Annotated in this window: 51 protein-coding genes (2 of these 51 cut by a window edge); 30 read left to right on the top strand and 21 right to left on the bottom strand. The window is 73.2% G+C overall.

Annotation, left to right across the window (positions count from 1 at the left end):
* On the top strand, positions 1-86 hold the 3' portion of the coding sequence (gene pntB, locus ABD208_RS14275) for a Re/Si-specific NAD(P)(+) transhydrogenase subunit beta (RefSeq protein ID WP_344104008.1). The gene continues 1,357 nt to the left of window position 1, outside the view; 86 of the gene's 1,443 nt are visible here — the last part of the coding sequence; its start codon lies off the left edge, out of view; its stop codon occupies positions 84-86.
* 201 nt (positions 87-287) lie between these two features.
* Here the strand turns inward: pntB and ABD208_RS14270 are convergent, their stop codons facing one another.
* Positions 288-1,427 (bottom strand): EamA family transporter, encoded by a 1,140-nt coding sequence (locus ABD208_RS14270; RefSeq protein WP_344104006.1) that lies wholly within the window; start codon positions 1,425-1,427, stop codon positions 288-290.
* Between the two features lie 39 nt (positions 1,428-1,466).
* On the opposite strand from ABD208_RS14270, the gene ABD208_RS14265 reads away from it, so the two are divergent.
* The 3 genes from ABD208_RS14265 to ABD208_RS14255 all read left to right on the top strand — a co-directional run bounded on the left by ABD208_RS14265 (position 1,467) and on the right by ABD208_RS14255 (position 4,594).
* Complete coding sequence (locus ABD208_RS14265; protein WP_344104003.1) at positions 1,467-2,003, top strand: CGNR zinc finger domain-containing protein; 537 nt, start codon at positions 1,467-1,469, stop codon at positions 2,001-2,003.
* 114 nt (positions 2,004-2,117) lie between these two features.
* Positions 2,118-3,614, top strand: a complete 1,497-nt coding sequence (gene mqo / locus ABD208_RS14260; protein ID WP_344104001.1) for a malate dehydrogenase (quinone) — start codon at positions 2,118-2,120, stop codon at positions 3,612-3,614.
* Between the two features lie 98 nt (positions 3,615-3,712).
* Entirely contained in the window at positions 3,713-4,594 is an 882-nt protein-coding gene (locus ABD208_RS14255; RefSeq protein WP_344103998.1) for a CHAD domain-containing protein, read from the top strand.
* A gap of 45 nt (positions 4,595-4,639) precedes the next feature.
* Here ABD208_RS14255 and ABD208_RS14250 read toward each other — a convergent pair whose 3' ends face one another.
* Both ABD208_RS14250 and ABD208_RS14245 read right to left on the bottom strand, forming a co-directional pair.
* A complete protein-coding gene (locus ABD208_RS14250) occupies positions 4,640-5,305 on the bottom strand; it encodes a pyridoxine/pyridoxamine 5'-phosphate oxidase (RefSeq protein ID WP_344103996.1) in 666 nt (221 codons plus the stop codon).
* A 44-nt stretch (positions 5,306-5,349) separates the two neighbouring features.
* On the bottom strand, positions 5,350-5,568 hold the full coding sequence (locus ABD208_RS14245; RefSeq protein ID WP_344103993.1) for an SCO4848 family membrane protein: 219 nt from the start codon (positions 5,566-5,568) through the stop codon (positions 5,350-5,352).
* Between the two features lie 143 nt (positions 5,569-5,711).
* Between ABD208_RS14245 and ABD208_RS14240 the strand changes: the two genes are divergently transcribed.
* Positions 5,712-6,221: an SRPBCC family protein gene (locus ABD208_RS14240; RefSeq protein ID WP_344103991.1), complete on the top strand. Its 510-nt coding sequence runs from the start codon at positions 5,712-5,714 to the stop codon at positions 6,219-6,221.
* A 105-nt stretch (positions 6,222-6,326) separates the two neighbouring features.
* Here ABD208_RS14240 and ABD208_RS14235 read toward each other — a convergent pair whose 3' ends face one another.
* Positions 6,327-6,755, bottom strand: a complete 429-nt coding sequence (locus ABD208_RS14235) for a VOC family protein (RefSeq protein WP_344103989.1) — start codon at positions 6,753-6,755, stop codon at positions 6,327-6,329.
* 142 nt (positions 6,756-6,897) lie between these two features.
* A complete protein-coding gene (locus tag ABD208_RS14230; RefSeq protein ID WP_344103986.1) occupies positions 6,898-7,419 on the bottom strand; it encodes a GNAT family N-acetyltransferase in 522 nt (173 codons plus the stop codon).
* A 47-nt stretch (positions 7,420-7,466) separates the two neighbouring features.
* On the opposite strand from ABD208_RS14230, the gene ABD208_RS14225 reads away from it, so the two are divergent.
* The 3 genes from ABD208_RS14225 (at position 7,467) to ABD208_RS14215 (ending at position 9,606) form a co-directional block, all read left to right on the top strand.
* Complete coding sequence (locus ABD208_RS14225; protein WP_344103984.1) at positions 7,467-7,859, top strand: VOC family protein; 393 nt, start codon at positions 7,467-7,469, stop codon at positions 7,857-7,859.
* Positions 7,860-7,914: 55 nt separating this feature from the next.
* On the top strand, positions 7,915-8,682 hold the full coding sequence (locus ABD208_RS14220) for a maleylpyruvate isomerase family mycothiol-dependent enzyme (protein WP_344103982.1): 768 nt from the start codon (positions 7,915-7,917) through the stop codon (positions 8,680-8,682).
* A 90-nt stretch (positions 8,683-8,772) separates the two neighbouring features.
* The gene (locus ABD208_RS14215) at positions 8,773-9,606 is read left to right on the top strand and encodes a siderophore-interacting protein (RefSeq protein ID WP_344103980.1); all 834 of its coding nucleotides are present in this window, start codon (positions 8,773-8,775) and stop codon (positions 9,604-9,606) included.
* Positions 9,607-9,627: 21 nt separating this feature from the next.
* Here ABD208_RS14215 and ABD208_RS14210 read toward each other — a convergent pair whose 3' ends face one another.
* Entirely contained in the window at positions 9,628-9,927 is a 300-nt protein-coding gene (locus ABD208_RS14210) for a glutaredoxin family protein (protein ID WP_344103978.1), read from the bottom strand.
* A gap of 103 nt (positions 9,928-10,030) precedes the next feature.
* On the opposite strand from ABD208_RS14210, the gene ligD reads away from it, so the two are divergent.
* The 6 genes from ligD (at position 10,031) to leuS (ending at position 20,475) form a co-directional block, all read left to right on the top strand.
* On the top strand, positions 10,031-12,970 hold the full coding sequence (gene ligD, locus ABD208_RS14205; protein ID WP_344103976.1) for a non-homologous end-joining DNA ligase: 2,940 nt from the start codon (positions 10,031-10,033) through the stop codon (positions 12,968-12,970).
* Positions 12,971-13,137: 167 nt separating this feature from the next.
* Positions 13,138-13,941, top strand: a complete 804-nt coding sequence (ku, locus tag ABD208_RS14200; RefSeq protein ID WP_344103975.1) for a non-homologous end joining protein Ku — start codon at positions 13,138-13,140, stop codon at positions 13,939-13,941.
* Positions 13,942-14,028: 87 nt separating this feature from the next.
* On the top strand, positions 14,029-15,729 hold the full coding sequence (locus ABD208_RS14195) for a metallophosphoesterase family protein (RefSeq protein ID WP_344103974.1): 1,701 nt from the start codon (positions 14,029-14,031) through the stop codon (positions 15,727-15,729).
* A gap of 260 nt (positions 15,730-15,989) precedes the next feature.
* The gene (locus ABD208_RS14190; RefSeq protein WP_344104171.1) at positions 15,990-16,673 is read left to right on the top strand and encodes a metal-dependent transcriptional regulator; all 684 of its coding nucleotides are present in this window, start codon (positions 15,990-15,992) and stop codon (positions 16,671-16,673) included.
* Positions 16,674-16,713: 40 nt separating this feature from the next.
* On the top strand, positions 16,714-17,400 hold the full coding sequence (locus ABD208_RS14185; protein WP_344103973.1) for a vitamin K epoxide reductase family protein: 687 nt from the start codon (positions 16,714-16,716) through the stop codon (positions 17,398-17,400).
* Positions 17,401-17,505: 105 nt separating this feature from the next.
* A complete protein-coding gene (gene leuS, locus ABD208_RS14180; RefSeq protein WP_344103970.1) occupies positions 17,506-20,475 on the top strand; it encodes a leucine--tRNA ligase in 2,970 nt (989 codons plus the stop codon).
* Between the two features lie 58 nt (positions 20,476-20,533).
* Here leuS and ABD208_RS14175 read toward each other — a convergent pair whose 3' ends face one another.
* A complete protein-coding gene (locus ABD208_RS14175; RefSeq protein WP_344103968.1) occupies positions 20,534-21,724 on the bottom strand; it encodes a YibE/F family protein in 1,191 nt (396 codons plus the stop codon).
* Between the two features lie 114 nt (positions 21,725-21,838).
* On the opposite strand from ABD208_RS14175, the gene aztD reads away from it, so the two are divergent.
* A complete protein-coding gene (aztD, locus tag ABD208_RS14170; protein ID WP_344103966.1) occupies positions 21,839-23,269 on the top strand; it encodes a zinc metallochaperone AztD in 1,431 nt (476 codons plus the stop codon).
* 90 nt (positions 23,270-23,359) lie between these two features.
* Here aztD and ABD208_RS14165 read toward each other — a convergent pair whose 3' ends face one another.
* On the bottom strand, positions 23,360-24,661 hold the full coding sequence (locus tag ABD208_RS14165; protein ID WP_344103964.1) for an ATP-grasp domain-containing protein: 1,302 nt from the start codon (positions 24,659-24,661) through the stop codon (positions 23,360-23,362).
* A gap of 172 nt (positions 24,662-24,833) precedes the next feature.
* On the opposite strand from ABD208_RS14165, the gene ABD208_RS14160 reads away from it, so the two are divergent.
* Complete coding sequence (locus ABD208_RS14160; protein ID WP_344103962.1) at positions 24,834-26,249, top strand: O-antigen ligase family protein; 1,416 nt, start codon at positions 24,834-24,836, stop codon at positions 26,247-26,249.
* A 25-nt stretch (positions 26,250-26,274) separates the two neighbouring features.
* Here the strand turns inward: ABD208_RS14160 and ABD208_RS14155 are convergent, their stop codons facing one another.
* Positions 26,275-27,930 carry a helicase HerA-like domain-containing protein gene (locus ABD208_RS14155; protein WP_344103960.1) on the bottom strand — a complete coding sequence of 552 codons (1,656 nt, stop codon included), beginning with the start codon at positions 27,928-27,930 and terminating at the stop codon, positions 26,275-26,277.
* A 29-nt stretch (positions 27,931-27,959) separates the two neighbouring features.
* Here ABD208_RS14155 and ABD208_RS14150 point away from each other — a divergent pair, with 29 nt between their 5' ends.
* The 3 genes from ABD208_RS14150 (at position 27,960) to ABD208_RS14140 (ending at position 32,869) form a co-directional block, all read left to right on the top strand.
* On the top strand, positions 27,960-28,874 hold the full coding sequence (locus ABD208_RS14150; RefSeq protein ID WP_344103958.1) for a DegV family protein: 915 nt from the start codon (positions 27,960-27,962) through the stop codon (positions 28,872-28,874).
* A gap of 169 nt (positions 28,875-29,043) precedes the next feature.
* A complete protein-coding gene (locus tag ABD208_RS14145) occupies positions 29,044-30,012 on the top strand; it encodes a ComEA family DNA-binding protein (protein WP_344103956.1) in 969 nt (322 codons plus the stop codon).
* A gap of 100 nt (positions 30,013-30,112) precedes the next feature.
* Positions 30,113-32,869 (top strand): ComEC/Rec2 family competence protein, encoded by a 2,757-nt coding sequence (locus ABD208_RS14140; protein WP_344103954.1) that lies wholly within the window; start codon positions 30,113-30,115, stop codon positions 32,867-32,869.
* 2 nt (positions 32,870-32,871) lie between these two features.
* Here the strand turns inward: ABD208_RS14140 and ABD208_RS14135 are convergent, their stop codons facing one another.
* The gene (locus ABD208_RS14135) at positions 32,872-33,786 is read right to left on the bottom strand and encodes a ketopantoate reductase family protein (RefSeq protein ID WP_344103952.1); all 915 of its coding nucleotides are present in this window, start codon (positions 33,784-33,786) and stop codon (positions 32,872-32,874) included.
* A gap of 160 nt (positions 33,787-33,946) precedes the next feature.
* Between ABD208_RS14135 and ABD208_RS14130 the strand changes: the two genes are divergently transcribed.
* From ABD208_RS14130 to holA, 3 genes are all read left to right on the top strand, one after another.
* Positions 33,947-35,212 carry a carboxylate--amine ligase gene (locus ABD208_RS14130; RefSeq protein WP_344103950.1) on the top strand — a complete coding sequence of 422 codons (1,266 nt, stop codon included), beginning with the start codon at positions 33,947-33,949 and terminating at the stop codon, positions 35,210-35,212.
* Complete coding sequence (cuyB, locus tag ABD208_RS14125; protein ID WP_344103948.1) at positions 35,199-35,987, top strand: cysteate racemase; 789 nt, start codon at positions 35,199-35,201, stop codon at positions 35,985-35,987. Before ABD208_RS14130 ends, cuyB begins: the two co-directional genes overlap by 14 nt.
* 121 nt (positions 35,988-36,108) lie before the next feature.
* A complete protein-coding gene (gene holA / locus ABD208_RS14120; RefSeq protein WP_344103946.1) occupies positions 36,109-37,128 on the top strand; it encodes a DNA polymerase III subunit delta in 1,020 nt (339 codons plus the stop codon).
* A gap of 89 nt (positions 37,129-37,217) precedes the next feature.
* Here the strand turns inward: holA and rpsT are convergent, their stop codons facing one another.
* Complete coding sequence (gene rpsT, locus ABD208_RS14115) at positions 37,218-37,478, bottom strand: 30S ribosomal protein S20 (RefSeq protein ID WP_344103944.1); 261 nt, start codon at positions 37,476-37,478, stop codon at positions 37,218-37,220.
* A gap of 259 nt (positions 37,479-37,737) precedes the next feature.
* On the opposite strand from rpsT, the gene ABD208_RS14110 reads away from it, so the two are divergent.
* Complete coding sequence (locus ABD208_RS14110) at positions 37,738-39,603, top strand: SigE family RNA polymerase sigma factor (RefSeq protein ID WP_344103942.1); 1,866 nt, start codon at positions 37,738-37,740, stop codon at positions 39,601-39,603.
* Positions 39,604-39,734: 131 nt separating this feature from the next.
* Here ABD208_RS14110 and ABD208_RS14105 read toward each other — a convergent pair whose 3' ends face one another.
* Together ABD208_RS14105 and ABD208_RS14100 are read right to left on the bottom strand one after the other, a co-directional pair.
* Entirely contained in the window at positions 39,735-40,643 is a 909-nt protein-coding gene (locus ABD208_RS14105) for a serine protein kinase RIO (protein ID WP_344103940.1), read from the bottom strand.
* A gap of 303 nt (positions 40,644-40,946) precedes the next feature.
* On the bottom strand, positions 40,947-42,782 hold the full coding sequence (locus ABD208_RS14100; RefSeq protein ID WP_344103938.1) for a lamin tail domain-containing protein: 1,836 nt from the start codon (positions 42,780-42,782) through the stop codon (positions 40,947-40,949).
* Positions 42,783-42,945: 163 nt separating this feature from the next.
* Here ABD208_RS14100 and ABD208_RS14095 point away from each other — a divergent pair, with 163 nt between their 5' ends.
* Complete coding sequence (locus ABD208_RS14095) at positions 42,946-43,773, top strand: hypothetical protein (protein WP_344103936.1); 828 nt, start codon at positions 42,946-42,948, stop codon at positions 43,771-43,773.
* A 55-nt stretch (positions 43,774-43,828) separates the two neighbouring features.
* On the opposite strand, the gene ABD208_RS14090 is transcribed toward ABD208_RS14095, so the two are convergent.
* Positions 43,829-44,614: a helix-turn-helix transcriptional regulator gene (locus ABD208_RS14090; RefSeq protein WP_344103934.1), complete on the bottom strand. Its 786-nt coding sequence runs from the start codon at positions 44,612-44,614 to the stop codon at positions 43,829-43,831.
* 132 nt (positions 44,615-44,746) lie between these two features.
* Here ABD208_RS14090 and ABD208_RS14085 point away from each other — a divergent pair, with 132 nt between their 5' ends.
* The gene (locus ABD208_RS14085) at positions 44,747-45,136 is read left to right on the top strand and encodes a VOC family protein (RefSeq protein ID WP_344103932.1); all 390 of its coding nucleotides are present in this window, start codon (positions 44,747-44,749) and stop codon (positions 45,134-45,136) included.
* A gap of 87 nt (positions 45,137-45,223) precedes the next feature.
* Here the strand turns inward: ABD208_RS14085 and ABD208_RS14080 are convergent, their stop codons facing one another.
* The 4 genes from ABD208_RS14080 to ABD208_RS14065 form a co-directional block, all read right to left on the bottom strand.
* Positions 45,224-45,811: a type II toxin-antitoxin system PemK/MazF family toxin gene (locus ABD208_RS14080; RefSeq protein ID WP_344103929.1), complete on the bottom strand. Its 588-nt coding sequence runs from the start codon at positions 45,809-45,811 to the stop codon at positions 45,224-45,226.
* A 16-nt stretch (positions 45,812-45,827) separates the two neighbouring features.
* Positions 45,828-46,259 (bottom strand): type II toxin-antitoxin system PemK/MazF family toxin, encoded by a 432-nt coding sequence (locus ABD208_RS14075; protein ID WP_344103927.1) that lies wholly within the window; start codon positions 46,257-46,259, stop codon positions 45,828-45,830.
* Between the two features lie 63 nt (positions 46,260-46,322).
* A complete protein-coding gene (locus tag ABD208_RS14070; RefSeq protein ID WP_344103925.1) occupies positions 46,323-47,594 on the bottom strand; it encodes a cytochrome P450 family protein in 1,272 nt (423 codons plus the stop codon).
* A 176-nt stretch (positions 47,595-47,770) separates the two neighbouring features.
* The gene (locus ABD208_RS14065; protein ID WP_344103923.1) at positions 47,771-48,544 is read right to left on the bottom strand and encodes a maleylpyruvate isomerase family mycothiol-dependent enzyme; all 774 of its coding nucleotides are present in this window, start codon (positions 48,542-48,544) and stop codon (positions 47,771-47,773) included.
* A 218-nt stretch (positions 48,545-48,762) separates the two neighbouring features.
* On the opposite strand from ABD208_RS14065, the gene lepA reads away from it, so the two are divergent.
* From lepA to ABD208_RS14045, 4 genes are all read left to right on the top strand, one after another.
* Positions 48,763-50,640, top strand: coding sequence for a translation elongation factor 4 (lepA, locus tag ABD208_RS14060; protein WP_344103921.1), 1,878 nt, complete (start codon positions 48,763-48,765; stop codon positions 50,638-50,640).
* Position 50,641: 1 nt separating this feature from the next.
* The gene (gene hemW / locus ABD208_RS14055; RefSeq protein WP_344103919.1) at positions 50,642-52,066 is read left to right on the top strand and encodes a radical SAM family heme chaperone HemW; all 1,425 of its coding nucleotides are present in this window, start codon (positions 50,642-50,644) and stop codon (positions 52,064-52,066) included.
* Positions 52,067-52,221: 155 nt separating this feature from the next.
* A complete protein-coding gene (locus tag ABD208_RS14050; RefSeq protein WP_344103917.1) occupies positions 52,222-53,208 on the top strand; it encodes a hypothetical protein in 987 nt (328 codons plus the stop codon).
* A 129-nt stretch (positions 53,209-53,337) separates the two neighbouring features.
* Positions 53,338-54,099 carry a hypothetical protein gene (locus ABD208_RS14045; RefSeq protein ID WP_344103914.1) on the top strand — a complete coding sequence of 254 codons (762 nt, stop codon included), beginning with the start codon at positions 53,338-53,340 and terminating at the stop codon, positions 54,097-54,099.
* A 152-nt stretch (positions 54,100-54,251) separates the two neighbouring features.
* Here the strand turns inward: ABD208_RS14045 and ABD208_RS14040 are convergent, their stop codons facing one another.
* From ABD208_RS14040 to ABD208_RS14030, 3 genes are all read right to left on the bottom strand, one after another.
* Positions 54,252-54,737: a DUF4870 domain-containing protein gene (locus tag ABD208_RS14040; RefSeq protein WP_344103911.1), complete on the bottom strand. Its 486-nt coding sequence runs from the start codon at positions 54,735-54,737 to the stop codon at positions 54,252-54,254.
* Positions 54,738-54,840: 103 nt separating this feature from the next.
* On the bottom strand, positions 54,841-55,716 hold the full coding sequence (locus tag ABD208_RS14035; protein ID WP_344103909.1) for a DUF3097 domain-containing protein: 876 nt from the start codon (positions 55,714-55,716) through the stop codon (positions 54,841-54,843).
* 56 nt (positions 55,717-55,772) lie between these two features.
* Positions 55,773-55,979 carry a hypothetical protein gene (locus ABD208_RS14030; RefSeq protein WP_344103907.1) on the bottom strand — a complete coding sequence of 69 codons (207 nt, stop codon included), beginning with the start codon at positions 55,977-55,979 and terminating at the stop codon, positions 55,773-55,775.
* A 280-nt stretch (positions 55,980-56,259) separates the two neighbouring features.
* On the opposite strand from ABD208_RS14030, the gene ABD208_RS14025 reads away from it, so the two are divergent.
* Positions 56,260-56,691, top strand: the 5' end (the start) of a protein-coding gene (locus ABD208_RS14025) for an alpha/beta hydrolase (RefSeq protein WP_344103905.1). It continues 663 nt past the right edge of the window; 432 of the gene's 1,095 nt are visible here — the first part of the coding sequence; it begins with the start codon at positions 56,260-56,262; its stop codon lies off the right edge, out of view.

The following is a 56,691-nucleotide window of genomic DNA, read 5'->3' as shown; positions in this document are numbered from 1 at the left end:
AGAACCCGCTGTTCTTCCGGGAGAACACGCAGATGCTCTTCGGCGACGCGAAGGACCGCGTGGAGGACATCGTCAAGGCGCTGTAGCCGGGATCGGCAGGCCGCCCTGAGCTCCGGGGCGGCCTCCGTACGTCTGGGCGGCGGATGGGTGGCCGGCGGATGCGGTCGGCTCGATGTCGCAAAATCGGCTCCCCGGGCGGCCGACTGCACGACTTTGGGCCGACCGAGCGACGTCGGGCCGACTGGACAATGCGGCGGCGGCGCCGGGTTCGGGGGCGCGTTGCGCGGTCAGGCGGTCTCGCCGGCGCGGACCATGACGACGCCCGCCAGGATCAGCGCGCCGCCCAGGAGCTGGATCGCGCCGAGGGACTGGCCCAGCAGCAGCCAGGCGAAGATCACGGCCAGGACCGCCTCGCTCAGCCCCGCGAACGAGGCGAGCCGGGCGCCGAGGCGGCGGCTCGCCGCGATCCCCGCGACGTAGGCGACCGCGGCCGTCACGAGGCCGAGCCCGAGAACCGGCACCCACCAGTCCACCGTGAGGTCCCGGAACCGGACGGGCACCAGGGCGACGTCGAACGGGACGACGCCGACGAGGCCCGCGACCAGCAGGACCGCGCCGCCCACCAGGAGACCGCCCGCCGCGAGGGTGACCGGCGGCAGCGGCGTCGGGCGCGCGGACATCACGAAGTACACGGCGCACCCCGCCATCGCGCCCAGCGCCCACAGGACGCCGCGGGCGCTGATGCCGCCACCGGCGGCGAGGTCCAGCACGAGCGCCAGGCCGGTCAGCGCGACCGCGCCGCCCGCCACGACCCAGGGCCCCGGCCTGCGGCCGTGGCGCGCCCACATCCAGCCGACGACGACGATCGGCGCCAGGAACTCGATGAGCAGCGCGACCGCCACGTCCATGTAGGACACGGCGTAGAAGTAGGTGAGCTGCGTGCCCGCGACGGCGACGAGGCCGTAGACGGCGAACACCCACGCGTTCTCCCGCAGCAGGGACCAGCGGCCGCGCAGGGCGAGCAGCGCGGGGACGGCGAGCACGGCCGCGCCGATCAGGACGCGGAGGGTGACCGCGGCGCCGGCCGACCACCCGGCGTCGAGCAGGCCCTTGGCGAAGGAGCCGGACAGGCCGAACGCCATGGCCGAGACCAGGGCGAAGAGGTAACCGACGGTCAGGCGCCCGGGGCGACGTCGCGGCCGGACGACCGCCGGGCGCACGCCGGTAGCGGGTGCGACCTCAGGGGGCGTGCTATCGACGGGCGCGACCGCAGGCGGCGTGCTTCCGGTGGGCGCGACCGCGGCCGGTGCGCTTCCGGTGGGTGCGACCGCGGCCGGTGCGCCTCCGGAGGGCGCGGCCGGCGAGGTGCTTCCGGAAGGCGTGCCCGCCGCCGGTACCGCCGTGATGTCATGCGTCAAGTCCGCCATGGCTCATGACGGTACGGAGCGAGGAGGTAATATGTCAACATGCTTTTCGAGCATGACACCGAGGAGGCGCTGCGGGCCGCGGTCGCGCTCGTCAACTCCGCCGAACCGCCGCTGACCCTGGAGACCGTCGCCGAGCTCGACGCGTTCTACGTGGCGAACCTCTACACCGGCCGCCACGACGGCGACACCGCCGAACTCGCCGAGGTCCAGGCCGTCCGGCCGCGCCTGCGGGAACTCCTCACGGCCGAACCCGCGGCAGCGGCGGCCCTCGTGAACGAGCTCCTGGCGGAGCTCGGCGCCGTCCCGCGCGTCGTCCGGCACGGCGACACGGGCTGGCACTTCCACGCCGTCGACGACGACGCCCCCTTCGCGCGGCGCATCCTGGCCGAGACGGCCCTGGCCATGGCCGATCTGCTCCGCGCGGACGAGGTCTCGCGCCTGTCGATCTGCGCGGACCCCACCTGCCGCGGCGTCGTGCTGGACCTGTCCCGCAACCGGTCCCGCCGGTTCTGCAGCGACCGGTGCAGCAACCGCGCCGCCGTGGCGGCGTACCGCGCGCGCCGCCGGGAGGGTTGAACACCATCGCTGACCTGCGATATCACGGTCTCGTGAGGGACGTCACTGCCGATTCCTTGTGACCTCCGCCACGAACTTTGTTCCAGCTTTCACAAGCGCCGTAGTGTGAAGAGCGTGAACTTCCCGCGCACCACTGCGAAGCCTCTTGCGACCGACGTCGACGTCGCGCTGATCGGCGGCGGCATCATGAGTGCCACGCTCGGCGCGATGCTCTCCGTGCTGGAGCCGACCTGGCGGATCGCGATCTACGAGCGGCTGGACGACATCGCCCAGGAGTCCTCGAACCCCTGGAACAACGCCGGAACCGGGCACGCCGCGCTCTGCGAGCTGAACTACACGCCGGAGCGCAAGGACGGCTCGATCGACATCACCAAGGCCGTCGCGATCAACGAGCAGTTCCAGACCTCGCGCGAGTTCTGGAACCACCTGCTCACCGCGGGCCTCATGGAAGGCACCGACTTCATCAACGTCACCCCGCACATGACGTTCGTGCGCGGCGAGAAGAACGTGGACTACCTGCGCCGCCGGTGGGAGACCCTGCGCGAGCACGAGCTGTTCAGCGACCTGGAGTTCACCCAGGACCGCGAGGTCATCTCGCGGTGGGCGCCGCTGCTGACCGAGGCCCGCGACGAGTCCGAGCCCATCGCCGCGACGCGCGCCCCCGCCGGGACCGACGTCGACTTCGGCAAGCTCACCCGCCAGCTCGTCGCGCTGGCGACGTCGCGGGGCGCCGGCCTGCACGTCAACCACGAGGTCCGCGGGCTGAAGAAGACGAAGCAGGGCTGGCGCCTCTCGCTGCACGACCGTTCCTGGAACGCCGGCGTCCGCAACCGGACCGTGAACGCGAGGTTCGTCTTCGTCGGCGCGGGCGGTGGCGCGCTGCCGCTGCTGCAGGCGTCGGGGATCAAGGAGGCCAAGGGCTACGGCGGCTTCCCGATCAGCGGCGAGTTCCTGCGCACGGACAACCCCGACGTCGTCGCCGAGCACCAGGCGAAGGTGTACGGCAAGGCGGAGGTCGGCGCCCCGCCGATGTCCGTGCCGCACCTGGACACGCGCGTCGTGGACGGCAAGAGCTACCTGATGTTCGGCCCGTACGCCGGCTTCAGCCCCAAGTACCTCAAGCGCGGCAAGTACCTGGGCCTCGTCACGAGCCTGCGCCTGCACAACCTGCCCTCGATGGTTCAGGCCGGCCTGAGGAACCTCGACCTGACGAAGTACCTCGTCGAGCAGGTCGTGCTGCCGAGCGAGGACAAGTTCCACGAGCTGCAGAAGTTCATGCCCACGGCCCGCCCGGTCGACTGGGAGAAGATCACGGCCGGCCAGCGCGTGCAGGTCATCAAGTGGGTCAAGGGCAAGGGCGGCGTGCTGGAGTTCGGCACGGAGGTCATCGCCGCCAAGGACGGCTCGATCGCCGGCCTGCTCGGCGCCTCGCCGGGCGCGTCGACGGCCGTCTCCGCGATGCTGGGCGTCCTGGAGCGCTGCTTCGCCGACCGCTACGACACCTGGAAGCCCCAGCTCGCCTCGATGATGCCGAGCCTCGCCGGCCCCGGCACGTCCGCCGTCGCCGACGACGCCGCGTCCCTCACCACGGACACCGTCCCGGCCCGCTGATCCGCGACACCGCGGCCCGCCGTTCCCCTTGCCGGGCGGCGGGCCGCGGTGCGTCGCGCCGGCGCCCGGCGTCGCGCGGGCGGGTGTAGAACGGACTGATGGATCCCGTCGTCGCCGAGTACCTCCGCGACAAGGCCGACGCCTTGCGCCGGCACGAGGACGCCGCGCGTGACGACGTACCCGACAGCATCCACCGGGCCCGCGTCACGGTCCGCAAGATCCGCAGCGCCCTGCGGATCTTCGCTGAGGACTCACCCGAGATGCGGTCCGTGCAGCAGCGCCTCCGGGCCTGGGGCCGCACGCTCGGCGCGGCCCGCGACGCCGAGGTCATGCGCGAGCTCCTCCGCGAGCGCGTCGCGCGGGTCGCGGACGACGCCGCCGGGCGGAACGAGGCCGGGGACGGGGCCGCCGTCGTCGATCTGGCCGCCCTGCTCGACGAGCAGCTGGCCGAGCTCTACGAGCGCGCCCGCCTCACCGTCGTCGGGCATCTTGACTCGCCCGAGCATGCCGCCCTCCGGGCGGATCTCGACCGCCTGACCGGGGATGCCGCGCCTCGGGCGGGCGCCGCGCACGGGGAGGGCGATGCGGTGCCGCTGCCGACCTCCGGTGACTCGCGCGCGAAGGCGCTCGTCGCGGCCGCGAAGGCGGCGCGCCAGAAGTACCGGAAGCGCGCGCACGACGCGGAGAAACGCTCCGGGACGGACGCCGACGCCGCCTGGCACCGCGCCCGCCGCGCCGCCAAGCGGGCCCGCTACGCCGCCGAGCTGGTCGCCGACGCCGTTCCCGGCAAGCCCGGCCGCAAGGCCGCCAAGCAGGCCAAACGTCTGAAGGAGGCGCAGTCCCGCCTCGGCGAGCACCAGGACGAGGTCACCCTCCGCACCTGGCTGGACGAGCACCGCGCCCGGGCCGCGGCCCACGGTGACGACACGACGCCCTACGACGTCCTGACCGGAGAAACCTCCGGCGAGCCGGACTCATGAGAGCACTTCATGCCGTGACCTGAGGCGATCGTGGCCGCTTGGGTCCTACGGCCAGAGGAGGGTTGTCGTCCAGGCCGTACCGGCGTGCGTGTAGAGCAGACGGGTGTGCGGGCCGTCGTCCGTGGCCTGCCAGAACTCCACCGCGGTGGGGGTGAGGACGTAGGCCGTCCAGTCCGGGGCGGTGAGGGTGGGGTCGGCGGTGACGGCGTCCAGGGCCTCGGAGTACGCCGCCTCGTATTCCGCGATCGAGCCGAGGGGTTCGCTCTGGTTGTCGACCAGGCCCGCTGCTCGGGAGCGGGCCGGGCGGGCGAGGAAGTCCGCGCGGCTCTGCTCCGGAGTCGCTGCCGCGACCGTTCCCGTGAGCTTGATCTGGCGGCCGAGGCCGGGCCAGAAGAACGTTCCCGCGGCGTGCGGGTTGGACCCGAGGTCCTTGGCCTTCGGGCCGGACGACCGGGAGGCGAACCACCAGCCTTCCGGCGTGACGTCCTTGAGGATGAGCGCGCGGGCGTGCACCTCGCCGTCGGCGCCCGTCGTGGAGAGGATCAGGACGTGCGGTGCGAGGAGTTCCGCGTCGATCGCCTCGTCCATCCAGGTCAGGAACAGCTCGTGCGGGGTGGCCGGCGCGGCGGCGGGTTCGAGGTCCGGGAGGCCGGAGCGCGGGAACGTTGCCAGGGCGCGCAGGCGCTCGCGGAGCGGGACCGGATTCGTCATACCGGCGATTCTCCCGCGCGACGGCGCCGACAGCAGGCTCGGGCCTACAGCAGGCTCAGGACCCCGAGGACACCGACGGCGAGCCCGAGGGCCAGCGAGACGGAGATCAGCACGGCGTGGACCGTGAGGAACGCCGTGGGCTTGCCGGCGTCGTCGCGGGACCGCGGGTCGGCGGTGATGCGCTGCCAGAACCGCGGCCAGATGACCAGGTTCCACAGCCCGGCGAAGAGGAGCACGACCGACCACCCGACGGGAAGATTCACGCGCCCAGTATCCCCTCTGCCACCTCTCAAACCCCAGCTGGGGAGGAGTCAGTAGCACATCACATCCATTCGAGGCGGCGATTTCGGGGTCCGAGGTGCTACTGACCCTCCATTGGTACGAGGTGGGCGGGAACATGGGGGGTATGAGCGGGCTCTTGGTGCGTGTGATGGATCGGTGGCGGCTGCCTGTGGCGCCGGAGCGGGTGTGGGCGGTGCTCGCCGATCCGGGGGTCACCTGGCCGGACTGGTGGCCGGGGATGTCCGAGGAGGCCGCGGGCGTCGTCAGCGGCCCGGACGGCCTGGGCGCACCCGGCTCCTGGGTGCGCCTGCGCTTGCGCAGCCCGATCGGCGGAGGGGTGCGGATCCGGCTTTACCTGACCGGGTCACGCCCGCCCACGCCGGAGCGTGGCGGCCGTGCCCGGCTGCAGGTCTCCGGCGATCTCCGCGGGATCGCGACGGTCCACGTCTCGAGGCCCGACGACGACGCCGAGCCGGGCTGCGAGGTCCGGCTCATCTGGATCGTCACCGCCCGCAGGGGACCGGCGCTCCTCGCCACGCGGATCAGCCGGCGCCTGGCCGCCTGGGCGCACGCCCGGGTCATGTCCGCGGGCGAACGAGGCCTCCGCAACCACCTGACCACGCCCGCGAGGTAGCGCCCCTGGCCGCGAGGCGGCGTCCGCGCAGGCTCTGCCGCAAGCCTGCGGGCACTGCCACCTCGGCGGGGCACCACATCGCCGCCGAGGTGGTGGTCGCCCGGGTCAGACCTCCGGGGTGCCCTCGGCGAAGGCCTCCGCCATGGCGGCCTCGTCCATGTAGGCGACCTCCCAGTGGTGGCCGTCCAGGTCGGTGAAGGCGCGGTTGTACATCCAGCCGTAGTCCTGGACGTCGTTCGGCTCGGTGCCGCCGCCGGCCAGGGCGGCGCCGGCGATGCGGTCGACCTCCTCGCGGGACTCCGCGCCGAGCGCGTTGATCACGCGGACGCCCTCGTCGGCGAGGGGGTTCCTGGAGAAGCCCTGGAGCTTCTCCTTGGTGGCGATCATGGCGAAGATGCTGTCGCTGATGACCATGCACGAGGTCGTCTCGTCGCTGAACTGCGGGTTCTTCGTGAAGCCGAGCGACTCGTAGAAGGCGGTGCTCGCGGCGACGTCGGCGACGGGCAGGTTGACGAAGATCTGGGTGATGGCCATTGCTCTGCTCCTGGAATCTGGTGCGTTGTGGGTCGTGCGTTGTCGTGTACACCCCTACCGACGACGGCCGCCGGCAGGACTCATCGCTCCGCGCGGAAATTCTTGCGTGGAATGTCGCATGCCGGATCCGGTGGCGTGCCGGTCAGCCCGGCGCCCCGCCGTCGTCGTCCATCAGAACATCGCGCTGGAGCCGCCGCACGTCCCACCACCGGCCGTGCTTCCAGCCGACACGGCGGAACGTGCCGACCTCCTCGAAGCCGAGCGCGCGGTGCAGCCCGAGGCTGGCGTCGTTCGGCAGGGAGATACCGGCCTGGAGGCGCCGGATGCCCCGGGCGCGGAGCCTGTCGAACAACTCCTCGTAGAGGGCGCGCCCCAGCCCGCGGCCGGCGGCGTCGGGCGCGAGGTAGACGCTCACCTCCGCCGTCCACGCGTACGCCTCGCGCGGCGAGAACGGCGAGCCGTAGGCGTATCCGCGCACGTCGTCGTCGTCCACGGCGACGAGCCACGCGTGGCTCGACCCGTACGCGGCGATGCGCCGCGCCATCTCGTCGTCCGACGGCGGTTCCGACTCGAAGCTGAGAGCCGTGGTGCGGACGTAGTGCGCGTAGATCGCGGCGCAGGCGGGCGCGTCGTGCGACGTCGCGTCGCGAATCCTGAGAGCCATGGGCGTCATTCTCGCGCCACCGGGCCCGGAGATGGGAGAGTCAGCGCATGGTCGCCTTCATCTCGCACGTCACCATCGACTGCCGTGAGCCGTACACCCTCTCGGAATGGTGGAAGGACGTGCTCGGCTACGTCGAGGACCCGGACGACCCGAACGACCCCGAGCACGAGGAGTGCTACCTGAAGGACCCCAGGGGCAAGGGCGTTCCGGTGCTGTTCATCAAGGTCCCCGAGGAGAAGTCCGTCAAGAACCGGCTCCACTTCGACCTGCGCCCGCGTACCGGCGAGCGCAACGCCGAGTACCAGCGGCTGCTGCGGCACGGCGCGACGAAGGTCGCCGACCACCGCGGCATCGACGGGCCGGGCACGGGCTGGGTGGTCATGGCCGATCCCGAGGGCAACGAGTTCTGCGTTCTGCGCGGGGAGAGCGAGCTGGGCTGAGGCCCGTCGCCGCGCTCTTGCCGCAGATTCTGTGACGACGTTCGAAGGAGTCCCCATGCACGATCGGATCGAGTTCGCCCGCGCCGACGCGCTCGCCGCGCTGGACGCGCTGACCGGCACCGTCCGGCAGCTCACGTCCAGCCCGGCAGCCTGCGCGGAACCGAGCAGGCTACCGGGCTGGACGCGGGGTCACGTCCTCGCGCACATCGAGGGCGTGACGCACGCGCTCGCGCGGCAGGCCGAGTTCGCCGCCCGCGGTGAGCGGATCGCGCCGTACGACGGCGGGGCCGAGGGCCGCAACGCCGCCATCGAGGCCGGCTCGACCCGGACGCCCGCCGAGCACCTCGCTGCCCTCACCGCCGCCCGGGAACGGGTCGTCGCCGCGTGGCCGGCCGCGGGTTCGCCGGTGTGGGAGGCGACGACGTCGTACCTGGACGGGCCGGTGACCGGCTGCCTCTGGGCCTGGTGGCGCGAGATGCGCATCCACGCCGTGGACGCGAACGTGGGCATCGGCATCGAGACGTGGGACCCGCGGTTGCTGGAGCACCTGCGGGAGTTCCTCGCGGATCGCCTTCCGGAGGGTGTGGTGCTGTCCGAGGACGACGGCACCCCGGAGGGCGGCGCGTCGTCACCCCAGGGAGCGGCCGGGCCCGCGGCGTCGTCGTCCGCGGAGACGATCGTCAGCGGCGCACCCGCCGACGTCGTCGCCTGGCTGGCCGGCCGCGAGCCCTCCGGCGCGGTCCGCGCCACCCGCGGCGGCGAGACCGTCCCGCTGCCGGAACCCGGCGCCTGGCCCTCCGCCGTCGCCCCGGCCGCCAGGTAACTCACCGCGGTGATCGCGGACGCCGGGCGGCGGCGTCCGCGATACGGCCGCTCCTGGTCAAACGAGTGAGGTTTGCCTTACCTTTCTCGCATGGCTGGATACAACGGACGACGGGCGGTGGATCCCGAGGTCGTCATGGCGGAGGTCGTCGCGACCAAGCAGATCACCCCGCACATGATGCGCGTGACGCTCGGCGGCGACGGGATCCGCCGCCTCACCGTGCAGGGCTACGACCAGTGGTTCCGCCTGTTCATGACGCGCGAGGGCCAGGACAACCTCAAGCTGCCCACGGCGTCGTCCGGCTGGTGGTACGCGCAGTACCTCGCCACACCGAAGTCGCGGCGGCCGTGGGTGCGGAACTACACGATCCGCGCCGCGCGGGAGGACCTCGCCGAGATCGACGTCGACTTTGTCGTGCACGGGTCCGACGACGACGGCACCTCCGGGCCGGGCGCCGGCTTCGCCACGAGCTGCCAGGTGGGGGAGCGGGTCGGGATCCTCGACCAGGGCCTCGGGTACAACCCCCGGCACGAGCACGACTGGACGCTGCTCGTCGCGGACGAGTCCGGCCTCCCGGCCGTGGCCGGGATCTGCGAGTCCCTCCCGCAGGGCACGTACGGCGCGGCGATCGTGGAGGTCCCCGCGGCCGCGGACAAGCAGGAGTTCCGCGTGCCGCCGGGGATGGACCTGCGGTGGGTGGTGCGTGACGAGACCGCCGCGGGCGAGCACGCGATTCCCGGCGAGGCGGCGCTCGCGGCCCTGCGCGAGACCGAGCTCCCGGCCGGGTCCGGCTACGCGTTCAGCATCGGCGAGTCGTCCCTCGCCACCGGCGCCCGCCGCCATCTGGTCAACGACCGCGGCGTCCCCAAGGCCCACACGGACTTCGTGGGCTACTGGAAGCACGGCAAGGCGTCCCCCAGCTGATCTCGGGCGGCTGATCCCGGGTCAGAGGCCGCGGCAGTCGAGGTGTTCCGCGAGTTCCGCGTTGGTGGGCTCGGCGAGGTGGGAGCCGTCCGGGAAGATGAGCACCGGGATGATGTCGCGGCCGGCGATGTCCTCGGCCTCGCCGGCCCGGGCGGGCTCGCGCTCGATGTCGATGTACTCGAAGTCGACCCGGCGGATGTCGAGCACCGCCTTCGAGCGACGGCAGTCACGGGACGACGGTGCCCCGTACATCGTGAGGCGTTCGGGCCGGCGATGCGCGACGTCCGCGACGATTGCGGAGGTCCGTTCTGACGGGTTCACGGGCGACGAGCCTAGCGGCGACACACCCACCAGGAGGTAAAGGGCGGGCAACGATCATGGTGTGTCGAGATGTGAATCTCGTCGCACGCGGTGACGATGAAGCATGGAAGCCGAGCCCGTCGCCCCCTCGATCGCCACGGTCGACGGCCGCCGCCTGCGCCTGTCCAACCTCGACAAGGTGCTGTACCCCGCCACGGGAACCACCAAGGGCGAGATCCTCCACTACCTCGCGACGATCGCCCCGGCGATGATCCCGCACGCCACGCGCCGCCCTGCCACCCGCAAGCGCTGGCCCGACGGCGTGGACGGCCAGTCGTTCTTCCAGAAGAACTCCGCGCCCGGCACGCCCGACTGGGTGACGCGGCACGAGATCCGGCACAAGGCGTCGGTCAACGAGTACGTGCTGGTCGACGACGTCGCGACGCTCGTCTGGCTCGGCCAGACCGCGACCCTGGAGGTGCACACCCCGCAGTGGCGCGTCGGCCGCACCGGCACGACGCTCCCGCCCGACCGGCTCGTGCTCGACCTCGACCCCGGGCCCGGCGCGGGCCTCGCGGAATGCGCGCAGGTGGCGCGCTGGGCGCGCGAGATCCTCGTCGGCATGGGCCTCGACCCGCTGCCGGTCACGAGCGGTTCCAAGGGCCTGCACCTGTACGCGGCGCTCGACCGCTGGGGCACGTCCCTGTCCGACGACGGCGCGGCGGGCGCGTCGTCACCCCAGCTCACCTCCGACGACGTCACCGCCGTGGCGCGCGAGCTCGCGAAGCACCTCGAGGGCGAGCACCCGGACCTCGTCGTCAGCGACATGAAGAAGTCCCTGCGGGCCGGCAAGGTGCTCGTGGACTGGTCGCAGAACAACGGCGCCAAGACCACGATCGCGCCGTACTCGCCGCGCGGCCGTGAGCGCCCGTGGGTCGCGGCCCCGCGGACCTGGGAGGAGCTGGACTCACCCGAGCTGCGGCACCTGGAGCTGCACGAGGTCCTGGAGCGCGTCGAGGCGGACGGCGATCTCCTGGCCCCGCTGCTGCGCGGCCACTACGCGACCCTGGAACCCACCGCGGAGCGCATGGCGGCGTGGGGGCGGCTGGCGGAGTACCGGGCGAAGCGCGACCGGAGCCGGACGCCGGAGCCCTTCGGGGGCGACGGGCCGTCCGCCGAGGACCGGCCGCCGTCGTTCGTGATCCAGGAGCATCACGCGAGCCGGCTGCACTGGGACTTCCGGCTGGAGTACGACGGTGTGCTGGTGTCCTGGGCGTTGCCGCGCGGCGAGCCGGCGGATCCCGGGCGGAATCACCTGGCGGTGCAGACGGAGGATCATCCCCTGGAGTACGGGTCGTTCGAGGGCACGATCCCGCGCGGGGAGTACGGGGCGGGGGAGGTGACGATCTGGGACTCGGGCTGGTACGAGCTGGAGAAGTGGCGCGACGGCGAGGTGATCGCGGTGCTGCACGGCGAGCGGCGGGGGTCGCGCCGGCTGGCGCTGATCCGGACGGGCGGCCGCTCGGGCTCGGACGACCAGAACCAGTGGCTGATCCACCGCACGAAGGCGCAGCCCGGGTCCGGGCCGCCCGCGCGAGCAGGGTCTTTGCCCGGGTCCGGGCCTGTCGCCGGGTCTGGGTTTCCGCCCGGGTCCGGGCCTGCCGCCAGGTCTGGCTCGTTGCCCGGGTCCGGCTCGTTGCCCGGGCCTGGTTCTTCCGACGGGTCCGGTTCGCGTGGCGGGTCAGGGCCCTCGGCTGGGTCCGGTTCCTCGTCCCGGGGTGCGGCCGGGGGCAACGGGCGGCAGGCGCGCGCGGAAGGCGAGGTCGAGGCCGTCGGCGGGCGGGCCGGGGACCTGTCTCGGGCGGAGGTGGCGGATCGGCCCGGCGCGCCGTCGTCGGGCATCGTGGCGATCGGCCTGCGGCCGATGCTGGCGACGACCGCCGACCCGCGCCGCGTGCGCGGGCTGGATCCGGTGGACTGGGCGTTCGAGATGAAGTGGGACGGGTTCCGGGTGCTGGCGCATGTCCCGGCGCCGGGCGGGGACGGCGCGGCGCCCGGCGTGCGGCTGGTGAGCCGGTCCGGGCTCGACATGACCGTGACGTTCCCGGAGCTGCAGGGGCTGGCCGAGGCAGTGGCACCGGAGGCGCTGCCCGCCGTGCTGGACGGGGAGATCGTCGCGCTCGACGGCGCCGGGCTGCCGAGCTTCCGCCGGCTGCAGCAGCGGGCCAACCTCTCCAAGGAGCGGGACGTGGCGCGGGCGCGGAAACGGGTGCAGGTGGAGGTGTTCCTGTTCGACCTGCTCCGGGCGGGCGACCGGGACCTGACCGGTGAGCCGTACTCGGAGCGGAGGGCGGAGCTGGAGCGGATCGTGACGGCGCGGGGGCCGGTGCATGTCCCGCCCGCGCTCGACGTCGAGGGCGAGGCGGCGCTCGGGGCGTCCCGCGAGCTGGGGCTGGAGGGGGTGGTCGCGAAGCGGCGGGCGTCGCGGTACGTGCCCGGGCACCGGTCGCACGACTGGCTCAAGGTGAAGCACGTGCAGTCGCAGGAGGTCGTGGTGATCGGCTGGCGGCCGATGCACGCGGACACGGGGCGCCCCGACCCGGCGACGACGGGCGGCCTCCTGCTGGCGGTCCCGGTGACCCCGGGCGCGGGCAGGGTTGCGGCGACGGCGGGCTCCGGTGGGACCGGAGGGTCGGCGGGCGCTGGCGGGACCACGCGGCCGCACGGTACGGGCGTACCCGTCGGCCCGTCGGGCGCGGAAGAAGCCGCGGGGGCGCCCGCCGGGGGCGAGACACTCGGCTTCCGGTTCGCCGGGCGGGTCGGGACCGGGTTCACCGAGAAGGAACGCCGTGAGATCTCCCGGCGCCTCACCGAGATCGCGGCCGACGCCCCGGCGGCCGCCGACGTCCCCGCCCTCGACGCCCGGGCCGCCCGCTGGTGCACCCCGACCTTGGTCGGCGAGGTGGACCACGCCGGCTGGACCCAGGACCACCGCCTCCGCCACCCGGTCTGGCGCGGCTGGCGCCCGGACCGCACCCCAGATGACGTCCCCCCACAGCCATAGGCTTGCTGTGTGGTCGGTCATTTGCTGCGTGGTCGGTCCGTTGTCCGTGCGGTCGGCCGCCCGAGGGGCCGATTGCTCGACATCGGGCCGACCGCCCCCGACAAACCCGGGATGCGCGCTGGCCTCCGTTGGTCGCGGGAGCGCCGGATCTGGCGCACCATCGAGGTATGCGCGCGATCTGGAAGGGTGCGGTCACCTTCGGGCTCGTCAACGTCCCGGTCAAGCTCTACAGCGCGACCGAGGGCCACGACGTGCCGTTGCACCAGGTGCACGACGCCGACGGCGGGCGGATCCGGTACCGCCGCGTCTGCGAGCTGGACGGCGAGGAGGTCCCGTACGAGCACATCGACAAGGCCTACGAGGACGGCGACGCCAAGGTGGTCATCACCCGGGACGACCTGGCGACGCTGCCGGCCGAGCGGGACCGGGAGATCGGCGTGGTCGAGTTCGTGCCGAGCGACCAGATCGACCCGATCATGCTCGACAAGACCTACTACCTGGAGCCCGACTCCAAGTCCACCAAGGCGTACGTGCTGCTGCGGCGCACCCTGGAGGAGACCGAGCGGACCGCGATCGTGAAGTTCGCGCTGCGCCAGCGCACCCGGCTCGCGGCGCTGCGGGTGCGCGACGACGTGCTCGTGCTGCAGACGCTGCTGTGGGCGGACGAGATCCGCGAGCCGTCGTTCGGCTCCCTCGACGAGCCCGCCACGGTGACCAAGAAGGAACTGGCGATGTCGGCGCAACTCGTGACGAGTTTCGAGGCGGACTTCGATCCCGGCGACTACACCGACGAGTACCAGGTCCAGCTCCGCGCGCTCATCGACGCCAAGATCGAGCAGGGCGACGTCATCGACGCCGAGGCCACGTTCGGCGAGGCCGCGAGGGAAGCCGGGGAGGGCGGCAAGGTCATCGACCTCATGGAGGCCCTGCGTCGCAGCGTCGACCAGGCCAAGGAACGCCGCACGGGCTGACGACCCGCGGCAGCCGCCCGGGTGCATCGCCCCCGCCCAGGTGCACCGGTCTGCGAGCACCCGGCGGCACCGCATAGGGTTGCGGTGATGGCTCAGCAGGAGAGAAAGTCGCCGCCGCGGTGGGCCCGGTGGGGCGTCGCCGTGGTGGCGGTGGTCCTGGCCTGCGCCTTCTTCGGGACGACGACGGCGCGCGCCGAGCTCAGCCTCGGCCCCCACCAGGCGCTGTACGAGGTCACCGGGGACCCGCACCTCGTGATCGACCTGGGCCCGCTCGGGCGGATCGTGGCCGACACCCCGCTGCCGCTGGGCCTCGGCGTGTCGATCACCGTGCACGAGATCCCCGCGGACCTGACCGCCGTCGACGCGCCCCGCACCCTCGACGCCCTCAGCCGGGACCTGGACTCCTACCTGCAGTTCTTCGACTCCCCGGAGCAGACCGTCGCCACCGCGGCCCAGGCACTGGTCCAGGACGCGGCGGTCCGGACGGTGGTCGCGTTCGGCGTCGTCGTCTGCCTGTTCCTCGCCGTCCGGGCCGTTCTCGGTGCACGACGCCGCGGGGAGCTGGCCGCGCTGCTCGCCCCGCGGACCTGGCAGCTGACCGGGGCCGCCGCCCTCGTGGTGGTCATCTGGGTGACGTCGACGGGGAGCACGCCCGTGCGCCGCGCCCCGGACTACGCCGACTCAACGGTCTTCGCGGGAACCGCGCTCGAGGGCGCTGCGCTCACCGGCCGCCTCGCGGGTGTGATCGACACCTACTCCGGCCAGCTGGCCGGGCTCTACCGGAGCAACTCCGGCTACTACCTGATCGCCAACGAGAACCTCACGGACGCGTGGGACGCGGCCGACATGCGGGAGCTCGACCAGCTCGCGCGGCTGGAGGAGGCACGCGGCGAGGGCGCGGCCGGTGGCCGCCGGGGGCCGGGGCAAGACCGTTCCGGGCCGGGCCCCGGCGAGACGGCCGGCCCTTCGCCGGTGCCCGCCCCGTCGCCGCCGCCGGACACCGTGACCGTCCTGGTCGTGTCCGACCTGCACTGCAACACCGGCATGACGCCGCTGGTGCGGACCGCGGTGCGGCGGTCCGGCGCGGAGCTGGTGCTCAACGCGGGGGACACGACGATCAACGGGACCGACGTCGAGAACGTGTGCGTGGACTCGTTCGCCACGGCGGTGCCGGACGACGTGCCGTTCGTGGTCTCGGACGGGAACCACGACTCGCAGCTCACGTCGGCGGCCGAACGCTCGCAGGGGCAGATCGTGCTCGGCGGCGGCGTCGTCGAGGTGGCCGGCCTGCGGATCCTCGGCGACCGCGATCCGATGGAGACCAGGATCGGCGGCGGCACGACGTCGCCGCGCAAGGAGACGTCCGCGCAGGCGGGGGAGCGGCTGCGGGACGTCGCCTGCGAGGAGCAGCAGGGCGCCGGCAAGATCGACCTGCTGCTGGTGCACACGCCCGCCGTGGGGGGCCCGGGGCTGCAGTCCGGCTGCGTCCCGTTCCAGCTCAGCGGGCACATGCACCGGCGGATCGGCCCCGAGCAGGTCGGTTACGGGGTGCGCTACGTGAACAGCACGACCGGCGGTGCGAGCCTGGGGCGGCTGTCGGTGGGGCCGCTGCAGTACCCGGCGGCGATGTCGGTGCTGCGGTTCAGCACCGTCTCGCGCACGTTCGTGCAGGTGCGGGAGATCGTCGTCGCACCCGACCGCGCCGTGACCGTCGGTGACTGGGAGCCCGTGCCGCAGCCGGCACCGCTGCCGATCGACGGCCGGGAAGGCCGCGCCGGGCCGCGCTGACACGACGGCGGGATCGGCGTCCGGACCCGACGGCCGCCCGGCGCCCGGACACGCGACGGGTTCGGCGCTCGGACGGGAAGGCCTGGCCGCGTTGACACGACGGCGGGCCCGGCGCCCGCCGGGGCGAGCCGCGAGGAGGTCCGCATCAGCGCCGGCTCCGGGCGCCCTGCCCAGGCGCTGCGTTCCGGCCGGCGGGCGCACGCGGTGCGGCGGGGCGCCGTCTCGGTAGGCTCGTGGCCGTGACCTCCTCGACCCCCTCCATGCCCGACGAGCTGACGCCCGTGGCGCAGGACTACCTGAAGGCGGTGTGGTCCGCGCAGGAGTGGTCCACCAAGAAGGTCACCTCCAAGCAGCTCGCCGACCGGCTCGGGGTGGGTGCCTCGACGGTGTCGGAGATGGTGCGGCGGCTGTGCGACCAGGGCCTGCTCGACCACGCGCCGTACGGGGCGGTCGAGCTCACCGAGGCCGGCCGGGGCTTCGCCCTGCAGATGGTGCGGCGCCACCGCCTCCTGGAGACCTTCCTGGTCAGCGAGCTCGGCTACGGCTGGGACGAGGTGCACGACGAGGCCGAGGTCCTCGAGCACGCGGTCAGCGACCTCCTGGTCGAGCGGCTGGACGCGCGGCTCGGACGCCCGCGCCGCGACCCGCACGGCGACCCGATCCCGGCGGCGGACGGGTCGGTGCACCGGCCCGACGCGGCGCCGATGTCCGAGATGGACGCGGGCGACAGCGGCGTCGTCGTCCGCATCTCCGACGCCGACCCCGAGGCCCTGCGCTACCTCGACGAGATCGGCCTGGGGCTCGACGCCCGCGTCGCCGTCACGGCCCGCCGGGAGTACGCCGGCACGCTCCACGTGCGGTGGTCGGCCGACGACGCGGAGCGGTCCGCCGACCTCGGCCTCCTGGCCGCGTCCCGCGTGTGGATCGAGTCAAACCCCACCTGATTCTCAGCCGGGACACAGCACCTGTCAGTATGTTGATTTTGTGAACGAGAAGAGCGCGGCGGCCGTGGCGTCGTCGGACAACGACAATGATGTGATGGACGACGACGCGGCCTACGACGAACTCGATGCCGGCGGTCCGGCGGCGAAGCCGCTCGGGTCGCGGACGATGGGGTGGCTGCTCGTCGTGCTGGGCGCTATCGGGTTCGTCGCGGCGTTCGCGCTGGCGTGGGAGAAGTACCTGCACTTCGTCCAGCCGGACCGGGCGGCGTCGTGCTCGCTCAATCTGTTCGTGCAGTGCACGGCCGCGATGGATTCGTGGCAGGGCGCGCTGCTCGGGTTCCCGAACCCGTATCTGGGCGTGGCCGCGTTCCCGGTGGTCATCACGACCGGCGTCGTCCTGCTGACGGGGGCGAGGCTGCCGCGCTGGTACTGGACCTCGCTGCTGGTCGGCACCGTGCTGGGGCAGGCGCTCGTCTTCTTCCTGATGTACACGAGCTTCTACGTGATCGTCGCGCTGTGCCCGTACTGCATGGTGGTCTGGACGATCCAGTGGCCGCTGCTCTGGTACCAGGTGGTCCGCGGCGCGCAGTCGGGTGACCTGCCGATGGGCGCCGGCCTGCGCGACGCCCTGGTCACCAACCGCACCGTCATCCTGGCCATCGGCTACGTGATCGCGGTGGGCTGGCTGCTGCTCGCGGTGGGCTCGGACCTGGTCGCCTCGTTCTGACGGGCGGGTGGCCGCCGCCGGACCACGTGGCCCGGACGGCGGCCGCGGTGCCAGACTTGGAGCACCGCCGGGTCCGGGGCGTTCACCGCCGGTAGAATCCCGCAGGTGACGACCCCCGCCGCTGAACGCACCACGAGCACGCCCGAAGGTCCCCGCTTCCGGTACACCCCGGCCCTCGCGCAGGAGATCGAACTGCGCTGGCAGGACCGCTGGGAGGAGCGCGGCACCTTCCACGCCGCGAACCCGGACGGTGACCTGACCGGCCCCGGCGGCGCGCGGCCGGCCGGCGAGCCGTTCTTCATCATGGACATGTTCCCGTACCCGTCCGGGGCGGGCCTGCACGTCGGGCACCCGCTGGGCTTCATCGCCACGGACGTGACGGGCCGGTTCCGCCGCATGTGCGGCGACAACGTGCTGCACACCATGGGCTTCGACGCCTTCGGCCTGCCCGCCGAGCAGTACGCCGTGCAGACCGGCGAGCACCCGCGCGGCGTCACCGAGCGGAACATCGTGACGTACCGGCGCCAGCTGCGCCGCGCGGGCCTGGCGCACGACCAGCGCCGCTCGTTCGCCACGATCGACCCGGAGTACGTGCGCTGGACGCAGTGGATCTTCCTGCAGATCTTCGAGTCGTGGTACGACGCCGACGCCGAGGCCGCACCCGGCTCCCCGGCCGGGTCGAAGGGCCGCGCCCGCCGCATCCCGGAGCTGCGCGAGGAGCTGGCCGCGGGTACCCGTCCCGTCCCGGGCCACGAGGGCGACAACACGGGCGGCGCCGTCTGGAACGCGCTGAGCGAGGCGGAACGGCGCGACGTCGTCGACGCGCAGCGCCTGGCCTACGTGGACTCCTCGCCCGTGAACTGGTGCCCGGGCCTGGGCACCGTGCTGGCGAACGAGGAGGTCACCGCCGAGGGCAAGTCCGAGCGCGGCAACTTCCCGGTGTTCACCAAGAACCTGCGCCAGTGGAAGATGCGCATCACCGCCTACGCGGACCGCCTGACCGACGACCTGGAGCTGATCGACTGGCCGGACAAGGTCAAGGCGATGCAGCGCAACTGGATCGGGCGGTCGCACGGCGCGCACGTGACGTTCGACGTCGCGGGCACCTCCGACTACGACGCCGCGGGCGCCGGGGCCGAGATCGAGGTCTTCACCACGCGCCCGGACACGCTGTTCGGCGCGACGTTCATGGTGGTCGCCCCCGAGCACCCGCTGCTGGACGAGGTCCCGGCCGCCTGGCCGGACGGCACCAAGAGCTCCTGGACGGGCGGGCACGCGACCCCGGTCGAGGCCGTGGCCGCGTACCGCCGCGAGTCCGTCAACAAGAGCGCCGTCGAGCGCCAGGCCGACGCCGGGAAGAAGACCGGCGTGTTCACCGGCCACCTGGCCGTCAACCCCGTGACCGGCACGCACATCCCGGTCTTCACGGCCGACTACGTGCTGATGGGCTACGGCACGGGCGCCATCATGGCGGTCCCGGGCGGCGACGAGCGTGACCACGACTTCGCGCGGGCCTACGACCTGCCGGTCGTCTACGTGGTCGAGCCCGAGGGCGGCCTGCCCGAGGACTTCGACGGCGCCTACTCCGGCGCGGGCGTCGCGGTGCGGTCCTCGAACGACCGCCTGAGCCTGGACGGCCTGGGCATCGACGAGGCCAAGGCGCGGATCATCGCCTGGCTGGGCGAGAACGGCGTCGGCCAGGGGACCACCACCTACCGGCTGAACGACTGGCTGTTCTCCCGCCAGCGCTACTGGGGCGAGCCGTTCCCGGTCGTGTGGGACGAGGACGACCGGCCGGTCGCCGTGCCCGACTCGATGCTGCCCGTCGACCTGCCCGAGGTCCCGGACTACGCGCCGCGCACCTTCGAGCCGGACGACGTGCACTCCGAGCCCGAGGCGCCGCTGGGCCGCAACGACGACTGGGTGAACGTCACCCTGGACCTGGGCGACGGACCGCGGCGGTACCGCCGCGACACCAACACCATGCCGAACTGGGCCGGCTCCTGCTGGTACTACCTGCGCTACCTGGACCCGGCCGACACCGAGCACGCCGTCGACCCCGCGCTGGAGCGGTACTGGATGGGGCCGCGGCACAACGCGTCGTCGGGCGCGGCGGGCGGCGTCGACCTGTACATCGGCGGCGTCGAGCACGCCGTGCTGCACCTGCTGTACGCGCGGTTCTGGCACAAGGTGCTGTTCGACCTGGGCTACGTGTCCAGCTTGGAGCCGTTCGGCAAGCTGTTCAACCAGGGGTACATCCAGGCGTTCGCGTACACGGACGCGCGCGGCGCGTACGTGCCCGCCGCCGAGGTGATCGAGGAAAAGGCAGCCGACGGCTCCGTGCGCTTCACCTGGAACGGCGAGCCCGTGAACCAGGAGTACGGCAAGATCGGCAAGTCGCTGAAGAACGTCGTCTCGCCGGACGACATGTACGAGGCGTACGGCGCCGACACGTTCCGCGTCTACGAGATGTCGATGGGCCCGCTGGACCAGTCGCGCCCGTGGAACACGCGCGACGTCGTCGGCTCGCAGCGGTTCCTGCAGCGGCTGTGGCGCAACGTCGTCAACGAAGAAACAGGGGAGACCACCGTCTCCGACGACGAGCCGGACACCGGGACCCTGCGGGCCCTGCACCGCACCATCGCGGACGTGCGCGCCGAGATGGAGGGCATGCGGCCCAACACCGCGATCGCGAAGCTGATCACGCTGAACAACCACCTGACCGGGCTGGACTCGGTGCCGCGCGCGGCGATCGAGCCGCTGGTGCTGATGACGGCGCCGGTCGCGCCGCACATCGCCGAGGAGCTGTGGGAGAAGCTGGGGCACGCGGAGTCCCTGGCGCACGAGCCGTTCCCGGTCGCGGACCCGCGGTACCTGGTGGCCGACACCGTGACCTGCGTGGTGCAGATCAAGGGCAAGGTGCGCGCCAAGTTCGAGGTTGCCCCGGACATCTCCGAGGCGGACCTGGAGGCGGTGGCCCTGGCCGAGCCGAACGTGATCCGCTTCCTGGACGGCGCCGAGGTCCGCAAGGTCATCGTCCGCGCCCCGAAGCTGGTCAACATCGTCCCGGCGTGATCGGGGCCGGCGGCGCGAGGTGGTGCCCGCTCCAGGCACCACCTCGCGCCCTCGGGTGCTACCCGGCGGGCGCGGGCTCGGCCTCGATCTCGGCCTCGTCGGTGCCGGGCCCGGGTACCGCGAGGGCGGCGATGGCCGTGGTGATCGGGATGGCCAGGACGAGGCCGATCGAGCCGACCAGGGTGCGGACCACCTCCTCCGCGATCTCGCCGGAGGTCAGGGCCATCACCGGGGACTGGTTGACCAGCCAGACCATCATCAGCAGCGGGAGCGCCCCGCCCACGTACGCGAACGCGATCGTGTAGACGGTCGAGGCGATGTGGTCGCGGCCGATCCGCATCGCGCGGGCGAACAGCATCGCCCGTGAGGCGCCGGGCGCGACGGCGCGCAGCTCCCACACCGCCGACGCCTGCGTGATCGTCACGTCGTTGAGCACGCCCATCCCCGCCAGCACCAGCCCGCACAGCGCCACGCCCCGCAGGTCGGTGAGCGGCGCGGTCGCCAGGAGGTACTGCGCGTCGTGGTCGGACGCGCCGAGGTAGGTCGCCCCGGCCGCCCAGGACCCGATCACCGCCGTGAGCACCAGCCCGAACAGCGTCCCGAGCAGCGCGGCCGACGTGCGCGCGTTCAGCCCGTGCGCCAGGTACAGCGTCGCGAACATCACCAGCGACGACGTCACCAGCGCCACCCCGAGCGCCGCCTCGCCCGCGAGCAGCGCCGGCATCGTGAACCCGAGGAACACCAGGAAGGCCACGCCGAGCCCGGCCAGCGCGGCCAGCCCGCGCCACCGCGCCACGGCCAGGACGACGACGGCGTACGCGGCCGCGAGCCACCCGATGGGTGCCTTGCGCTGATGGTCCATGAACACGAGCGGGTCGGGGGACATCGGTGAGACCTCGGACACGTCGACCGCGACGATCTCGTCGCCCGCGTGGAGCTCGACCGAGGCGCCCGGGTTCGACATCGTCGACTCCTCGCCGCCGGGCAGGCGCACCTTGACGGCGGTGCCCTGGGACGGCTCCTCGATCACCGTGACGTCCACGTTGGTGGCGCCCTCGACGACGGCCGGCACGCGGGCGGGCAGGTCCGCGCCGTCGGGCCAGAGCGAGAGCAGGCCGGCGAGCGTGAACAGCAGCGCCGGGATCAGCGCCACGGCCAGGATGACCCGCGTCCGGCCTGACGAGGGCCCGACGGGCCCGTGACCGTGCGTGTGCGCGGGCGACGGCGGATCGATCACGGACTGCGTCATGACGGAAATGCTCCCATGCCGGAGCCGATCGGCGACTTGATAATCGTTCCCATCTTGACGTACGGTGCCGAGCGGCATGAGAACGATTATCACGTCTTGAAAGGACGGGCGCGCATGTCCGACACCACCATGAAGACCGTCCACCGGACACCCGGACCGCATGACGGCCGCGGCACGGCGGCGACCGCGGGCCGGTCGCGCCGGGGCGGCGCCGCCGCACTGGCGCTCGCCGTCCCGGTCGCGCTCCTCGCGGCCTGCGCCGCGCCGGAGCAGGGAGGATCGTCCGGCGACCCGGCCGCGTCGTCGTCCCAGGCCCCGTCGCCGACGGCGAGCCGTGCGGCCACGGAATCGCAGGCCCGCACGCCCCGCATCGCCGTCACCTACGACGGCGGCATCAAGGTGCTCGACGCCATGAGCCTCGAGGAGGTCGGCGACCTCCCGCTCGACGGGTTCAACCGGCTCAACCCCGCGGGCGACGGGCGGCACCTGCTGGTCTCCACCACCGGCGGGTTCCAGGTGCTGGACCTCGGCACCTGGGCCGAGGCGCACGGCGACCACGCCCACTACTGGACCTCGGACCCGGCGCTGCTCGACGTGCGGTACGAGGCGACCGAGCCGGGGCACGTCGTCGTCCACGAGGGTCGTACCGCGCTGTTCGACGACGGGACCGGGCACGTGACCGTGGTCGACTCCGAGCACGTCGCCGAGGGCGAGGCCGACCGCGAGTACACCACGCCGTCGGCGCATCACGGCGTCGCCATCGAGCTGTCCGACGACACGCTGGTCGTGTCGGAGGGAACCGAGGAGGAGCGCTCCGGCATCCGCGTGCTGGACGCCGACGACGAGGAGATCGCCGCCGGCGACGACTGCCCCGGTGTGCACGGCGAGGCCGTGGCCGCCCACGAGGCCGTCGTGATCGGCTGCGAGGACGGCGCGCTGGTGTACGCCGACGGGAAGATCACGCACGTCGACGTGCCCGACGAGTACGGGCGCATCGGCAACCAGGCCGGGTCCGAGGACTCCCCGATCGTGCTCGGCGACTACAAGACCGACCCGGACGCGGAGCTCGAGCGGCCCGAGCGCGTCTCGCTCATCGACACCCGCACCGCCGGGCACACGCTGGTGGACCTGCCGGCGAGCTACTCGTTCCGGTCGATCGGGCGCGGGCCCGACGGCGAGGCGCTGGTGCTCGGCACCGACGGGAAGCTGCACGTCATCGACCCGGAGTCCGGGAAGATCACGGACTCGATCCCCGTGGTGGACGAGTGGACCGAGCCGGCGGAGTGGCAGGAGCCGCGGCCCGCGGTGCTGACGCTCGACGGGTCCGTGTACGTGACCGATCCGGCGAACCAGCAGATCCACGCCGTGGACCTCGTCGAGGGCGAGGTGTGGAAGTCCGCCGACGTCGGCGTGGTGCCGAACGAGGTCAACGGGGTCGAGGGGGAACTGCCCGCCGAGGACGCCCACGAGGGTCACGGGCACGAGGACGAGCACGAGCACGAGGACGAGCACGGGCACGAGGACGAGCACGACGAGTCGCACTGACCCGGGTGTCGTCGTAGCAGCAGGCGGATCTCGCGGGAGCGCGTGCGTTCCCGCGAGATCCGCCCGCCGGCGAGACCCGGCCTCCGGTCGTCAGACCGCGCCGACGTGCGGCACGGGCGAGTCCTGGCGCACGTCCAGGCGGAGGCCCGCGAGGATCTCGTCGGCCCACCCGGCGGCCCGGTCGCCGTCCGGGTCCGCGACCAGGACGTGGCCGAGCCGGTCGTTGTTGTCCGCCGGACGCAGGACGGCGCCGGGGCGGGGCAGGGCGTGGGCCGGCACGCGGGCGTCGTCGTGCAGCGCGTCCGCGCCCTCGATCGACCGCAGGACGCCGTCGGCCGGCGTGAGCAGGAAGCGGACGGCGGCGCTCGCCGCCTCGGGCGCCGCGGGTTCGGGGGTCTCGCCGAGCGCGAGGGAGACCAGTACCCGGAGCGGGTTGTAGCCCGTGACCAGGCGTACCAGATCGAAGATGTAGCCGCCGCCCTGGCGCGGGTTGAGCTCCACGAGGCGCGGGCCGGCTGCGGTGAGGCGGATCTCGGTGTGGCTGATGCCGTGGGTGAGGCCGACGGCGGCGAGGACCCGGGTGACGTGCCCGGTGATCGCGTCGCGGGTCCCGGGATCGAGGCGGGCGGGGAAGTCGTGGCCGCTCTCGACGTAGCTCACCGCGTCGGCGCCGCCGGCGACCGGACGGGCCACCTCGGTGACCGTCTTGGCGGTGATGCCCAGCACGGTCGTGACGCCGTCCCGGGTGACGGCCTCCACGCTGTACTCGGGGCCGTCCAGCACCCGTTCGATCAGCGCCAGGCGGGCCAGCGGCTGGTCCCGGGTGTTCCGTTCGGGGCCGGTGATCTCGGCGAAGGCGTCGGCGAGGGCGGCGTCGCCGGAGACGCGCCGGACGCCCGTGCCGGAGTTCAGGTCCACGGGCTTGATCACGACGGGGTAGCCCAGGGCCGCCGCGGCGGCGCGCGCCTCGTCCCAGCCGGCGGCGACCGCGTGCGGGACGTCGGGGAGGCCGGCGCGGGCGACGGCGGCCCGGACTAGGTGCTTGTTCGTGGCCGTGCGCAACGCGCCGGGCGGCGGTCCGGGAAGGCCCAGGGCCCGCGCGACGACGGCCGCCGCGGTGAGGTAGTAGTCGCAGGTCGTCAGGACGCCCGCGACGTCGTACCGGGCGGCGGTCTCGCGGGCGGCGGCGATCAGGGCGTCGTCGTCGTTGGTCTCGGCGACGACGACCTCGGCGGCGTGCGCGAGGACCGGGTGCGGGGCGCCGTCGGGCAGCGTGTAGATCCGGGGATCGCGCATGATCAGGACGTACTCGTGGCCGGCGGCGCGCAGCAGCGGCGGGAGGCTGAGACCGGTGGACTGCAGCCAGCTCTCGATCATCAGGAGGGTGGGCACCAGGGAGCCTTTCCGGGGTGTCGGGGCGACGGTTCTCGCGGGGATCGTATCGCGGGGCTGAGATTCATTCTCATCCTTGGGAAACGACCCTTCGTTCCCCCGACGCCGAAGGGTTGCGTCGGTGTGGCCTGTTGTTCGCCTCCCGACCACCTTTCGCCGGGAGGATCACGGTATGGCAACGGCGGAGCTTTCCCCCGGGCAGCCGCGGCCACACGGTCCCGTGATCGTGGTGCTGCTCTGCCTGGCCGCGCTCCTCTTCGAGGCGACGTCCGACGTCCTTCCCGACGCACCGATCTTCGGCGTCGTCACCTGGCAGCGCGTGGTCACGACCGCCGGCTTCGCGGCCGCTCTGGTGGCGGGCGCGCGGTGGCGGCACTTCCGCACCCGCCTGGACATCCCGGTCGTCGTACTGCTCCTGGCCTCGGCGGTGGCGGCGTACCGGTGGGGTGGCGACGCGCCGTTCCGGCACCTGTTCTCCTACGTCTCGGTGTACTACCTGGCCACGGCCCTGATGCGGCTGCAGCCGACCGCCTGGCGCGCGCTCGTGGTCCTGGCGGCCGGGGCGGTGACCGTGGCGTCCGCGGTGGCGATCGGTCAGTCGAGCGAGAACGTGCCGACCGGGTTCTGCCGGTCGGGCCTGCTGCGTGACGCCTCCTGCAGCGAGCCGGGCGTGTTCGCGCGGGCCACCGGGACGTTCAGCAACCCGAACCTGCTGGCGGCGTTCCTCCTGCTGCTGGTGCCGCTGGCGGTGCTGGCGGTCACGATGTTCACGGACCACCTCCAGCGGGTCGTGGCGATGGCGGCGATCGTGCTGGCCTGCGCGGCGCTGCTGGTGACGTACTCGCGCGGGCCGTGGGTCGCGGGCTTCGCCGCCGCCCTGGTGCTCGCGTGGCAGTGGGCGCGGACGCGGTTCAGCCCGCAGCAGCTGCGCCTCGCGGCGATGATCGGAGCCGGGCTCCTGGTGGTGGGGCTGATCGGGATCGCCCTGGTGTCACAGGCCGGGCGCTCGCTCGGGGTGCGGAACGAGGCCTGGTCGACGGCGCTGCGGGTCGCGGCGGACGAGCCGCTGGGGGTCGGGCTCGGCCGGGCGGGCGACGTGGTCAACGCCCGGATCGAGGGCAGCGTCGAGTTCTTCCACCTGCACAACCTCTGGCTGAACTGGCTGGTCGAGGCCGGGGTGCTCGGGTTCCTGGCGATCACGGCGGTGACGATCGGTTCGACGGTCACGGCCTTCGGGCTCGCGGTGCGCGGGCACGCCATGGGGTTCGCGGCGTCGTCGGCCCTGATCGGCTACTTCACGATGAACCTGATGGACCATCCTTCCAGCCTCGGGCGGCTGGCGACGGCGATGTGGCTCGTGCTCGGGTTCGTGATGGGCGCGGCACCCGCGCGGTGGCGGGGCTGGACGGAGCGCTACGACCTGCCGGTGGCGGCCGCTGCCGATCCGTACGGGGGTTCGGGTGCCTGGCCGGCGTCGTCCGCGGAGCTCGCGCTGTCCACGGCGTCGTCCGGCGTCCGGGCGGTGCCGCGGCACGTGCGCAGCTTCGAGCCGGCGCGGACCGGCGGGCGGACGCGGGTGCGGCGGTAGCCGCCCGAGGCCGCCCGGCGGGCCGTCAGCGGCGCCGGGTGCCGAACAGGCTGCGGGTGATCTCGCGCAGCAGCACGGAGCCCGCGCTGCGGGCGACCTGGCCGGCGACGCGGTTGCGGTCGCGGACGGCCTGTTCCTTGCGCCTGGCCTCGTCGCGGGCCTCCTTCTCCAGCCGGGTGCGCTCGGCCTTGAGCCGCGCCTCGTCGGCGCGGGCGCGTTCCGCGTCCGACGACGCCGAGGCCTCCGCCTCGTGCGCGGCGGCCTGCTCCTGCGCCTTGGCCTGCAGCAGCTCGAACGCCGACTCGTTGTCGACGGCCGTGCCGTACTTCGCCTGGCCCGGTGAGGCCGCGACGACGGTGTCGATCACCGCGTCCCCGGCCGGGTTCATCGAGGACTGCGGCGCGCGCACGCGCGTCCACGCCACCGGCGCGGGCGCGCCCGACTCCGTCAGGACGGTGACGACCGCCTCGCCGGTGCCGAGTTCCTGGAGCAGCCGCTCCAGGTCGTACGGGGAGGTCGGGAAGGTGCGGGCCGCGGCGCGCAGGGCCTTGGCGTCGTCGGGCGTGAAGGCGCGCAGCGCGTGCTGCACGCGGTTGCCGAGCTGGGCGAGCACGTCGCCCGGCACGTCCTTGGGCGACTGCGTGACGAAGAACACGCCCACGCCCTTGGAGCGGATGAGCCGCACGGTCTGCGTCACCTGGTCGAGGAACTCCCGGGAGGCCCCGTCGAACAGCAGGTGCGCCTCGTCGAAGAAGAACACCAGCTTGGGCTTGTCGGTGTCGCCCACCTCCGGCAGTTCCTGGAACAGGTCCGCGAGCAGCCACATGAGGAACGTCGAGAACAGCTCCGGCTTGTCCTGCAGCGAGGGCAGCTCCAGCACCGAGAGGACGCCCAGGCCGTCGTCGGACACCCGCAGGAGATCCGCGCTGGAGAAGGCGGGCTCGCCGAAGAACTCCTCGGCGCCGCCGGCCTGCAGCGTGACGATCTCGCGCAGGATGACACCGGCCGACGCCGTGCTGACGCCGCCGATGCCCTTCAGCTCCGCCTTGCCCTCGTCGCTCGTGAGGTGGGCGATGACGGACTGCAGGTCCTTGAGGTCGAGCAGGGCGAGGCCCTGCTTGTCGGCCCAGTGGAAGATCAGGTTGAGGCTGGACTCCTGGGTCTCGTTGAGGCCGAGCACCTTGGCCAGCAGCAGCGGGCCGAAGTCGGTGACGGTGGTGCGGATCGGCACGCCCTTGCCGTGGCCGCCCAGGCCGTAGAACTCGACGGGGAACTGCGTGGGGCGCCAGTCCTGGCCGATGCTCCGGGCGCGGGCGCGGATCTTCTCGCCGTCCTCGCCGGGGACGGCGATGCCCGACAGGTCGCCCTTGACGTCGGCGAGGAACACCGGGACCCCGGCCAGGGACAGGCCCTCGGCCATGCCCTGCATCGTCTTCGTCTTGCCGGTGCCGGTGGCGCCCGCCACGAGGCCGTGCCGGTTCAGCATGCTCAGCGCGAAACCGACCTGGACCTGCGGGTTCGGCGTGGCGCCGGAGCCGGGCTCGCCCTCCAGGAGGGCTCCGAGCGCGAGCGTCGCGCCCTCGGTGGCGTAGCCCTGCGCCACCTGGGCGGCGTAGCCGCCGGGTTCGGTGGCGGGTGCTGTACTCGATGGGGTGACGTCCCCAGCCGTCGCGTCGGACATGGTCCGAAGATAGATAGGATTGCTCGGTCATGCCTCTTTTCCGCCGCCAGCACGAGCATCGCGCGGAACCAGCCGCGATCGCACCCCCGCAGGGCCAGGCCGTCCGTGTCGTCACCGACTCGACGTCGTGCCTGGCCGTCCCGGGTGACGGCGCAGGCCCGCGGGTCGTTCCCCTGCGCGTGGTGACCGAGCGCGAGTCGTACGACGAGGGCGTGGACGTCACCATGGCCGACGTCGTCCGGCTTCTCGGCGAGGGTGCGCGGGTCACGACCTCGCAGCCGCCGCCCGACCGGTTCGCGGAGGTCTACCGCGAGCTGGCCGACGACGGCGCCCGGGCGATCGTGTCCCTGCACCTGTCCGGCGAGCTGTCGGGGACGATCTCGGCGGCGAGCGCCGCGGCCGCCCGCTCGCCGCTGGCCGTGCGGGTCGTCGACTCGCGCACGGCGGGGTCGGGGCTGGGGTTCGCCGCGCTGGCCGCGGCCGAGTGCGCCGCGGCCGGGTGCGATGCCGCGCACGTGGCTCAGCGGGCTCGCGAGGTGGCGGACTCGTCGTCGTCGGTGTTCATGGTGGACAGCCTGGAGCACCTGCGGCGCGGGGGGCGGTTGTCGGGTACCGCGGCGGCGCTCGGGACGGTGCTGGGGGTGCGGCCGATCCTGACGATGCGGGACGGCCGGATCGAGCTGGCGCAGCGGGTGCGGACGCGGGCGGCGGGGCTGGAGCGGCTGCTCGATCTGGCCGGCGAGAGCATCGCGGCCGCGGTGCGGCCGGTGGTCGGGGTGCAGCATTTCGGTGCGCCGGAGCGGGCCCGCACGGTGGCGGGCAGGCTGCGGACGCGGACGCGGGCGGACATCGAGATCTCGGACATGAGCGCGGTGATCGGGGTGCACGTGGGGCCGGGGACGCTGGCCGTGGTCGTGGCGGATCTAGGGGATCACCGGCACTGAGCCCGGCGTGGCGCGGAAGTTTCCGGGCGCCCGTGAGCGCACGTCGCGTACCTCGTCGACGGGATGATGCGGGTCCGACGCCGACCGAGGGCTGTGGAAATCGTGCTTCGTGCACAGGGGCGGGTCCGGGGCGGCTCGCGCTGCGGGCGCGATGCCTAGCGTCGATGCCATGAGAGCGGACACCGATGCGATCCCGGCCGTGCCACCGGCGGCCTCGTCAGACCTCGACGACCTCGCGGGCAGGTTGCGCCGGCGCCGGTCGGCGGACCGGGTCGCGGCGGCCTATGAGGCGGTGCACGGGCATCCGGTCGGTCTGGACGACGGCGGCAGCGGGTGGCGCTGGGCGCTCGGGGCGAGACCCGGGCTGGTGGCGGTGGTCGCCGTGCTCCTGCTGGCGATCGTCGCGGGCGTCGTCGTGCTCGGGCCGGGCCTGCGCGGCGACGGCGAGGTCCGGGCGCTCGGCCCGGCCGCCGATGCGGCGCCGGCCGATGGCGGAGGGGCGGGCGGGGCCGTGGCCCCGGGGACGGAGATGCCCGAGGGGGCCGGGAGTTCCGAGGAGGCCGAGGCCGGGAGTCCCGAGGGGGCCTGGGCCGGGAGTCCCGAGCCCGTTGCGAGCGCCGGGACCGGTGCGGGGGTGGTCGCCCATGTCGTCGGGGCGGTGCGCGAGCCGGGGCTGGTCGAGCTGCCTGCGGGGGCCCGGATCGCCGATGCGGTCGACGCCGCCGGCGGGGCGACCCAGGACGCGGACCTGTCGGGGGTGAACCTGGCGCGGTCCGTGACCGACGGCGAGCAGATCTACGTTCCGGAGCCGGGGGAGGTGCCTGTGGCGGCGCCGCCGGGGGGTGCGGGGACGGGCTCCGGCGGCTCGGGTGGTGGGGGCGCGGTCGGCGGTGCGAGCGCCGTCGGCGGCGTGGGCGGTACGGCCGGCGCGGTCGGCACACCCGGTGCGACGGTCGACGTCAACTCCGCCGACGCGACGGCCCTGGAGACCCTGCCGGGCATCGGCCCGTCCCTGGCCTCGGCCATCGTCGAATGGCGTACCGCGCACGGCCCGTTCGCCTCGGTCGACGAGCTCGAGGACGTCCCGGGCATCGGTCCGTCGGTCCTGGAGCAGGTCCGTCCTTCGGTGACGGTGTGAACGGGGACCTGAGCCCGTCGCGGGCGGCCGAGGTGCGGGCAGGTGCCGTCGGGGTGTTGCCGGGGCCGGCCGCAGGGGAGTTGAGATGAGCTCCGGGAGCATGACGGATGTTCGGCTGCTGCCCGGCGCCGTGGCTGCCTGGGCTGCCGCCTGGTGGGCCACCGGCGGGAGCGAACCCGCCCGGCTGGCCGCCGTCAGCGGGTGGCTGGCGATCCTCGTCGGGATCTGCGCGATCGGCGTGATCGGCCTGCGCGGGGGCGGTCGGCGGGAGCACGCGCGGGCGGGCCTGCGGTGGCGGGGTGGCATGCGGGGGTCGGACGGCCGGCGGGGGCTGGGCGGCTTGCAGGGGCGGGGTGGCCAGCGGGGGCTCGGCGGCCTGCGGGGACCGGACGGCTTGCGGGGGTCGGGCGGCCTGCGGGGGGCGGGCGGCCTGCGGGGACGGCCGGGACGTGCCGCGGCCGGCCGGGGAGCGGCCCACCAGGTTGTCCTGGCAGGCGCGTGCGCGCTGGCCGTCGTCGCGGGCGGGGCCGTCCAGGCGGCGGGGTCGGCTGTCGTCCGCGACCTGGCCGAGGGCCGGTTCACGGCGGAGCTGACCGGCACCGTGGCCACGCAGCCGGAGCCGTTCTCGTGGGGTGGCGCCCCGTCGCCGGCCGGAGTGCCGGGCGAGGCCGCGCAATCAGAGGCGTCCGCGCCGGGGCAGGTCCGGTTCCTGCTGGAGGTCGGAAGCATCGACGCCCGTGGCGTGCGGACCGCGGGCGGCGGACGCGTGCAGGTCGTCACGGCGGGCGCGGACGGTCTCCGGTTCGGCTCGGTCGTCACCGTACGCGGCGGGCTGCGGCCGCCACGTACGGGCGGTACCGAGACCGGTGCCCTGACCGCCGGCTACGTCACCGTCCAGCGGTCACCGCCCGCCGCCCTGCGGCTGCTGGACCGGCACCGGGACGCGCTGATGGAGGTGACCGACGGGCTGTCGCCCCAGGCCCGGGCGCTCGTGCCGGGCGCGGCGATCGGCGACACGACACGCATGCCGGCGGACCTGGAGGAAGCGATGCGTGCGGTTGGCCTGGCTCACATCACGGCAGTCAGCGGAGGTCACTTCTCCGTCGTCATGGCGGTCCTGTCCGCCCTGTGCGCGGTGGCGCGGCTGCCGCGTGCCGGGCGGGTGGCACTGATCGCGGTCGCGTCGTGCACCTTCCTGGTGCTGGTGCGCCCGGAGCCGGCCGTGCTGCGCGCGGGGGTCATGGCGGCGTTCGCGCTCACGGGGCTTGCCCTCGGGCGCCCGGCGGCATCGGTACCGGCGCTCGCGGGGTCGGTGATCGGGCTGCTGGTCGTCGACCCGTGGCTGGCGCGATCGTTCGGCTTCGCCCTGTCCGCGGCCGCCACCGCAGGGCTCGTGCTGCTCGTCGCGCCGCTCGCCAGGAGGCTCACGCCCTGGATCGGGGGCCCGGCGGCCTTCGCGCTCGCGGTGCCGCTGGCCGCGCAGCTCGCGTGCGGCCCGGTCCTGGTGCTGCTCGACCCGTCGGTGCCGACGATGTCGGTCGTCGCGAACCTGCTGGCGGCTCCGGCCGTCTTCCCGGCGACCGTGCTGGGGCTGCTCGCGACGATCCTCGCACCCTGGCTGCCGCTCGTGGCGGGACCGATCGCCTGGGTGGCAGGCGGGGCGACCTGGTGGATCGCCGTCGTCGCCGGGTTCCTGGCGAGCCTGCCCGGTGCCTCGCTGCCCTGGCCGGGCGGACCGCCCGGAGCGCTGCTGCTGGCCGCGCTCACCGGCATCGGCCTGTGGGCGGTGCTGCGCCGCGAACCTCTCGCCGGCCGGCCGCAGGCGTGGCGTCCCGCGCCGGGGTCCGGTCTTCGCGGGTTGCCGCGCCGGTGGCGGCGCGAGCCTCCGCAGGCACTCCTGGAACGGCGGCGGCCCGGCCAGGGTGTCGCGTTCCGGGGGCGATCATCGCGACCCGGCCGCGCGGCCGTCCCGGGGCGGCGGCCGCGTCTCACCCGGGGGCAGGCCGGCACGCTGCTCGCGGCGGGAATCGCGGTGCTGCTGCTCGTGGTGGTCGCGGCGCCACGGTTCGCCGCGCTCGGCGAGCCCCTGCCCCGGGACTGGCAGGTCGCGGCGTGCGACGTCGGGCAGGGAGACAGCCTGGCGCTGCGGACCGGGCCGGCTTCCGCGATCGTCGTCGACGTCGGGCCCGAGGGGCCGGCCGCGGACCGGTGCCTCGGCGAACTCGGCGTGACCACCGTGGACCTGCTGGTGCTGAGCCACTTCCATGCCGACCACGTGGGCGGCCTCGGCCCGGTGCTGGCCGGGCGGAAGGTGACCGCCGCGCTCGTGACACCCGTCGACGACCCGCCCGCCGGTGCCGCGGCGACCCGTGCCTCGCTGGCCGCGGCCGGGATCCCCGCGGGTGATGCGCGGGCAGGCCAACAGGGCGTCGCCGGGACGGTCCGGTGGGAGGTGCTGCAGGCCGGCGCCGGGAACGGGACCGGTGACGCGCCGGCGAACGATGCGAGCATCGCTCTCGTTGCCCGCACCCCGGACCTGGACGTCCTCCTCCTCGGCGACCTGGAGGCCTCGGGTCAGCAGGCCCTCGTGGCCGAACTCGGCTCGCGCGGTGCGACGCGGTTCGATGTCGTCAAGGTCGCCCACCACGGATCCGCCGAGCAGTCCCCGGACCTCGCGGCCCTCACGCGACCGGCCGTCGCGATCTTCTCCGCGGGGCGCGACAACGAGTACGGCCACCCCACCGGCCAGGCCCTCGACCTGTACGAGGGCGCCGGCGCGGCGATTGTCCGCACCGACGAATGCGGCACGGCCGTCCTCGTCGTCCGCGACGGCGAGATCGGATCGGCGGGATGCTGACGTCAGGGACGCGCGGCGCCCACCAGGCCCCGCAGGCGGTCGATCGCGTCGGTAAGGGTGGGCGTCCCGATGCCGTGCCGGGCGCCCGCTCGCACCACGGCCCCGACGATCGGGTCGAGCTCTCCCTCGCTGCCCGCCGCCAGGTCCGCGTGCAGGGAACCGACCGTCGCCGGCGGGAAGCCACGCAGCGTGGTCTCGATGTCGGCGGGGGTCGTCGGCACCCCCTCCGCGGACGTCACGGCGGCGAGCTCGGACAGCACGCCCGCGGTCAGGGCGGGGTCGCGGTCCAGCGCCCCGCCGATCCCGGCGTCGTGCAGGCAGGTCAGGACGTGCAGGGCGGCCAGGGAGCGGAGCTTGGTCCACAGCACCCGCGGTTCGGACCCGCCGGCGGACACGTCCGCACCCGCCGCCGCGAGGTCACCGACCAGGCCGAGCCCGGCGGCGTCGTCGGACACGACGACCTTCAGCAGGTCGAAGAAGTGCCGCACCTGCAGCGGGGCGGTGTCGGACGTGGACCCGGTGCGACGCGTCTGGCCGAGGAACGCGCCGCCGTGCACGACGACGCCGGGCGCGGCCGCCCGCAACCCCGACATGTGCTCGACGCCGTTGAGCAGCGCGATCGCCTCGGACGGCGCGGCGTCGCGCAGCAGGTTCCCGGCCCAGGCGACGCCGTCGGCCTTGACCGTGATCAGAACGCGCGCACCGGCCGGGACGTCGGTACGTGCGGGGAGATCGGCGTGCCACGAGCCGAACAGGTCCGTGACGACGTCGATCCCGTGGGCGTCGAGGTGACGTGCGGTGGCCTCGCGCGCCACCAGGACGACGTCGTGCCCGGAACGCTGCAGCATTGCCGCCAGCAGCCCGCCGATCGCCCCGGGTCCGACGACGGCAACTGGTGATGTGACCGGTTCATTCACCCGACGATGCTAACGCCCGCCCTGGGGCCGGCCGTACTCTCCGTGACGTACGAGCTTCTGCGGCCTCTTCGTCGGCTGAGCACCGCCCACAGCGACCTCACCAGCCACTTCACCCGCTCCGGGGTTAAACGAAACGCGCATCCCGGGCGTCCGCCAGGATGTGACCCGAGCACAGAAGACCTATCGGCCCACCCGCGGCGGCCTGCAGGCCGCCGTCCATCCCGTCATCCTCGGCGGCGACGCCGGGGCCTACAGCCTGGCCCGCGCGTTCCACGAGGCCTACGGAGTCCGGTCGACGGTGGTGTCGATCCGGCCCACACGCAACGTCCGGTACTCCCGCATCCTGGACAACGTGGTCGAACCCGAGCTCGACGACCCGGACGCCATGGTCGCCGTGATCCGCCGGGTTGCCGCAGCCTCCGGCGCTCCCGTCATGGCCGTGACCTGCACCGACTGGTACGTGCGGGCGCTCGCCGAGCAGCGCGGCCGGATCGAGGACGTCGCCGTCGTGCCCTACACGACGCCGCGTCTGCTGGACCGCGTCATGGACAAGTACCGCTTCTCCCGGTTGTGCCAGGAGCTCGGCGTGCCGCATCCGCGCACCACCGTCGCCCGCGGCGGCGGTGCCATGCCGGACCTGGACGCCGCCTTCCCGGTCATCGCCAAGCCCGCCGACAACATCGCCTGGCACCACACCTCCTTCGCGGGCAAGCGCAAGGTGCATCGTCTCGACGACGAGGCCCAGCTCAGCTGGCTGCTGGCGGCCTCCGGCGACGCCGGTTACACCGGCGAGTTCCTGGTCCAGGAGTTCATCCCCGGCGACGACTCCCAGATGCGCGTCATGACCACCTATTCCGACGGCGCGGGCACCGTGCGCATGGCGTACGGCGGCAGGGTGCTCCTCGAGGAGCGCACGCCAGGCACCCTCGGCAACCCGGCCGCAATCCTCACCGGCCCGCTCCCCGAGATCGAGGAGCACGCGCGCCGGCTCGTGGAGCACCTGGGCTGGACCGGCTTCGCCAACTTCGACGTGAAGGTCGACCCGCGCACCGGCCAGGGCCACTTCCTCGAGCTGAACCCGCGCACGGGCCGCTCGAACTTCTACCTCACGGCCAGCGGCATCAACCCGGCCACGTTCTGGGTCGGGGAGCACCTCCAGGGCGGTACGTTCCCGGGCCCCGAGCCGTCGCAGGTCCTCTACCGCATCGTGCCCGACGCCGTCCTGGGCGCCTACGTGCACGACGACGCGCTCCTGTCCGAGGCCCGCAAGGCGCGCAAGGTGGTGCACCCGCTGAAGTACCGCAAGGACCGCAGCCCGCGCCGGGACGCCTGGGTCCGTCTCGCGGAGGTCAACCAGGTACGCAAGTTCGCCCGTTACCCGGGCGGTTCGGCCGGTCCCGTGGGCGACGCCCGTGCCGCCGGCTGACGCCACCGGCCCGGTGGCGAGGGCCGGGACCTCCTGGGCGTCGGTCGGCGTCCTGGGCGGTGTCGGCCCGCTGGCCACGGCGTACTTCCTCCAGCTCGTCGTCCGCCTCACGGAGGCGGCCCGCGACCAGGACCACGTGGACATGCTCGTGGCGAACCACGCGTCGATCCCGGACCGGACCGCGTTCATCCTGGGCCGCTCCGCCGACGACCCCGGTCAGGTCCTGGCGCGCGACGCCGCCATGCTGGCGGGCCTCGGCGTCGGGTTCCTGGTCATGCCGTGCAACACGGCGCACCGGTTCACGGAGCAGGTGGCGGACGCGGCCGGTGACGTGCCGTTCGTCTCGGCCGTGGAGTGCGCGGTGGACGCGGTGGTGGCCGGGGACCGGGCGGGATCCGCCGTGGGACTGCTCGCGACGGAGGGAACCGTTGCCGCGAGGGTGTACCAGGACGCCTTCGCCGCGCGCGGTGTCACGGTGATCGAGCCCGGTGCGACCGACCAGGCGATCGTCACCGGCATCATCTACGACCAGGTCAAGGCCGGCCGGCCGGCCGACGCCGCCGCACTGCGCGGGGTGGCCCGGCGGCTGGCGGACCGGGGCGCGGGCGCCGTCGTCCTGGCGTGCACGGAGCTCTCCGTGGTCGCCGCGGATCATGACCTGCTCGCGGACCCGCTGTACGTGGACTCGCTCGACGAGCTCGCGCGCGTGACGATCCGTCGTGCGGGACGCCGGGTCCGCGAGCGGCGGTTGCCCGCGCCGGCCTGTGCCGCCTGAGCCGTCCCGCGCGGTCCGGACTCGTGTTCGCCGCGCCGGCCGGTGGCCGGTCGGGCGGAACGCCGGACGGGCCACGGTGGCCGGCCGACGGATGTCAGGGGTGCGGCATAGAGTCTTCCTCGTGCCTCCAGCTACCCGACGCAAGAGCAGCTCACGCCCGTCCGCCAAGGTGCCCGGGCGGTCGTGGGACGAGCCCGCGCTCGCGCCCGTCGTGCTGGTGCAGGGGGCGGAGCCGCTGCTCGCCGAGCGGGCCGTCGACGGCGTGGTCCGGCTGGCGCGGGAGCGCGATCCCGAGGTCGAGAAGGTCGAGCTGGAGGGCGCCACCTACACGGGCGGCCAGCTCACCGTCGCGGCGAGCCCGTCGCTGTTCGGGGAGGCGAAGATCGTGGTCGTGCGCGGCGCCGAGTCCGGCACGGAGGACCTGATGAGTGACCTCATCGCGTATGTCGCCCGGCCGGACGAGGAGACCACGGTCGTCGTCGTGCACGGCGGCGGGCAGCGCGGCAAGAAGATGCTGGACGCCGTGACGAAGTCCGGCGCGCCCGTGATGGCGTGCGAGCCGATCACCCGGGACGGCGAGAAGGCGTCGTTCGTGATGGGGGAGTTCAAGGCGGCACGACGCCGCGCGGACGCCGACGCCGTCCGCTCCCTCGTCGACGGGCTGGGCAACGACCTGCGGGAACTCGCCGCGGCCTGCTCGCAGCTCATCTCCGACACCACCGGAACCATCACCGAGTCCGTCGTCGACCGGTACTACGGCGGACGCGTGGAGGCCACGGGTTTCCGCGTGGCCGACGCCGCCGTGGCGGGCGACGCCGGAGGTGCCGTCTCGCTCCTACGGCACGCGCTGGCCACGGGCCTGGACCCGGTGCCGATCGTCGCGGCCCTCGCCGTGCGCCTCCGGAACCTGGCCAAGGTCGCCGCGATGCGCGGCGGCGGCATCACCGCCCGCGAGCTTGGCATGGCCCCGTGGCAGGTCGACCGCTCCCAGAAGGACCTGCGCAGCTGGACCCCCGAGGGCCTGGCCGCCGCGATCACCGCGGTCGCCCAGGCGGACGCCGAGGTCAAGGGCGAGAGCCGCGACCCGGTCTACGCGGTGGAGAAGGCGGTCCTGACGATCGCCCGCTCCCGCCGCGGCTGATCCGCCAGCCCGGATCCGAGCTGCTGGATCCAGGGCACAGCAAAGGCGCCGCTGCCGTGGAGAGCAGCGGCGCCTTGCGCTTCAAGCGATCAGAGCGCGTTGACCTGCTTCACGATGGAAGACTTGCGGTTCGCGGCCTGGTTCTTGTGGATGACGCCCTTCGAGACCGCCTTGTCGAGCTTGCGCGTCGCGGTCTGCAGCGCGGCGGTCGCGGCGTCCTTGTCGCCCGCGGCGACGGCGTCGCGCACCTTGCGCACGTGGGTCTTGAGCTCAGACTTGACGGCCTTGTTGCGCTGGCGCGCCTTCTCGTTCGTCTTGATGCGCTTGAGCTGGGACTTGATGTTTGCCACTGGTGGACTTCCTGGTGTGTTCGCCGTGCGGCGAGCGGATAGGTCGTAGAGAGCGGCCACAGTCCCGGGACTGGGGTGGGGAACCCGTGGAGAGGGACTGCGACGGTGCCCGCCGACCTGGGCGGACACGCAGCCCACAACGTTACCAGAACTGCCCCGGAATCGGCCTGCCGGGGGACCCTGGCGGATGTGAGATCGATGGCAGTGCTGCCAGGATGACCGCCTAACCCATCGAGGGGGGTCGAACGTCGTGGACGACATGAGCATCGCCATCCCAGCCAGCGAGCGCGCCACCAGCCGCGCGGTCGTCCAGGTCCCTCGTGACCGCGACACGGAGTTCGTCGCCTTCGTCGAGGCCACGAGCGCCTACCTGTACCGCACCGCCTACCTGCTGACCGGTGACGCGTATCGCGCGGAGGACCTGGTCCAGACCGCCTTCGAGCGCACCTACCGGGCCTGGAACCGCGTCCGCGACGGGGAGCCCCGCGCCTACGCCCGCCGCATCCTGGTCAACCTGCGCACGGACACCTGGCGCCGCACGCGTCGCGAGGTCACCGTCGACGACGACCGGCTGCCCGTCCCGTCGTCGGACGACAGGTCCGACGACGTCGCCCTCCGGGACGCCCTCGTGCGCGCCCTGTCCGAGCTGACGCCCCGCCAGCGCCAGGTCATCGTGCTGCGCTACCTCCACGACCTCACCGCCCCGCAGGCCGCCGAGGAACTCGGCTGCAGCATCGGCACGGTCAAGGCCACCACCTCCCAGGCCCTCGCCCGGCTGCGCGGCCTGGTCAGCGGCCTCGACCTCGAGTTCGTGACCGCGCCCGGTGCCGACGCCGCCGTGGTCCTGCGCCGCAGCCGCGCCGCGCTGCGCAGCCGCCGCACGAAGCAGCTGGCCGGCTCGACCGCGGTCGCCGTGCTCCTGTCGTGGTTCCTCGGCGGCCCGGTCCAGGTGCCCGGCGTCGGCGCCGTCGGGCTGCCCGGCAGCGAGCAGTTCCGTGAGTTCACGGGCATGGACGGGACGTCCGACGGCGGCGGCATCGACGGCCCGGACGGCGCCCTTCCCGCACCGTCCCCCACGCGCCCGGCCGAGCTGGTCCTCCTCGACCCCGTTCCGATCCAGGACGCCGTGAGCACCGCGGAGACCTCCACCCTCGGCGAGGACGGCTCCTTCGTGACCGTCACCGGCGGTCGGTGGAGCCCCGACGTCCCCGAGATCCCGCGGTCGACCCTGGAGCTCCTCACCCCGCACCCCGACGGCGGCGTCGACCGCGCCGCCCTGGCGACGTCCGGCACGATCCAGGGCACCAGCACCCAGACCTTCGCGTTCGCCCGCCAGGGCGACGGCGTCGCCTGGGCCGAGACGACGGACACCGAGGGTGGCCCGGCGACCTGGACGATCCAGATGGTCGACGACGTCCATGACCCCGCCGCGCCGCGGCAGCTCGCCGAGCACCTGTCCGACGGGACGCAGCTCGACGGGATGCTGTGCGACCCCTGGCTGGGGCTCACGCAGCTCCGCGTCGCGTGGTGCGCCTACGAGAACGACCGGAAGACGCTCACCACGACCCCGGCGGACGGCTCGGGCACCGCGTCCGTCGTCGTCCGCGATCTCGTCACCTTCGGGACGGACGACGACGAGATCGTGACGCTGTCCACGCAGGCCGGCTCCGGTGGCCGGGGCAGGGCCGGACGCCTGCTCATGACGACCCACCGCGACGACGGCACGAGCGCCACGCTGTGGCGCAGCCGGTCGCTGCCCGAGGTCGAGGACGGCTCGGCCGAGTACCTCGCGGTCTCCGACGAGCTGATCGTCTGGTCGGTGGACGACGTCGTGCGCACCCTCGACCGGGCGACCGGGAAGACGGAGGTGCTCTGGGATCTCGGCACGAGCCGCGAGCGCGTGACCTCGGTCGACGTCTCCGGCCGCGACGTCGTGTGGGTCGTCGAGGGTGACACCTCCACCCAGGGGTTCGTCGCCGCCGACACGACCAGCGGCGTGGTCCAGGGGCTCACCGAGATGAGTTCGATGGGTTCCGCCGGGATCGGTGGGCCCTACGTCTCCTGGACGGACGGCGAGCAGGACGGTTCCGACCCGGTCGTCCGCCGTGCCCGGCTGGAACGCTGAGGTTCCGAAGATCGTGTGACCTGCCGATGAACAGTCGGACGGTTGACCAGTGCGTCTGCATCTCCGGAGCAGCCTCGCAACGTGAGGGGCCAAGGGCCTGGCCCCGGGCCCCTCACGGTTGCCGGGAACCGTCAGAACGACTGCGCCAGCAGGTCCGCGAACAGTTCCTCCGGGTCGCGCTCCAGGCCGCGGGCGCCGAACCAGGCGCACATCGTGCGGCAGTCGCGCAGCAGCATCTCGTTGGCGAACGGGTTGGACGCCAGGTCCACGATCTGCGGGAGATCGATGATCACCAGGCGCTCGTCGTCGGCCAGGACGTTGTACGGGGAGAGGTCGCCGTGCGCGAAACCGAGCCGTGCGAGCACGGACATGCCGTGGGTGAGCTGCTCCCAGTACGACTCGAGCAGCTCGAGCGGAGGTCGCAGCCGGACCAGGCGTGGCGCCGCGACGATCTCGCCCGTCCCGGCGTCCTCGTGACCGATGAACTCCATCAGCACCTCGGTGCCGTCCACGAGAACGGGGTAGGGCACCGGCGCCCCGGCCTCGTGGGCCATGGTCAGGGCGCCGAACTCGGCGTCGGCCCACTGCGTGGCCGACACCATGCGGCCCCACTTCGACCTGCGGTCCTCCATGGCCCGCTGGTCGCGGGTGCGGCGGACCTTGCGGCCCTCGGTGTAGTCGCCGTCGCGGTGGAAGGCGGTGTGTTCGTGGCCGCGGTACCGCTTGGCGACGAGCAGGCAGCGGCGCGGCCGGTCGTCCGGCGCGGGGACGGCGTCGGGCACGGCGCGCTCCAGCAGGAAGGCGTCGGCCTCCTTGCCGGTCTTCAGGATGCCGAGCTCGGTGTCGAGCGCGACGTCGGCCGTGACCAGCCAGCCGGGGCGTGGCTCGGGGCCGCGCTGACCCTTGGCCACGCTCGACCAGGTGGACCAGCGCTGCCCGGGCCGGGGCTCGACGTACGGGTACTCGGCCTCGAGGGCCGCGGTGGCGCGCTCGTGCTGCTCAGCGGCGTAGCGGCTCTGGGGATTGGCGGGAAAGGACAAGACGGTGCTCCTCGGAAGGGGAGGTACAAGGCGCGTCTGCCGCCGTCGCGCTCGATGCGCGGTGGTGTGCGGCGTGGATCAGCCGGGGCTCCATGGCGCACCTCCTTCCGGGTCGTTTCCTGCCGGGAATCCTGGCATGTCTCGTCGCGCCGGCGCGAGCCAATTTTCGGGACCCGTCCGAACCACGGCGGGCCCGGGCTCCGCCGGGCGTCCGCGATGCACAGCACCCCCGGTCCTGGAGGTGCCGCGGATCACGGACGCCCGGCGAGGCCCGGGCCCAGCCGGATCAGCTGCCTCGTGCCGCTACGGGCAGGGGAAGGTGCCCTGGCGGAGCGAGTGGCCGTCGTCGTCGCCGTCGTCGGCCCACACCACGGCGCGCGAACCCGCCGAGCAGGTCGACGCCGGGGCGAGGGCGAGGCCCTCGTTGTTGTAGTTCGCCATGCCAGCGGGGCGTTCGTAGGTCGAGACCTTCGTGAACACGCCGTTGACCAGCGCGAACTGCGAGGTACGGCCGGACTGGCTGTCGTCCGTCACGGCCCAGAGCCGGCCCGTGGCGTCGTCGAACAGCGTGTCGGCGATGCTCGGGTACCCGCTGTCGATCGTCGCGACGTACGACGACGCGCCGTCGGCGCGCAGCGCGAAGGCGTACAGGTCGCCGGTCGCCTCGACGGCGACGACGAACAGGCCGCCGTGGTGCTCGCCGTACGACGACGGCGTGTAGGGCGCGCCCGTCGAGGTCGTGAAGCCGTTGGCGGTGAGGAACGAGTCCGGGACGAACGCGACGCCCTCGAGGCCCGCGTTCGCGTCGAACGAGCTGATGCCCGACGCCGTCCGGATCGCCGCGGTGAGGTTCCACTCGTGGGTGGCGGTGAGCGCGGACGCCGACGGGTCGTAGCGCAGCACCGACATCCGCGAGGTGCCGCCGGCGTCGTTGTCGCGCTCGGAGGCCAGGTAGACCATGCCGCCGGTGACCGTGAGGCCCTCGGTGTCGGGATGGCCCGAGCCGTTGGGGTAGCGCGGGTCCTTGCCGGTGCCCCAGCCGGAGGCGGGCACCCAGTTGCCGCCGGAGCGGACGAGCTTCCAGAGCGTGCCGGCCTTGTTCTGGGCGGCCCAGAGCACCGACGGGTCGGCCGGGTCGAAGGCGACGCCGCTCAGGTCGGCGGCCCAGGTGCCGGTGAGGTCGGCGAAGGCGACGGTCTGGCTGCCGGGCCAGGGGCCGGTCGTGGGCCCGGTCGGCGTCGGCGTCGGTGTGGGGGTCGGGGTGGGTGTCGGCGTCGGGCCGGTCCCGCAGGAGTTCGCCGCGCCGCGCGTGGCGCCGAGCGTGTCGGCCCAGACGCCGGTGCCGTCCGGGCAGTGGCCGTACGACGTCGTGGAGTGCGCGGCCCAGACGTACGCGTCGGCGAGCGTCGTGCCGTCGGAGCGGAACAGGCGCGCCATGTCGGGGTTGCCGAGGCCGAACGACGCGTCGACGTCGGCGACCCAGTAGCCCTTGGCCGGGATGCTGGTGCCGCTCGGCACCTTGAAGGAGTGCGTGTCGTCGTTGTCGCGCAGCACCATGCCGCCGATGCTCACGGCCGACGTGCCCGTGTTGTACAGCTCGATCCAGTCACCGGGTGTGCTGCCGTTCGACTCGACCTCGTTGATCAGCACGGTGAACGGCGCGGAGCAGGTGTTCGCCCTGCCGCGGGTCGACGACGTCGCCACCCACGCGCCGTGGCCGTCGGCGCAGCGGCCGTACGTGCCGCTCGCGTGGTTCTGCCACTGGTAGTGGTCGACGAGCGTGCCGGCGGACGTGAACAGGCGTGCCTCGTCGGGGTTGCCCAGGCCGAACGACGCGTCGACGTCGGCGACCCAGTAGCCCCTGGCGGGGATGCTGGTGCCGGCCGGGACGGTGAACGTGTGCGTGTCGTCGTTGTCGCGCAGCACCATCCCGCCGATGCTCACGGCGGACGAACCGGTGTTGAACAGCTCGACCCAGTCGCCGGGCGAACCGCCGCTGGACTCGACCTCGTTGATGACCACGGTGGACAGGGTCGCGGCGTGAGCGGCCGGCAGGACCGGCGCGGCGGGGACGGCGGCGACCGCCAGGGCGGCTGCCGTCAGCGGCAGGGCCACGCGCATCGGTGCACGAAGGCGCACGAGCACTCCTCGGGTAGGTGGGAAGGACGTCTCAGGGTGGTGGCTGCGTGCCAACGCACGATGAACGCGCCATGGCGCCCGGCTGAGCGGTTGCCGACCGGGGCGGGGTGAGTTCGCTGGTCATGGGGTGACAAGGACCCGGTGGTCACGCCAAGGTGGGGGCATGACCGACGCACCGCACGTCGCCCCGGCCGATCCCGGTACCGATCCTGGTACCGATCCCGGCACCGGGCCACGCGCCGATCCCGGCCGCCCGCTCGCGCTGCTCGGCATCCTGGCGCTCGCTCTCGGCGCCTGGATGCGGGTGCCGCTGACGCTCCTCGGCACGGACGCCGTGAGCACGGCCGAGGTCGGGGTGAGCGAGCTGACCCCGGTCTACCTGATCGCGGGCTCGGCGATCGCCTCGACCGTGCTGCTCGCGGCGGGAGCTGTGACGCTCGGATCGCGCCGCCTGCTCGGCGCGGCGACGATCGTGGGCGGCGTGCACCTCCTGGTGCAGCTCGTGCTCCTCGTGGTCCAGCTCGCCGAGGACGTCGCGGCCGAGTACGTCTACCTGACGCTCGCCGCGCTGGCGATCCTCGCCCTGGCCGTGGTCGGGCTGCTCCTGGGCCGCCGAGGGGTCGCCGGTGCGACGCCCGACCGCGTGATCGCGCTGGTCCCGGTACTGCTCGCCCACCTCGGTCACAGCGCGATGCCGTACCTGTTCACCCCGCAGTTCCAGGACCTGCCGCCGATCCACGTGATCCTCTCGGTGTCCGGCGCGGTGCTGGGCGTGGCCGCCGTCGGCCTGCTGGGCCTGCCGCACCGGGTGACGCGCTGGCTGTCGGTGGCGGTGCTCGCGTACTTCGTGGCCGGCGGGATCTCCGCGACGATCCAGATCGCCGGCCGGCTCGGCGGTGACCAGCCCTTCGTGGTGACCGAGATCCTCTCGACGGCCTGCACGGCGATCGCCCTGGCGCTCGCGGTCGTGGCGGCGCGCCGCAGCCGCTGACGCCGGCGATCGGGGCAAGCCCGCCGCGACCCTTGACGCCCGCATGGCCCGGCGCCTACGCCGGCATGCCGCTCATGCGTTCGCGGAGGCGGACGCCGGCGACGAACCGGGTCGGGGCGTCGAGCAGCGCCAGGACGGTCGCGACCTCGGTGCGCACCGTGCGGACGCTCGTGCCCAGGCGGCGGGCGATCTGCTCGTCCGAGGAACAGGTCAGCATCAGGGCGACGACGCGGCGCTGGCGCTCGGTCAGCTCGTCGAAGGGCAGGTCCTCCTCGGCGCAGGGGTAGATCGTGGCGCGCACGGCGTCCCAGTAGCCCCGGGCCGCGCGGACGCAGGCGGCGTCGCGCACGGCGATCACGGTGTGCTCGCCGCGGATGATCGGCCCGTCGAGCAGGACCTCGTCGCCGCCGGCGATCTTCATCTGGACGGGTGCGTAGCCGAAGAAGTACGACGCGGGATCCTCCGCGGTCAGGGCGAGCCGTACGTCGGGATCGAGGCCGTGGTAGTGCCACACGCTCGTCATCCGCAGGCCGGCCTCGACCAGGACGGCGTTGTTCGGGAGGCTCACGGCCAGCTGCTCGATGGTCCCCGAGCTGCGGATCGACTCCAGGTCGCGCCAGTTCAGGGCCTCGGCGGCCATGTTCCGGTTGATCTCCTGACTGCCCCGGCCGAGAACGCGCGCACTCACCTGCTGCCCGCTCTCCATCGCCCGGCACACCCGGATCCGCTCGGCCTGCATCCGCGCCATCGCGTCGTGCACCCGCACCCGCGCCGCGGCGGAGAACCGCGCCCAGCTCTCGTACGCCGAGAAGTCCTGGTTGGGCAGCGTGGGCTGGTTCATCGGTCTCCTTGTACGACGGTGCCCGGGCCCGCGGTTGCCCTCAGTACCGGGTCGGCGGCATCTTAACGCCCACCTGGGCGTACGGCACGAAATGACGTCGTTCCCGGCGGACCGCCATGGCACGATGGCAGCGTGCTGAAATTCACCGACTTCATCATCGACTGCCCGGATCCGATGGCACTGGCCGCGTTCTACTCCGGCGTGACGGGCCAGCCGCTGGGCGCCAGGAGCACCGGCGACTGGGCGTACCTCACCTTCGGCGACATCGACCTCGCCTTCTACCGGGTCGAGCACTACCGCCCGCCCACCTGGCCCGGCGACGAGCACCCGAAGCAGTACCACCTGGACTTCGAGGTCGACGAGTTCGCGCCGGAGCAGCAGCGCGTCACCGCCCTGGGCGCGGAGCTCCAGCGGGAGTTCATCGGCCCCGAGGGTTACGGCTGGCAGATCTACAAGGACCCGGTAGGCCACCCCTTCTGCCTGTGCCGCAACAAGGGCTACGACTGGGCCGGCCGCGGCTGAGAGCGGTCGGTCGGCTGTCCGTGCGGTCGGCCGCCCGAGGGGCCGACTTCTCGACATCGGACCGACCTGCCCCGCCGAACCGCGGGCTCAGAGCTCCGCGATCACCCTGTCGAAGCGGGTTTTGTCCAGGACGGCGCCCTCGCGCCGCACCGCGGCCGGATCCACCCGGATCACGCGGCTCAGCAGGATCTCGCTCGGGCGGCCCTGGCGGTCCCAGTCGCCCGTGCCGATGTCGAGGTAGCGGCGGCCGCCGTTGCCGTTCTGGCTGCCGCCGCTCACGTTGTCCTTGCTCGTGAGCTGGACGCCCAGGAGCCACTCGCCGTCGCGGCCCACCAGCAGGACCGGGCGGTCCTTGCCCTGGCCGAAGTCCTCCTCGAACGGCACCCAGGTCCACACGATCTCGCCCGGGTCCGGATCGCCGTCCAGGTCAGGGGAGTAGGCCGCGTCGACCCGCCCGGTGAAGTCGCCGGGATAGCCGTCGCCGGCCCCGGGGGACGACGACGCCGCGGGCGTGCCGGGTCGCGAGGCCGGCGGACGCGGCTTCGGGCCGGACGACGACGTCGTCCCCGTCGAGGACGAGCCACCCTCCTGCCCGCGGCCGCCGTCGGACAGGAACGCCTTGAGGACTGCCTTCGCGATATCGCCGAGCAGCCGCATCCACCGGTTGTCACTCACGCCGGGCAGCGTACCGTCAGGTGAGTTCGAGGGCGCGCTTCATGTACTTGACGACGTCCTCGAAGACGGCCTCCTCGAGGACGTCGCCCTCGCGGCGCACGTCGGCCGGGTCGACGCGGATGACGCGGTTGATCCGCACCTCCGAGTTGCGCCCGTCGCGGTCCCACCTGCCGGTGCCGATGTCCATCCAGATGCGGCCCTCGCGTGCTTCCTGGAGCTCGTCGTGGTCGTGGTCCTGGCTGGTCAGCTGCAGGCCGAGCAGCCACTCGCCGTCGTGGCCGACCAGCAGCACCGGGCGGTCCTTGCCCTGGCCGAAGTCCTCCTCGAACGGGACCCAGGTCCAGACGACCTCGCCGGGGTCCGGGTCACCGTCCAGATCGGGGTTGTAGACGGGCTGGACCTCACCCTCGAAGTCACCGGGATACGAGTTGTCGGATGCGAAAGTCACGCAGGGGACAGTACCGGATCGGGTGAAAAAGGCATATCCCTGGCAGGTGGCACCGGGTCGGGGTCAGGTCAGCAGTGACCTCGCATGGGTCGGCAGGCCCTCGGTCCAGTGCATCCCCACCTTGATCGGCGGCGTGAAGCGCACCGGGAGCCGCATGGGCCGGCGCTCCCACGGCGACGGCATCCAGTCGATCTCCTCGACCTCGATCGCGAGCCGCACGTCGAGCCGCTTCAGCAGCGTGTCGACCGCGTTGCGCGTGACGATCCGGGCGAGCCGGCGAGCCGGGCACCGGTGCGGCCCGTTGCCGAAGGCGAGCTGGCTGCGGTTCTCCGCGCGGTCCCAGGCGTCCTCGCTCTGCCGGGCGATCTCGTGGCTGGCCGCGCTGACCGCGAGGAGGACGGCGTCACCCTGCTCGATGTACTTGTCGCCGAGCAGCATGTCCTGGGTCGCGAACCGCGGGGGCAGGTTGGCGCTCGGCGAGTTGCGCCACAGGGTCTCGTCCATCGCCTGGTCGATCCCGAGGTAGCCGCTGCCGACCTTGCCCGGGGTCCGGGTGTCGGTGAGCAGGTACAGCAGCGTGGACGACACCCAGGACTCCATCGGCGAGTTCGCCGCGCACAGGATCGTGATGAGGGAGTGCGCCACCTCGACCGGCGAGCGGTAGGCGCCGTGCTGGATGAGCTGCCCGACGATGTCGTCCGTGGGGTGTGCCCAGCGGGCACCGATGTGCTCCCCGAGGATCCCCTCGAACTCGGGCAGCACGTCGGTGTTGATCTCCATCGGGCTCATCACCTCGCGCGCCAGGTGGGCGACCCGGCGGCCGGTCCGGAAGTCGAACCCGAAGTACTGCGCGATGGCCAGCACGGGCAGCACGGCGCTGTACTGGGAAACGATGTCCGCCTTGCCGTCCTCGGCGAACTCGTCGATCAGCTGGTTGCACGTGGTGCGCAGCATCGTGCCGAGGACGGCCTCGTCGAGGCCGGAGAAGATGTCGTCGATCGGCGCGCGCAGGCGTGCCCGTTCGACGCCGTCCTGGTGGTGCGGGGAGAACCGCTCGACCGACGGGATCATCGGGTGCAGCCGCGATCCGGTCGCCAGCAGCCGCCGCTCGTGACCGTTCCAGGTCTCGCTGCGGCGGGAGAACCGCTGGTCGTCACGCGCGATGCGGACGATGTCGTTGTGGTCGAGCACCAGCCACGCCGGGGCACCGGGTTCCAGGTAGACGGGGGCCACGGGCCCCCATCGCTCGCGCAGGGCCCGGTAGGTCGCATGGGGATCCTGGGCTGCGGTGGTCTCGGTGACGAGCGTGAGATCGGTCAGATCGGTGAGTCTCACGTGTTGCGGCATGTCGGCACTCCGGCAGGTCGGGACAGGTAGAAGGCCCGACGTCGCCGGGCGGTGCCCATCTTGCCTGGATCCTGTGAAAAGTGGCACCCATCTGGGAGTTTTTCACCTTCACATAGGTGGCGCAAGGTCCCGACCGGTGCTATGGGCGCCGGTTTACGGCGGCTCTACGGGACGATCGGCTCCGCCAGCGCCGCATCCAGGTCGCGGCGATCGCCCAGCACGGCGACGCCCGCTTCCTCGGGCGTGAGCCTGCGCCAGAGCAGCAGCGCCAGTGACTGCGCGCTGCCGGTCACCGCCACGTCCGGCAGGATCTCCCGCGCGCGGTCGCGGTCCGGGAACCCGAGCACCCACGAGGGAGCGCCGGGGACGTCGTCGGCCTGGAGCAGGACGTGCACCCCCAGCGGGCGCATCCTACCCAGCCCCACCTGGCGCGGCTGGAACACGGTCACCACTTCGTCGACGCCGTCCGCCCAGGTCCCGGGCGTCACGTCGGCGACCAGGCCGGGCTCGGCCCGCCCGGCGACGGCCGCGCGCAGGTCGTGCAGGTGGATGAGGGTCTCGTGCACCTGGCGGCGGTGCCAGAACGACGCCGGCCCGGCGTCGAGCGGCCGCGGGTGGGAGAGCACACGGGCGAGGGCGTCGGCGGGGACCGACCGGAGCGTCTCGCGCAGCCCGGCGGCCTGGGCCGCGTAGTGCGGGGCGAGGTCGAACGGGCCGTCGCCCAGCCCCGGGTCGTCCTCGGCGCGGGCCTGGGTGGCGGCCCAGTGGTGGACGTGCGCCAGGTGCTCCACGAGGTCGCGGACGGTCCAGTCGCCGCAGGCGGGGACCGGGGCCGCCGGGTCGACGCCGGCGATGGAGTCGTGGAACCGGCCCTGCAGCTGCTCCAGGAGGGCCAGGTGGTCAAGATCGGGAGCGTTCCCGACGCCGCCAGTCGTCATGGGCCCCAAGGTAACCGCGCCGCAGGCCACCCGGCGTCGTCGTCCATCGTCCGTCGTGGCGGGGAACGCCGGCACGATCCGGCGCCGTGCGCCCCGGGACGTCCGGCGACGTCCGCCCGTGGGAGAATGCACGCGACGGCACGTGACCGCCTGGCGCGCCACGGCCGCCGTCGTCCACGAACCTTCTCGCCGTACCTCTCATCCAGGAGCAACCCGCCTTGCCCGCGATCCCCACCTCAGCCGCGCGGATCCAGCCGAACGCGACGTCGCCCGAGCTGATCCGCAACTTCTGCATCATCGCGCACATCGACCACGGCAAGTCGACGCTCGCCGATCGCATGCTGCAGCTCACCGGCGTGGTGCAGGCGCGGGATATGCGGGCGCAGTACCTGGACCGGATGGACATCGAGCGCGAGCGCGGCATCACGATCAAGTCGCAGGCCGTGCGCATGCCGTGGGCCGTGGTGGGTGAGGACGGCATCGAGACGCCGCACGCGCTGCACATGATCGACACGCCGGGGCACGTGGACTTCACCTACGAGGTCTCGCGCAGCCTCGCCGCGTGCGAGGGCGCCGTGCTGCTGGTCGACGCCGCGCAGGGCATCGAGGCGCAGACCCTGGCCAACCTGTACCTGGCCATGGAGAACGAGCTCGAGATCATCCCGGTCCTGAACAAGATCGACCTGCCCGCGGCGCAGCCGGAGAAGTACGCCGAGGAGATCGCGCACCTGGTGGGCGGCGAGCCCGAGGACGTGCTGAAGGTCAGCGGCAAGACCGGCGTGGGCGTCGAGGCGCTGCTCGACCGGATCGTCGAGCGCATCCCCGCGCCGACCGGTGACGCCGGCGCCCCGTCGCGCGCCATGATCTTCGACTCCGTCTACGACACCTACCGCGGCGTGGTCACCTACGTCCGCGTCATCGACGGCAGCCTGAACCCGCGCGAGCGCATCGCGATGATGTCCACGGGCGCGACGCACGAGCTGCTGGAGATCGGCGTGCACTCGCCGGAGCCGACGATCACCAAGGGCCTCGGCGTGGGCGAGGTCGGCTACCTGATCACGGGCGTGAAGGACGTGCGCCAGTCGAAGGTGGGCGACACGGTCACCAACCAGCACAAACCCGCCACGGAGGCGCTGGAGGGCTACAGCGACCCGAAGCCGATGGTGTTCTCGGGGCTCTACCCGATCGACGGCTCCGACTACCCGGCGCTGCGCGACGCCCTCGACAAGCTCAAGCTGAACGACGCCGCGCTCAACTACGAGCCGGAGACGTCGGTGGCGCTCGGCTTCGGGTTCCGCGTCGGGTTCCTCGGGCTGCTGCACCTGGAGATCGTGCGCGAACGCCTGGAGCGCGAGTTCAACCTCGACCTCATCTCCACCGCCCCGAACGTCATCTACGACGTGACGCTGGAGGACGGCGAGAAGGTCAAGGTGACCAACCCGTCCGAGTTCCCCACCGGCAAGATCGGCGAGGTGCGCGAGCCGGTGGTGCGGGCCACGATCCTGACGCCGAGCGAGTTCGTCGGCACGGTGATGGGCCTGACCACCGAGCGCCGCGGCGTCCAGATCGGCATGGACTACCTGTCCGAGGACCGCGTCGAGCTGCGCTACACGCTGCCCATGGCGGAGATCGTGTTCGACTTCTTCGACCAGCTCAAGTCGCGCACGCGCGGCTACGCGTCGCTGGACTACGAGCCGTCGGGCGACCAGACGGCGGACCTGGTCAAGGTCGACATCCTGCTGCAGGGCGACCAGGTCGACGCGTTCAGCGCCATCGTGCACCGCGACAAGGCCTACGACTACGGCGTGCTGATGACCGCGAAGCTCAAGGAGATCATCCCGCGCCAGCAGTTCGAGGTGCCGGTGCAGGCGGCGATCGGCGCGCGGGTCATCGCGCGCGAGACGGTGCGCGCGATGCGCAAGGACGTGCTCGCCAAGTGCTACGGCGGTGACATCAGCCGCAAGCGCAAGCTGCTGGAGAAGCAGAAGGAGGGCAAGAAGCGCATGAAGAACATCGGGTCCGTCGAGGTCCCGAAGGACGCCTTCATCGCGGCCCTCTCCAGCGAGCCGGCCTCGGGCAAGGACAAGAAGAAGTAGCGTGCCGGCACTTCCCGAGGGTATTGCGGTGCCCGACGACGGCGCGCTGCCGCGGTGGGCCGGACGCGCGCGGATCTCCGGGGCCGACGACGCCGGGCGCGGCCCGGCCGAGGGGCCGGGGACCGGGCGCGCGGACGCCGGCGGCGGCGCGGCCGGGGCCGGTGACGGGCGGCCGTTCGGGGTGTACGTGCACGTGCCCTTCTGTTCCGTGCGGTGCGGGTACTGCGACTTCAACACCTATACCGCCGCCGAGCTGGGCGGGGGAGCGTCGCAGGTGGCCTACGCCGACACCGCGTTGCGGGAGGTCGGGCTGGCCGCGAAGGTGCTGGCCGACGCCGGGCTGCCCGAGCGGCCCGTGTCCACCGTGTTCTTCGGGGGCGGGACGCCGACGATGCTGCCCGTGGGCGACCTGGTGCGGATGCTCGGCGGGGTGCGCGATGCCTGGGGGCTGGAACCGGGGGCCGAGGTCACGACCGAGGCGAACCCGGACTCGGTGACGCCGTCGTACCTTCAGGCGCTCGCCGCGGCGGGGTTCACGCGGGTGTCGTTCGGGATGCAGTCCGCGGTCCCGCGGGTGCTGGCGACGCTGGAGCGGACGCACGATCCCGCGCGGATCCCGGACGTGGTGCGCTGGGCGCGGGACGCCGGGCTGCGGGTGTCGCTGGACCTGATCTACGGGACGCCGGGGGAGACGCAGGAGGACTGGCGCGAGTCGGTGGCCGCGGCGGTCGCGACCGGGGTGGACCACGTCTCGGCGTACGCGCTAGTGGTGGAGCCCGGGACGAAGATGGCGGCGCAGGTGCGCCGCGGCGAGCTCGCGCTGCCCGACGAGGACGACCAGGCGGCGAAGTACGAGCTGGCGGACGAGCTGCTGTCGGCGGCGGGGCTGGGCTGGTACGAGGTGTCCAACTGGGCGCGCACCGAGGAGGACCGCTGCCGCCACAACCTGGCGTACTGGCGCGGGCACGACTGGTGGGGGATCGGGCCGGGGGCGCACTCGTACGTCTCGGCGGGCGCGTCGCGGGAGACGGACGGGGTGCGGGAGACCGCCGGGACGGGCGAGGCGGCCGGGGCGGCCGGCTCGGGCCCGGGCGCGGAGGCCGCAGGCGTGCGCTGGTGGAACGTGAAGCATCCGCGGCGGTACGCGGCCGCGCTGGAGTCCGGCCGGTCGCCGGGTGCGGGGCGGGAGCTGCTGACCGGCGACGAGGCGTACCTGGAGCGGGTCATGCTCGGGGTGCGGCTCGCCGAGGGCCTGGCGCTGAGCGCGCTGCGGCCGGCGGGCCGCCGGGCGGTGGCCGGCCTCGTGGCCCGGGGTCTCCTGGAGGGCGCCTCCGCGCTCGGCGCGGGCGGCGGGGCACCGCGCGCGGTGCTGACTCTCCGGGGCCGCCTGCTGGCCGACGCCGTCGTACGGGACCTGACCGCCTGAACCGCGCGGCGTCCCGTGCCGCGAGGCGGGGCCGCAGCGGGCGGCGGGTACGGGCGCGCGAGGTGGTGCCGGAACGCCGCAGGTAGACCTGGTCGTGGAGTGTCAGTCACGCCCGCTACCTTGTTGTCCACCAGATCGCGTCGGGAGGGGCAAGGATGAGCAACGAAGGTGGCGTGCCCGGTCAGGGTGCGCAGGACCCGCAGGATCCCCCGTACGGGCAGCCGAGCCCGGGAGGCCGGCCCGAGCAGCCGAACGAGCAGCCGAACCCCTACGGCCAGGAGCCGGTGCAGCCCGGGCCGCAGGCGCCGGATCCCGATCCGTACCGGCAGCACCCGCAGTACGGGCAGTACGCGCCGCCCGGGTACCAGTTCCAGGCCCCGGTCCCGACCGGGCCGTCCGTGCCGTGGGCGCCGCCGTCGATCGGGGAGTCGCACGGGTTCGCGTGGCGGTCCTTCGGGCGGAACGCCGGCGTGTGGATCGTCATGGTGCTGCTGCTGGGCGTCGTGACGATCGGCGGGTTCTTCGTGGCGAACCCGTGGTTCCTGCAGACCATGTCCGAGATGTTCGACGCCGCGGCGAGCGGGGACCAGAGCGCGAGCCTGCGGATGAACGCGGAGATCGAGGAGCGCGCGACCTCGCCGATGTTCCTCCTGACCAACGGCGTGCTCGGCGTCGTGGCGTCGGTGGCGGGGATGACCCTGTACGCGGGGGCGCTGGCGTCCACGCGCAGGCAGCGGATCGGGTTCGGTGACTTCTTCGGCCTGCGGAACTGGGGCGGGATCCTCCTGCTGACCGTGATCGTGGGCGTGGTGGGCGCCGTCGTCGGCATGATCCCGTTCCTCGGGGACCTGCTGGGGATCGTCGTCGGGTTCCTGCTCGTGGCCGCGCCGTACTTCGTGCTCGACAAGCAGCTGAACGCGATCGAGGCGATCGGCGCGAGCTTCAAGCTGGTCACGTCGAACCTCGGGACCGGCGTGCTCGGCTACCTCGTCTACATCGGCTACACGTTCGCCGGCGCCTGCCTCTGCGGCCTCGGCCTGTTCGCGACGTTCCCGTTCGCCGTGATCTTCGGCGCCCACCTGTACCGGCGCCTGCAGAACGAGTCGATCGAGGCGGACCAGAACCCGACGCCGGCGTACTGACCCCGGCACCGGGCCACACGCCGCATTGTGCCGCATTCGGGGGATACGGTGTGAGTTCCGGTCGCGGGGCGCGGCAACCCAGGTGAAAGTGGCTCGGGAAGAAGCTCCTTCACCCGGAAGGCGGTCCCCATGAGCGAGCGCATCGCGCCTGGTCCCTTCGAACCGTCCGAGCCGGCGGACGTCCCGGCCGCGGCCGGGACGTTCACCGTCGGCGAGGCCCTCTCGTTCGCCTGGCAGAAGTACACGGGCAACGCGCTGCTGTGGATCCTGTTCGTGCTGCTGCTGGTGGTCGCGAACCTCGTGTTCAACTCCGGCAGCCTCAGCACCGACAACGTCGCCGAGGTCCAGCAGTCGATGCGGAGCCCGGGCGAAGCCGGGTTCCCGGCCTTGGTCCGGGCGGTGCTCACGTTCGCCGGGACCGGGTTAGGCCTCGTGCTGGGCCTGATCGGCGTCGTCGCCTCCGGGATTCTGCAGGGGATGGGAACGGCGGCCGCGCTGGACGAGGCCGGGGGTGCGAAGCCCACCTTCGCCGGGCTGTTCCGGCCCCGGAACCTGGGCATGATCGTCGTGGCGGCACTCCTGCTGGTCGTGGCGCAGGCCGTGGGCGCCGCCCTGTGCGGCATCGGCCTGCTCGTCGTGGCGGTCTTCGCCGTGTTCACCTACCAGGGCGTGATCGACAAGGACCAGAATGCGTGGGCGGCGTTCACCGCGAGCTTCCGGCTCGTGGGCCGGAACCTCGGGCCGGTGCTCCTCCTGGAGCTCGCCCTGCTGGGGATCAACGTCCTCGGCGCGCTCCTGTGTGGCCTCGGCCTGCTGATCACGATCCCGGTGACGCTGATCGCGCTGGCCTTCGCGTATCGCCGGCTGGCGGGCGGCCCGGTCGTCGCGTGAGCCGGCCCGAGCCCGGCGGAGCCCGGGACGGCACGTGGGACACCGACGGGACGGCACGCGTACGGCACGAACAACGGCGCGGTGCGACAAGGCTTCGTTGCCTTGTCGCACCGCGCCGTGCACGGTTCCGGCCCGGCGGCCGGTGCAGCGTCCTACTTGATGAGGCGGATGTTGACCGGGTAACGGTAGGGGAGGCCCTTGCCGCACTCGACGGCGGCGAGGATCCCGAAGATCACGCTGGCGATCCACACGAGGAGGGGAACGAAGGAAAGGAACCCCAGGGTGACCCCCGTGAGGATCCACGCGGCGACGTAGGCGATGGCCAGCGTGATCTGGAAGTTCAGGGCTTCCTTGCCCTCGGCGTCGACATAGCGGCTGCGCTCGCGGAACACGAGCCAGATGACGAGCGGCGCGAGGAAGCTGAGCAGCACCCCGCCGAGGTGGGCCAGCACCGCCCAGGTCCGCTCCTCGTCGGGACGCAGCGGCACGGGGGCGTAGGGCTGCCCGGGCGGCGGCGTGCCGTAGCCGGGCTGCTGCGGAGGAACGCCGGCACCGGCCGGCGCGTCGTAGGGGGGCTGCGGACCCGGGCCGGGCTGAGGGCTCGGCTCGCCGCTCGGGTTCTGAGGCGTCTCGGACATGCACGCAGCCTAGGGCTTCCCAGCCCGGATGCTCGGATTTCCGGGACCCAGTGCGATAACGATGCGGCGCACCCGGACCACCTCGGACTGCCGGTGCCCGGGGTCAGGCCGTGCCCGGTGCCGTCACGAAGTCGATGAGCTCCTCCACCCGCCCCAGCAGCGCCGGGTCCAGGTCCCGGAAATCCCGGACCGAGCGCAGGATCTTTTGCCAGGCCCGCGCCACGTCGGCCTGCGTCTCCGCGGGCCAGCCCAGCTCCCGCAGCACACCCAGCTTCCACTCGACGTCCCGCGAGATCTCGGGCCACCGGGTGAGGCCCAGCCGCTCGGCCTTCACCGCCTGCCACACGTCCACGTAGGGATGCCCGAGGATCAGCACCGACCCCGCGGGAACCTGCCGCAGCGCGTCGTCGGCGATCCGCCGTTCCTTCGAGCCGGGCACGAGGTGATCGACGAGCACCCCGACCCGCCGCTCGTCGCCGGGGTCGAACGCCGCGAGCCGGTCCGCGAGGTTGTCGACGCCGTCGAGCAGCTCGACCACGACACCCTCGACCCGCAGGTCGTCGCCCCACACCTGCTCGACGAGCTCGGCGTCGTGCCGCCCCTCGACCCAGATCCGCGAGCCGCGTGCGACCCGGGCGGGAGCGTGCGGCACCGCGACGGACCCGGAAGCCGTGCGCGCCGGCGTCACCGGCGACGCCTTCGCGACGGGCGCCGTCAGCTCGACCGGCCGCCCCTCGACCCAGAACCCCGGGCCGAGCGGGAACGACCGCAGCCGGCCGCGCCGGTCCTCCAGCACGACGACGTGCATCCCGCCGGACTTCTCGACCCGGACGACGGCGCCGACCCACCCGGTCTCGACGTCCTCGACGACCAGCCCGGTCTCCGCGACGACGGGTCGGGTCTCCGGCCGCTTCCGCCCGCGGTGCGCCCCGGGGAACTCCGGGTTCAGGACATCGGCCCCATAACGATCCAGACTCACGCCCCGATGCTAAGCCGCCCGCCCGCAACCTGCCCCCGGGCCACGCCGCTACGGTCTCAGGCCGCGCGCGACGGGTGCGTGGTCCAGCCCGTCGCCGTGCGCGGGGCCGGCCTGCCGTGCTCCTCCCGGCGGGCGTCGCGCGCCGAGCCCGGCGCGGGCCGTGCCGCTTCCTTCCGTTCCGCCGCGTGACGTGCCCGCTCGTTCCGCCGGTCGGTCTCGGCCTGGCGGAGCTTGTACTCGTCGTAGCTCGAACTGCTGAACATGGTGCCTCCCGTGCCTCCGGCCGGTGGTCTCCCGGCGTGGGTACCACGTTCCTCGCTGAGGTAGCGGGCGGGGATCGGGCGGTCGGCCTATCTTCGCCCGCGGGTTCGCGGGGTCTCCCGGCCGCGTCTAAGGCATCGCCCCAGAGGCGGGTCCGGCCTTGCCGTGGCCCTGCCGGTGCCCCGCCGGGGCCGGCCGGGCACGGGCCGCGAACTTGCCCCGTTCGAGACATGCGCCGGAGCTCGGCGTGTCCGAACCGGTCCTGGTGGGTAACGTCTTTCCATGGGGCACCTCCTCATGAACCTCGGCGTCGGGGCCGCGCATGCCGCGGCCCTGGGCATCCGGCGTCTGCCTGACCTCGTGCTGCGCCGGCTCGCGGGCGAGCCGCACGTCATCGACGGGCAGACGCTGTACCCCGAGGTCCGCTTCGCGCAGCGGCTGGGTGTGCTGCGGCCGATCCCCGACAGCACGGTCGGCTACACGCGTGCCCGCGTGAAACGGCAGGCGAGGGTGGTGGGCGAGCGACCCGCCGTCGGCCGCGTCGAGCAGTTCACCGTCCCCGGCCCGCGCGAGCGCCTCACGCTGCGCGTGTACCAGGCGGACCCCGCGATCCCGCCGGACGGCGTCCTGGTCTGGTACCACGGCGGCGGCTGGGTGGTGGGCGGGCTCGCGACGGCCGACCCGGTCTGCCGGTTCCTGGCCCGGTCCGCCAAC

This window comes from Myceligenerans crystallogenes (assembly GCF_039529775.1).
Classification (GTDB): domain Bacteria; phylum Actinomycetota; class Actinomycetes; order Actinomycetales; family Cellulomonadaceae; genus Myceligenerans; species Myceligenerans crystallogenes.
The sequence above is the reverse complement of the archived record's forward strand: the minus strand, read 5'-3'. Positions and strand labels throughout refer to the sequence as shown.

What these genes read in the sequence shown, in the direction of transcription:
- ABD208_RS14270 (WP_344104006.1), bottom strand. Translation starts at nt 1,427, where the DNA reads ATGGCGGACTTGACGCATGACATCACGGCGGTACCGGCGGCGGGCACG.
- ABD208_RS14265 (WP_344104003.1), top strand. Translation starts at nt 1,467, where the DNA reads ATGCTTTTCGAGCATGACACCGAGGAGGCGCTGCGGGCCGCGGTCGCG.
- ABD208_RS14255 (WP_344103998.1), top strand. Translation starts at nt 3,713, where the DNA reads ATGGATCCCGTCGTCGCCGAGTACCTCCGCGACAAGGCCGACGCCTTG.
- ABD208_RS14250 (WP_344103996.1), bottom strand. Translation starts at nt 5,305, where the DNA reads ATGACGAATCCGGTCCCGCTCCGCGAGCGCCTGCGCGCCCTGGCAACG.
- ABD208_RS14240 (WP_344103991.1), top strand. Translation starts at nt 5,712, where the DNA reads ATGAGCGGGCTCTTGGTGCGTGTGATGGATCGGTGGCGGCTGCCTGTG.
- ABD208_RS14235 (WP_344103989.1), bottom strand. Translation starts at nt 6,755, where the DNA reads ATGGCCATCACCCAGATCTTCGTCAACCTGCCCGTCGCCGACGTCGCC.
- ABD208_RS14230 (WP_344103986.1), bottom strand. Translation starts at nt 7,419, where the DNA reads ATGGCTCTCAGGATTCGCGACGCGACGTCGCACGACGCGCCCGCCTGC.
- ABD208_RS14225 (WP_344103984.1), top strand. Translation starts at nt 7,467, where the DNA reads ATGGTCGCCTTCATCTCGCACGTCACCATCGACTGCCGTGAGCCGTAC.
- ABD208_RS14220 (WP_344103982.1), top strand. Translation starts at nt 7,915, where the DNA reads ATGCACGATCGGATCGAGTTCGCCCGCGCCGACGCGCTCGCCGCGCTG.
- ABD208_RS14215 (WP_344103980.1), top strand. Translation starts at nt 8,773, where the DNA reads ATGGCTGGATACAACGGACGACGGGCGGTGGATCCCGAGGTCGTCATG.
- ligD (WP_344103976.1), top strand. Translation starts at nt 10,031, where the DNA reads ATGGAAGCCGAGCCCGTCGCCCCCTCGATCGCCACGGTCGACGGCCGC.
- ku (WP_344103975.1), top strand. Translation starts at nt 13,138, where the DNA reads ATGCGCGCGATCTGGAAGGGTGCGGTCACCTTCGGGCTCGTCAACGTC.
- ABD208_RS14195 (WP_344103974.1), top strand. Translation starts at nt 14,029, where the DNA reads ATGGCTCAGCAGGAGAGAAAGTCGCCGCCGCGGTGGGCCCGGTGGGGC.
- ABD208_RS14190 (WP_344104171.1), top strand. Translation starts at nt 15,990, where the DNA reads ATGCCCGACGAGCTGACGCCCGTGGCGCAGGACTACCTGAAGGCGGTG.
- ABD208_RS14175 (WP_344103968.1), bottom strand. Translation starts at nt 21,724, where the DNA reads ATGACGCAGTCCGTGATCGATCCGCCGTCGCCCGCGCACACGCACGGT.
- aztD (WP_344103966.1), top strand. Translation starts at nt 21,839, where the DNA reads ATGTCCGACACCACCATGAAGACCGTCCACCGGACACCCGGACCGCAT.
- ABD208_RS14160 (WP_344103962.1), top strand. Translation starts at nt 24,834, where the DNA reads ATGGCAACGGCGGAGCTTTCCCCCGGGCAGCCGCGGCCACACGGTCCC.
- ABD208_RS14155 (WP_344103960.1), bottom strand. Translation starts at nt 27,930, where the DNA reads ATGTCCGACGCGACGGCTGGGGACGTCACCCCATCGAGTACAGCACCC.
- ABD208_RS14150 (WP_344103958.1), top strand. Translation starts at nt 27,960, where the DNA reads ATGCCTCTTTTCCGCCGCCAGCACGAGCATCGCGCGGAACCAGCCGCG.
- ABD208_RS14145 (WP_344103956.1), top strand. Translation starts at nt 29,044, where the DNA reads ATGAGAGCGGACACCGATGCGATCCCGGCCGTGCCACCGGCGGCCTCG.
- ABD208_RS14140 (WP_344103954.1), top strand. Translation starts at nt 30,113, where the DNA reads ATGACGGATGTTCGGCTGCTGCCCGGCGCCGTGGCTGCCTGGGCTGCC.
- ABD208_RS14110 (WP_344103942.1), top strand. Translation starts at nt 37,738, where the DNA reads ATGAGCATCGCCATCCCAGCCAGCGAGCGCGCCACCAGCCGCGCGGTC.
- ABD208_RS14095 (WP_344103936.1), top strand. Translation starts at nt 42,946, where the DNA reads ATGACCGACGCACCGCACGTCGCCCCGGCCGATCCCGGTACCGATCCT.
- ABD208_RS14090 (WP_344103934.1), bottom strand. Translation starts at nt 44,614, where the DNA reads ATGAACCAGCCCACGCTGCCCAACCAGGACTTCTCGGCGTACGAGAGC.
- ABD208_RS14065 (WP_344103923.1), bottom strand. Translation starts at nt 48,544, where the DNA reads ATGACGACTGGCGGCGTCGGGAACGCTCCCGATCTTGACCACCTGGCC.
- ABD208_RS14050 (WP_344103917.1), top strand. Translation starts at nt 52,222, where the DNA reads ATGAGCAACGAAGGTGGCGTGCCCGGTCAGGGTGCGCAGGACCCGCAG.
- ABD208_RS14045 (WP_344103914.1), top strand. Translation starts at nt 53,338, where the DNA reads ATGAGCGAGCGCATCGCGCCTGGTCCCTTCGAACCGTCCGAGCCGGCG.
- ABD208_RS14040 (WP_344103911.1), bottom strand. Translation starts at nt 54,737, where the DNA reads ATGTCCGAGACGCCTCAGAACCCGAGCGGCGAGCCGAGCCCTCAGCCC.
- ABD208_RS14030 (WP_344103907.1), bottom strand. Translation starts at nt 55,979, where the DNA reads ATGTTCAGCAGTTCGAGCTACGACGAGTACAAGCTCCGCCAGGCCGAG.